This is a genomic window from Acinetobacter terrae, assembly GCF_002135195.1.
Taxonomy (GTDB): domain Bacteria; phylum Pseudomonadota; class Gammaproteobacteria; order Pseudomonadales; family Moraxellaceae; genus Acinetobacter; species Acinetobacter terrae.
The window spans coordinates 346,029-400,690 of sequence record NZ_NEGF01000001.1; the positions used below are offsets into that span (position 1 = coordinate 346,029).

67 protein-coding genes and 3 pseudogenes (2 of these 70 cut by a window edge) are annotated in these 54,662 nt (G+C 38.6%); 22 read left to right on the plus strand and 48 right to left on the minus strand.

Features of this window, described 5'->3' with window-relative positions:
* The 17 genes from B9T23_RS01695 to B9T23_RS01785 all read right to left on the minus strand — a co-directional run.
* A protein-coding gene (locus B9T23_RS01695) for a phage tail protein (protein WP_086192718.1) crosses the window boundary here: on the minus strand, positions 1-862 show its 5' end (the start). The gene continues 1,877 nt to the left of window position 1, outside the view; the window shows 862 of its 2,739 coding nt (coding positions 1-862); its start codon is at positions 860-862; the stop codon falls past the left edge of the window.
* Positions 855-1,025 (minus strand): hypothetical protein, encoded by a 171-nt coding sequence (locus B9T23_RS01700; protein ID WP_228145887.1) that lies wholly within the window; start codon positions 1,023-1,025, stop codon positions 855-857. The genes B9T23_RS01695 and B9T23_RS01700 overlap by 8 nt, the downstream gene beginning before the upstream one ends.
* Positions 1,026-1,033: 8 nt before the next feature.
* The gene (locus tag B9T23_RS01705; RefSeq protein WP_086192720.1) at positions 1,034-1,285 is read right to left on the minus strand and encodes a hypothetical protein; all 252 of its coding nucleotides are present in this window, start codon (positions 1,283-1,285) and stop codon (positions 1,034-1,036) included.
* A gap of 8 nt (positions 1,286-1,293) precedes the next feature.
* Positions 1,294-2,211, minus strand: coding sequence for a phage BR0599 family protein (locus B9T23_RS01710; protein ID WP_086192721.1), 918 nt, complete (start codon positions 2,209-2,211; stop codon positions 1,294-1,296).
* Positions 2,211-3,425: a hypothetical protein gene (locus B9T23_RS01715; RefSeq protein ID WP_086192722.1), complete on the minus strand. Its 1,215-nt coding sequence runs from the start codon at positions 3,423-3,425 to the stop codon at positions 2,211-2,213. Before B9T23_RS01715 ends, B9T23_RS01710 begins: the two co-directional genes overlap by 1 nt.
* Positions 3,426-3,467: 42 nt before the next feature.
* Positions 3,468-7,412: a tape measure protein gene (locus B9T23_RS01720; RefSeq protein ID WP_086192723.1), complete on the minus strand. Its 3,945-nt coding sequence runs from the start codon at positions 7,410-7,412 to the stop codon at positions 3,468-3,470.
* A gap of 715 nt (positions 7,413-8,127) precedes the next feature.
* The gene (locus tag B9T23_RS01735) at positions 8,128-8,592 is read right to left on the minus strand and encodes a hypothetical protein (RefSeq protein WP_086192726.1); all 465 of its coding nucleotides are present in this window, start codon (positions 8,590-8,592) and stop codon (positions 8,128-8,130) included.
* A 40-nt stretch (positions 8,593-8,632) separates the two neighbouring features.
* On the minus strand, positions 8,633-9,553 hold the full coding sequence (locus B9T23_RS01740) for a phage tail tube protein (protein ID WP_086192727.1): 921 nt from the start codon (positions 9,551-9,553) through the stop codon (positions 8,633-8,635).
* Between the two features lie 66 nt (positions 9,554-9,619).
* Positions 9,620-10,054 carry a phage tail terminator-like protein gene (locus B9T23_RS01745; RefSeq protein WP_086192728.1) on the minus strand — a complete coding sequence of 145 codons (435 nt, stop codon included), beginning with the start codon at positions 10,052-10,054 and terminating at the stop codon, positions 9,620-9,622.
* Positions 10,051-10,425, minus strand: a complete 375-nt coding sequence (locus B9T23_RS01750; RefSeq protein WP_086192729.1) for a hypothetical protein — start codon at positions 10,423-10,425, stop codon at positions 10,051-10,053. Before B9T23_RS01750 ends, B9T23_RS01745 begins: the two co-directional genes overlap by 4 nt.
* 67 nt (positions 10,426-10,492) lie before the next feature.
* On the minus strand, positions 10,493-10,972 hold the full coding sequence (locus tag B9T23_RS01755) for a hypothetical protein (protein ID WP_086192730.1): 480 nt from the start codon (positions 10,970-10,972) through the stop codon (positions 10,493-10,495).
* A 97-nt stretch (positions 10,973-11,069) separates the two neighbouring features.
* Positions 11,070-11,441, minus strand: a complete 372-nt coding sequence (locus B9T23_RS01760) for a glutamate 5-kinase (protein WP_407640410.1) — start codon at positions 11,439-11,441, stop codon at positions 11,070-11,072.
* Positions 11,438-11,815, minus strand: a complete 378-nt coding sequence (locus B9T23_RS01765) for a hypothetical protein (protein ID WP_171263031.1) — start codon at positions 11,813-11,815, stop codon at positions 11,438-11,440. The genes B9T23_RS01760 and B9T23_RS01765 overlap by 4 nt, the downstream gene beginning before the upstream one ends.
* Entirely contained in the window at positions 11,812-12,186 is a 375-nt protein-coding gene (locus B9T23_RS01770; protein WP_086192731.1) for a hypothetical protein, read from the minus strand. Before B9T23_RS01770 ends, B9T23_RS01765 begins: the two co-directional genes overlap by 4 nt.
* 3 nt (positions 12,187-12,189) lie before the next feature.
* Positions 12,190-12,654, minus strand: coding sequence for a hypothetical protein (locus B9T23_RS01775; protein WP_086192732.1), 465 nt, complete (start codon positions 12,652-12,654; stop codon positions 12,190-12,192).
* A 48-nt stretch (positions 12,655-12,702) separates the two neighbouring features.
* Entirely contained in the window at positions 12,703-13,659 is a 957-nt protein-coding gene (locus B9T23_RS01780) for a major capsid protein (RefSeq protein WP_086192733.1), read from the minus strand.
* Positions 13,660-13,679: 20 nt separating this feature from the next.
* The gene (locus B9T23_RS01785) at positions 13,680-14,438 is read right to left on the minus strand and encodes a DUF6651 domain-containing protein (RefSeq protein ID WP_086192734.1); all 759 of its coding nucleotides are present in this window, start codon (positions 14,436-14,438) and stop codon (positions 13,680-13,682) included.
* Between the two features lie 196 nt (positions 14,439-14,634).
* Here B9T23_RS01785 and B9T23_RS01790 point away from each other — a divergent pair, with 196 nt between their 5' ends.
* Positions 14,635-14,892, plus strand: a complete 258-nt coding sequence (locus B9T23_RS01790) for a hypothetical protein (RefSeq protein WP_086192735.1) — start codon at positions 14,635-14,637, stop codon at positions 14,890-14,892.
* A gap of 32 nt (positions 14,893-14,924) precedes the next feature.
* Here B9T23_RS01790 and B9T23_RS01795 read toward each other — a convergent pair whose 3' ends face one another.
* From B9T23_RS01795 to B9T23_RS01840, 10 genes are all read right to left on the minus strand, one after another.
* A complete protein-coding gene (locus tag B9T23_RS01795) occupies positions 14,925-16,052 on the minus strand; it encodes a minor capsid protein (protein WP_086192736.1) in 1,128 nt (375 codons plus the stop codon).
* A gap of 2 nt (positions 16,053-16,054) precedes the next feature.
* On the minus strand, positions 16,055-17,479 hold the full coding sequence (locus B9T23_RS01800) for a DUF4055 domain-containing protein (RefSeq protein ID WP_086192737.1): 1,425 nt from the start codon (positions 17,477-17,479) through the stop codon (positions 16,055-16,057).
* Positions 17,476-18,768, minus strand: coding sequence for a terminase large subunit domain-containing protein (locus B9T23_RS01805; RefSeq protein WP_086192738.1), 1,293 nt, complete (start codon positions 18,766-18,768; stop codon positions 17,476-17,478). Before B9T23_RS01805 ends, B9T23_RS01800 begins: the two co-directional genes overlap by 4 nt.
* A complete protein-coding gene (locus B9T23_RS01810; RefSeq protein WP_086192739.1) occupies positions 18,728-19,249 on the minus strand; it encodes a DUF2280 domain-containing protein in 522 nt (173 codons plus the stop codon). Before B9T23_RS01810 ends, B9T23_RS01805 begins: the two co-directional genes overlap by 41 nt.
* Before the next feature lie 61 nt (positions 19,250-19,310).
* On the minus strand, positions 19,311-19,952 hold the full coding sequence (locus B9T23_RS01815; RefSeq protein ID WP_086192740.1) for a putative metallopeptidase: 642 nt from the start codon (positions 19,950-19,952) through the stop codon (positions 19,311-19,313).
* Positions 19,921-20,388, minus strand: coding sequence for a hypothetical protein (locus B9T23_RS01820; RefSeq protein ID WP_086192741.1), 468 nt, complete (start codon positions 20,386-20,388; stop codon positions 19,921-19,923). The genes B9T23_RS01815 and B9T23_RS01820 overlap by 32 nt, the downstream gene beginning before the upstream one ends.
* Positions 20,389-20,673: 285 nt before the next feature.
* A complete protein-coding gene (locus B9T23_RS01825; RefSeq protein ID WP_131271465.1) occupies positions 20,674-20,889 on the minus strand; it encodes a hypothetical protein in 216 nt (71 codons plus the stop codon).
* A 76-nt stretch (positions 20,890-20,965) separates the two neighbouring features.
* A complete protein-coding gene (locus tag B9T23_RS16725) occupies positions 20,966-21,139 on the minus strand; it encodes a hypothetical protein (RefSeq protein ID WP_171263032.1) in 174 nt (57 codons plus the stop codon).
* A gap of 1,638 nt (positions 21,140-22,777) precedes the next feature.
* Positions 22,778-23,014: a hypothetical protein gene (locus B9T23_RS01830; protein WP_086192743.1), complete on the minus strand. Its 237-nt coding sequence runs from the start codon at positions 23,012-23,014 to the stop codon at positions 22,778-22,780.
* Positions 23,015-23,525: 511 nt separating this feature from the next.
* Complete coding sequence (locus B9T23_RS01840; RefSeq protein WP_228145888.1) at positions 23,526-23,768, minus strand: hypothetical protein; 243 nt, start codon at positions 23,766-23,768, stop codon at positions 23,526-23,528.
* Positions 23,769-24,309: 541 nt separating this feature from the next.
* On the opposite strand from B9T23_RS01840, the gene xseA reads away from it, so the two are divergent.
* The 4 genes from xseA to B9T23_RS01860 all read left to right on the plus strand — a co-directional run bounded on the left by xseA (position 24,310) and on the right by B9T23_RS01860 (position 26,937).
* Positions 24,310-25,572, plus strand: coding sequence for an exodeoxyribonuclease VII large subunit (xseA, locus tag B9T23_RS01845; protein WP_086192745.1), 1,263 nt, complete (start codon positions 24,310-24,312; stop codon positions 25,570-25,572).
* Complete coding sequence (gene xseB, locus B9T23_RS01850; RefSeq protein WP_086192746.1) at positions 25,565-25,759, plus strand: exodeoxyribonuclease VII small subunit; 195 nt, start codon at positions 25,565-25,567, stop codon at positions 25,757-25,759. The genes xseA and xseB overlap by 8 nt, the downstream gene beginning before the upstream one ends.
* 129 nt (positions 25,760-25,888) lie before the next feature.
* Positions 25,889-26,290: a hypothetical protein gene (locus B9T23_RS01855; RefSeq protein WP_086192747.1), complete on the plus strand. Its 402-nt coding sequence runs from the start codon at positions 25,889-25,891 to the stop codon at positions 26,288-26,290.
* The gene (locus B9T23_RS01860; RefSeq protein ID WP_086192748.1) at positions 26,287-26,937 is read left to right on the plus strand and encodes a hypothetical protein; all 651 of its coding nucleotides are present in this window, start codon (positions 26,287-26,289) and stop codon (positions 26,935-26,937) included. The genes B9T23_RS01855 and B9T23_RS01860 overlap by 4 nt, the downstream gene beginning before the upstream one ends.
* A 9-nt stretch (positions 26,938-26,946) precedes the next feature.
* On the opposite strand, the gene B9T23_RS01865 is transcribed toward B9T23_RS01860, so the two are convergent.
* Entirely contained in the window at positions 26,947-27,915 is a 969-nt protein-coding gene (locus B9T23_RS01865; protein WP_143222490.1) for a hypothetical protein, read from the minus strand.
* A gap of 494 nt (positions 27,916-28,409) precedes the next feature.
* Here B9T23_RS01865 and B9T23_RS01870 point away from each other — a divergent pair, with 494 nt between their 5' ends.
* On the plus strand, positions 28,410-28,631 hold the full coding sequence (locus B9T23_RS01870) for an excalibur calcium-binding domain-containing protein (RefSeq protein WP_086192750.1): 222 nt from the start codon (positions 28,410-28,412) through the stop codon (positions 28,629-28,631).
* A complete protein-coding gene (locus tag B9T23_RS16860; RefSeq protein ID WP_213033027.1) occupies positions 28,610-29,269 on the plus strand; it encodes a hypothetical protein in 660 nt (219 codons plus the stop codon). The genes B9T23_RS01870 and B9T23_RS16860 overlap by 22 nt, the downstream gene beginning before the upstream one ends.
* Before the next feature lie 6 nt (positions 29,270-29,275).
* Here B9T23_RS16860 and B9T23_RS01880 read toward each other — a convergent pair whose 3' ends face one another.
* From B9T23_RS01880 to B9T23_RS01910, 7 genes are read right to left on the minus strand one after another with little or no spacing between them, the layout of a single operon-like run.
* Positions 29,276-29,776, minus strand: coding sequence for a hypothetical protein (locus tag B9T23_RS01880; protein WP_086192751.1), 501 nt, complete (start codon positions 29,774-29,776; stop codon positions 29,276-29,278).
* Between the two features lie 2 nt (positions 29,777-29,778).
* Positions 29,779-30,186: a PDDEXK family nuclease gene (locus tag B9T23_RS01885; RefSeq protein WP_086192752.1), complete on the minus strand. Its 408-nt coding sequence runs from the start codon at positions 30,184-30,186 to the stop codon at positions 29,779-29,781.
* Positions 30,183-30,443 (minus strand): helix-turn-helix domain-containing protein, encoded by a 261-nt coding sequence (locus tag B9T23_RS01890; RefSeq protein ID WP_086192753.1) that lies wholly within the window; start codon positions 30,441-30,443, stop codon positions 30,183-30,185. The genes B9T23_RS01885 and B9T23_RS01890 overlap by 4 nt, the downstream gene beginning before the upstream one ends.
* Positions 30,440-31,390, minus strand: coding sequence for a helix-turn-helix domain-containing protein (locus B9T23_RS01895; protein WP_086192754.1), 951 nt, complete (start codon positions 31,388-31,390; stop codon positions 30,440-30,442). Before B9T23_RS01895 ends, B9T23_RS01890 begins: the two co-directional genes overlap by 4 nt.
* Positions 31,387-31,743: a hypothetical protein gene (locus B9T23_RS01900; RefSeq protein WP_228145889.1), complete on the minus strand. Its 357-nt coding sequence runs from the start codon at positions 31,741-31,743 to the stop codon at positions 31,387-31,389. The genes B9T23_RS01895 and B9T23_RS01900 overlap by 4 nt, the downstream gene beginning before the upstream one ends.
* A gap of 49 nt (positions 31,744-31,792) precedes the next feature.
* Positions 31,793-32,257, minus strand: coding sequence for a phage regulatory CII family protein (locus B9T23_RS01905; protein ID WP_086192756.1), 465 nt, complete (start codon positions 32,255-32,257; stop codon positions 31,793-31,795).
* Between the two features lie 51 nt (positions 32,258-32,308).
* Entirely contained in the window at positions 32,309-32,497 is a 189-nt protein-coding gene (locus B9T23_RS01910; RefSeq protein WP_086192757.1) for a hypothetical protein, read from the minus strand.
* A gap of 105 nt (positions 32,498-32,602) precedes the next feature.
* On the opposite strand from B9T23_RS01910, the gene B9T23_RS01915 reads away from it, so the two are divergent.
* The 5 genes from B9T23_RS01915 to B9T23_RS01935 all read left to right on the plus strand — a co-directional run bounded on the left by B9T23_RS01915 (position 32,603) and on the right by B9T23_RS01935 (position 36,601).
* Positions 32,603-33,295, plus strand: a complete 693-nt coding sequence (locus B9T23_RS01915) for an XRE family transcriptional regulator (protein WP_086192758.1) — start codon at positions 32,603-32,605, stop codon at positions 33,293-33,295.
* Positions 33,296-33,339: 44 nt separating this feature from the next.
* Positions 33,340-33,555, plus strand: coding sequence for a KTSC domain-containing protein (locus B9T23_RS01920; RefSeq protein ID WP_086192759.1), 216 nt, complete (start codon positions 33,340-33,342; stop codon positions 33,553-33,555).
* Between the two features lie 98 nt (positions 33,556-33,653).
* A complete protein-coding gene (locus tag B9T23_RS01925; protein ID WP_086192760.1) occupies positions 33,654-35,180 on the plus strand; it encodes a hypothetical protein in 1,527 nt (508 codons plus the stop codon).
* 18 nt (positions 35,181-35,198) lie between these two features.
* Positions 35,199-36,062 (plus strand): DNA adenine methylase, encoded by an 864-nt coding sequence (locus tag B9T23_RS01930; RefSeq protein ID WP_086192761.1) that lies wholly within the window; start codon positions 35,199-35,201, stop codon positions 36,060-36,062.
* A gap of 188 nt (positions 36,063-36,250) precedes the next feature.
* Entirely contained in the window at positions 36,251-36,601 is a 351-nt protein-coding gene (locus B9T23_RS01935; protein ID WP_086192762.1) for a hypothetical protein, read from the plus strand.
* Between the two features lie 395 nt (positions 36,602-36,996).
* On the opposite strand, the gene B9T23_RS01940 is transcribed toward B9T23_RS01935, so the two are convergent.
* On the minus strand, positions 36,997-37,455 hold the full coding sequence (locus tag B9T23_RS01940) for a DUF2147 domain-containing protein (protein ID WP_086192763.1): 459 nt from the start codon (positions 37,453-37,455) through the stop codon (positions 36,997-36,999).
* A 458-nt stretch (positions 37,456-37,913) separates the two neighbouring features.
* Here B9T23_RS01940 and B9T23_RS01945 point away from each other — a divergent pair, with 458 nt between their 5' ends.
* The 8 genes from B9T23_RS01945 to B9T23_RS01980 all read left to right on the plus strand — a co-directional run bounded on the left by B9T23_RS01945 (position 37,914) and on the right by B9T23_RS01980 (position 42,058).
* Positions 37,914-38,198: a hypothetical protein gene (locus B9T23_RS01945; protein ID WP_086192764.1), complete on the plus strand. Its 285-nt coding sequence runs from the start codon at positions 37,914-37,916 to the stop codon at positions 38,196-38,198.
* Positions 38,198-38,506 carry a hypothetical protein gene (locus tag B9T23_RS01950; RefSeq protein ID WP_086192765.1) on the plus strand — a complete coding sequence of 103 codons (309 nt, stop codon included), beginning with the start codon at positions 38,198-38,200 and terminating at the stop codon, positions 38,504-38,506. Before B9T23_RS01945 ends, B9T23_RS01950 begins: the two co-directional genes overlap by 1 nt.
* An 11-nt stretch (positions 38,507-38,517) precedes the next feature.
* Positions 38,518-39,594, plus strand: a complete 1,077-nt coding sequence (locus B9T23_RS01955; protein WP_086192766.1) for an ATP-binding protein — start codon at positions 38,518-38,520, stop codon at positions 39,592-39,594.
* Positions 39,591-40,922 (plus strand): hypothetical protein, encoded by a 1,332-nt coding sequence (locus B9T23_RS01960; RefSeq protein WP_086192767.1) that lies wholly within the window; start codon positions 39,591-39,593, stop codon positions 40,920-40,922. The genes B9T23_RS01955 and B9T23_RS01960 overlap by 4 nt, the downstream gene beginning before the upstream one ends.
* A 142-nt stretch (positions 40,923-41,064) precedes the next feature.
* Positions 41,065-41,400, plus strand: a complete 336-nt coding sequence (locus B9T23_RS01965) for a hypothetical protein (protein WP_086192768.1) — start codon at positions 41,065-41,067, stop codon at positions 41,398-41,400.
* Positions 41,397-41,600: a hypothetical protein gene (locus B9T23_RS01970; protein ID WP_086192769.1), complete on the plus strand. Its 204-nt coding sequence runs from the start codon at positions 41,397-41,399 to the stop codon at positions 41,598-41,600. The genes B9T23_RS01965 and B9T23_RS01970 overlap by 4 nt, the downstream gene beginning before the upstream one ends.
* The gene (locus B9T23_RS01975; protein ID WP_086192770.1) at positions 41,597-41,836 is read left to right on the plus strand and encodes a hypothetical protein; all 240 of its coding nucleotides are present in this window, start codon (positions 41,597-41,599) and stop codon (positions 41,834-41,836) included. The genes B9T23_RS01970 and B9T23_RS01975 overlap by 4 nt, the downstream gene beginning before the upstream one ends.
* Positions 41,837-42,058: a hypothetical protein gene (locus tag B9T23_RS01980; RefSeq protein WP_086192771.1), complete on the plus strand. Its 222-nt coding sequence runs from the start codon at positions 41,837-41,839 to the stop codon at positions 42,056-42,058.
* 129 nt (positions 42,059-42,187) lie between these two features.
* On the opposite strand, the pseudogene B9T23_RS01985 reads toward B9T23_RS01980, so the two are convergent.
* From B9T23_RS01985 to B9T23_RS02005, 5 genes and pseudogenes are all read right to left on the minus strand, one after another.
* A pseudogene (locus tag B9T23_RS01985) lies at positions 42,188-42,640 on the minus strand (SOS response-associated peptidase family protein); the annotation flags it as partial.
* 245 nt (positions 42,641-42,885) lie between these two features.
* Complete coding sequence (locus B9T23_RS01990; protein ID WP_086192773.1) at positions 42,886-43,356, minus strand: hypothetical protein; 471 nt, start codon at positions 43,354-43,356, stop codon at positions 42,886-42,888.
* 79 nt (positions 43,357-43,435) lie between these two features.
* Positions 43,436-45,601 (minus strand): malate synthase G, encoded by a 2,166-nt coding sequence (locus B9T23_RS01995; protein ID WP_086192774.1) that lies wholly within the window; start codon positions 45,599-45,601, stop codon positions 43,436-43,438.
* 359 nt (positions 45,602-45,960) lie between these two features.
* Positions 45,961-47,109 carry a cell division protein ZapE gene (zapE, locus tag B9T23_RS02000; protein WP_086192775.1) on the minus strand — a complete coding sequence of 383 codons (1,149 nt, stop codon included), beginning with the start codon at positions 47,107-47,109 and terminating at the stop codon, positions 45,961-45,963.
* An 84-nt stretch (positions 47,110-47,193) separates the two neighbouring features.
* A complete protein-coding gene (locus tag B9T23_RS02005) occupies positions 47,194-48,201 on the minus strand; it encodes an AraC family transcriptional regulator (RefSeq protein WP_171263033.1) in 1,008 nt (335 codons plus the stop codon).
* 152 nt (positions 48,202-48,353) lie between these two features.
* On the opposite strand from B9T23_RS02005, the pseudogene B9T23_RS02010 reads away from it, so the two are divergent.
* A pseudogene (locus B9T23_RS02010) lies at positions 48,354-49,235 on the plus strand (flavin-containing monooxygenase); the annotation flags it as partial.
* A pseudogene (locus B9T23_RS02015) lies at positions 49,235-49,531 on the plus strand (LysO family transporter); the annotation flags it as partial. The pseudogenes B9T23_RS02010 and B9T23_RS02015, both read left to right, overlap by 1 nt.
* A gap of 133 nt (positions 49,532-49,664) precedes the next feature.
* On the opposite strand, the gene pyrF reads toward B9T23_RS02015, so the two are convergent.
* The 7 genes from pyrF to tadA all read right to left on the minus strand — a co-directional run.
* Positions 49,665-50,345, minus strand: a complete 681-nt coding sequence (pyrF, locus tag B9T23_RS02020; protein WP_086192776.1) for an orotidine-5'-phosphate decarboxylase — start codon at positions 50,343-50,345, stop codon at positions 49,665-49,667.
* A 36-nt stretch (positions 50,346-50,381) separates the two neighbouring features.
* Positions 50,382-50,741, minus strand: coding sequence for a lipopolysaccharide assembly protein LapA domain-containing protein (locus B9T23_RS02025; RefSeq protein WP_067726066.1), 360 nt, complete (start codon positions 50,739-50,741; stop codon positions 50,382-50,384).
* A gap of 24 nt (positions 50,742-50,765) precedes the next feature.
* Complete coding sequence (locus B9T23_RS02030) at positions 50,766-51,068, minus strand: integration host factor subunit beta (protein ID WP_067726064.1); 303 nt, start codon at positions 51,066-51,068, stop codon at positions 50,766-50,768.
* A 160-nt stretch (positions 51,069-51,228) separates the two neighbouring features.
* Entirely contained in the window at positions 51,229-52,905 is a 1,677-nt protein-coding gene (rpsA, locus tag B9T23_RS02035; protein ID WP_067726062.1) for a 30S ribosomal protein S1, read from the minus strand.
* A gap of 108 nt (positions 52,906-53,013) precedes the next feature.
* Positions 53,014-53,697, minus strand: coding sequence for a (d)CMP kinase (gene cmk / locus B9T23_RS02040; RefSeq protein ID WP_086192777.1), 684 nt, complete (start codon positions 53,695-53,697; stop codon positions 53,014-53,016).
* A 17-nt stretch (positions 53,698-53,714) separates the two neighbouring features.
* Positions 53,715-54,146: an SRPBCC family protein gene (locus tag B9T23_RS02045; RefSeq protein WP_086192778.1), complete on the minus strand. Its 432-nt coding sequence runs from the start codon at positions 54,144-54,146 to the stop codon at positions 53,715-53,717.
* A 40-nt stretch (positions 54,147-54,186) separates the two neighbouring features.
* Positions 54,187-54,662, minus strand: the 3' portion of a protein-coding gene (gene tadA / locus B9T23_RS02050; RefSeq protein WP_086192779.1) for a tRNA adenosine(34) deaminase TadA. It continues 64 nt past the right edge of the window; the window shows 476 of its 540 coding nt (coding positions 65-540); its start codon lies beyond the right edge, outside the window — the gene reads right to left on this strand; its stop codon occupies positions 54,187-54,189.

Sequence of the window (54,662 nt, forward strand, 5' to 3'; positions counted from 1 at the left end):
AACCAAAATCAGAACCATTTGCATTGTAAATAATGTAATTTTCACCCACCTCAAAAACACTGCCGTAAATTGTTCTTGAAAGACTTTCTGAGTGGTGATCAACATTAAAAGTTACTTTAACAAACCCACCAAAATTATAATTTGAAATTATATATTTAATTGATAATGAGTCTGGTGCGTTTAAGTTCTCATCACTTAACCCAGTGTAACCGCGAGTAAATAGAAAGGGCTCAAATACTGGTGTTTTAAAAAAATCTGAGTTTTGTACTTCTTGTTGGTCGCCATACTTTGTTGTTACAACAAAAACACCCTCATAGCTCGTTAATTGATTTTTTTGATTAAAGTTTGATATGAAATATTCAGGAATTTCAGATTTCTCATCATACCACTGCCCACGCCCATCATTTCGCACATGAATCCGTTTCGGCCAAAGCAACATTTCTTTCATATAGCCTGAGTTGCCGACGTAAAAAGCGTCACTGTTATAGGCCCCTAAACTACTAATTACATCATTAATCCAACCTGAACCATTATGATTCCCAGAAACACCATCTTTAATTCCTCTGAACACTAAATATGATTGATAAGGATATGATGAAATCAATGGGATTTCTTTTTTCCAGGCTCCACTCACTGATTGATTATTCAATCCATATCTAACATCTATTGTTCCAACAACACCACCCTCGTTTTCACCAAAAAGATCAGGTTTAACAATTGTAAAAATATCATTATTATCACTTGAGAGCTTAGTTATCCATCCGCGCTTATCGAAGTTAATAGCATTTAGATTTTCAATTGTATTGCCGATAAATAAAGCGAATTTTGCATAATATTTATACCCTGTAACTTGATCAGCCATTTTCAACCACCTTTACAATCTGCAAAGCCATTGCGTCATTCGTTGATTTAACAATTTCTAAATCAATTCCATTCTTAAGAAAGTCCTGCCAATCCCAACCTTGAGACAAAAAAAATGCCCGCGATCCGCGAGCACACATTTTGGCTTTTCGTAAATCAGACATGTAAATTCTCATTTTTTACCGCCCTTTGATTTAATCGGTGTAGTGGTTTGACCCCAAAGGTGCGTGATATTTCCGTACATGTGTGGACTTCCCGCAATATCGCTAAATGAGGTGCCTTCATCTGCAATGGTTCCATCGAGCTGATTGGCTTTCTGTCCATTTTTCTTTTGCATCTTTCGCATTTGCACATATGAATAAACARCCATAGCAACCGTAACCGCCACCATTGTCCATATTGCCCATAATGGAAGTACAATCATCTCATCACCTACTTAATTAATTGAGCCATCACAGGGTTTTCGCTCGGAATGTATGGATGCCCACCAAAACGTGCACTATTATGGAATGTTGAATCACATGTTTTTGAGGATTGATCGCACCCTGGTGCGAGCTGAATCACATCACCGACTTTTAAGCCGACATGTTCGCGATACAAAATGACTGAATTTGATGTATTGCCAACAACAAACGTATAAACACCGAGTTTTTTGAATAATCCGCGATTGAGATAGCCTGCAACATAGGTTTTGGTTTCCATGACTGCATCGCCATCTATATATGTTGGCTGCCCATTTACATCCAAAACAGGTTGCCCAAGTTCATCCAGAACCGGTACTTGTACAAATACAAGATTGCCTTCTTCATCTTTGACTTGAGTTGGATTAACCGTGAATGTAATCGTCAGCCCATTGATTGCAGTCACAGTGACATCAAAAGCCCAGTCTTCAAATTTCAATCCACACCAGCGGTCATAAATTGAATTTGGGCAAGTCTTTTGGAATTTTCGAGTTAGAATTGTTCGGTTTAAATAGGATTCACCGGTTGAGCAAATCAGCGTCATTGTGTCGGCTGAATCGTCAAATTTCGGCTGAGTCACACGGCCAATAAACAAAACCAAGGTTTCATTTTTCTCAAGCTCAAGCACAGTTAAATAAACTGACTCAAAGTAAATCTTGTTTAGAAATACGCTTGTGAAACTATCACCAGCATCATTTCTTAAAGTGTTTTGCGGAAAAGTGACCTCAATTTCACACTTATCAATGTCGGCATCTTCAATAGCATCCCGGTCTAAGCCACGTACTGATTTATACGTGATGCCATTGTGAGTGACATCTTTACGATGATTGGTGAAATACCAAGCCTTATCCCCATGCTTAAATTGGTAAAGCTCTACACGAATATCCATTATCTTTCTAACTCCAAAATAGGGATGGTGACTTGTGAAATACCAGCACCTAAAAATTGAAATTCAATTTGATCTGCATCGAAGCGGTAAAGGCCCATATAGCAGATGTTTTCGATGTTGTTTCGCTGTGCATTAATTGCTGGTGAAACTGTTAAAGATCCGCCTGTTTTGGCGGTAATTTGATGCGCTGTCCAGCTGCCATCTTTACGCTTTACCGCAAGGTAATTTCGATTTGCCTCAAGCAGATATTTTGTATTTGTGCTTAAGCTAGTGGTGATATTCCCAGTGTTTAAAATATTCAGATGTCGCTCATAAAGCGGCAGCCAAAATGGACGATATCGACCGCCACGACGGAATAAGAATCGTCTAAACTCTTGAAACTCATCCCAACTTTTAATCAGTGATTTAAACGGCTTGGACTGTTTTACTTTGGTATGATGGGTAAATGACTGAAATCCACCAATACCGTTATCCACCATGTTTTGATGCTGGCTCATGCTGATTTCAATCGAGTCGCCATCCAGCAGCAACGGTTTAAAGTAAATATCGCTGTCTTTGTACTGGTCCGGAATGTCGCCCGAATGTTCTGGTAGATCCTCAGCCAACACTCGAAAAACCATGGAGGCATTGGACCAGAATCCACCCGCATTAATTGAAGCATCACCATCAATGATGCAGATCCGTAGCGGCATTATCACCGCATTGGTTACAGTGATATTTGTGGCCAAGCGAAAACCATCCTGATATTCAGTTTCCAACTCCTGAATAACCTCATCGGTTTCAGGGTTCCGGATTTCTTCCTGGATAATGATGTAGCGACCACGTTCAATAATCTCTACAACCTGACCACCCTCCTTGCTCTCAATAAAAGCAAAACCGACTCTAAGGTCGGCTATGGTGCTATTTGTTTCGAGAATGATGTAATCATCATCTACCACATCTGGAATGACTCGCTTAACCTGTTTAAGTGGAATGCCCCACTGCCCGCGTAAATTAGCAGACAACATGTGAAACATATCGCCCATTTCCTTACGCATCTGTACATAGTTAAAACTCAAGATCTGGCGAGGCGTGTCTCGAAGCGGATAACGCTCTTCACTGCCACTGAATGACTCATGAACTTCAGTCATCCATTCCAGGCGCTCGGTTGAATTTAATAGAGGGCAATTTGTTAATACATGCACCTCGCCAAACTGTGATGTTTGTATTTTCATTTTGTCCTCGAATAGATAAAAGAAAAGCCCACCGAAGTGAGCTTATGCAAGTCCTAATTCTCTGCGATTCTGTTTAAAGAATTTCACAAAGGCTTTCTTGCCATCAGCGCCATATAGGTAATCCCCGAGTTTTTCACGCTCATCTACGATTACAAAGTTTGGATTCAGATTGACGTTTGGTGAAGCACCACCACCAACCTTCGCATTCGCTTGAGCTTGCTTCTCAGCCTGAATAGTTCCACCATTGTTGATGGCGTTAAGGGTATTAACCCCGACACGTTTGGTGGCTTCAGCATTCAATACATACTCTTGACCATGCACTACGCCAGCCTCTTGATTTACACCGACGTTGCCAGTGTAGCCGCCTGACTTGTAGCCTGCAGAAGGAGCAGCAACAGAGCTAATAATTGAAGCAATTTGTGCACCTTGAGCCATTGCGCCAGCAATCATTGGAATGTTGTAAGGGAATCCAACTTTAGAAGCTTCAGCAATATTCTGACCCATAGCTAAAGCTGCTTGAGCGACAGCAAAGCCCTTTTCAATTGCAAAGGCTGCTGCGTAAGCTCTGGATTTCTCCCCAAAAATAGTACCCATCATTGTTGTCATGCTAGATGCCATTTGCTCACCATAGCTGAGCTGTAGTTGAACTGATGAGATTTGATAGTCTGCTTCAATTGCGTTCATTCTTTTATGGTGTGCTTGCCATATTGCTTCTCGCTGTGCGGCAATAGCCTCTAAATTAGCGTTTGGATCTTGAGCTTGTTGATCAACGGATGACATTTGAGAGTCAAACAATTCTTGAGATTGGTCGTAACGACTAAAACGTGTTTGCTCAATCTGTCGCTGCTCTCCCGTACCATTCATTTCTGCTTGAGTAGAACCCCAATTTTGAACAGCATTGTTTAAACGATTTCGCACTTCTTCTTGCTTCTGAAGTCGAAGCATTTGTTGTTTAAAGTTACGTTCTTCAAGGTCGTTAATTTCAATGAGTCGCAAGTGTTCAATTCGATACTGCTCCTCCATTGCTACTGTTTCAGTCATGAATTGTTCACGCATCTGGAACATGCGCTGTTCTTTAGCGAGTTTGATGTAGCCGAGTTCTTGCTGATACTGACTCTCAAGCAATGCAACCGATTTATTGCGCTGATCTTTGGTTAGCTCTAAATCACGTGCCGCATAAAACTTTTTCTGATTAAAGCTGTCTTTTAAAAGTTGCTCCTCGGTCTTCTTGAAAGCAGCATAATCATCAAGTTTGGTCTTTAATGCGTACTGAGCAATAGCGATATCGTTATCAGCGCGTGATTGATATTCAGCTTTGAGGGTTTTGGCTTTTTCAGGGGAAAAATTAGCGGCATCAATTTCATCTAATTTTGCTTGAAGATTAGCGCGAATCTTTGCCACCTCATTAGATACATCAACTTCAAGCTGTGTGCGTGCCTTGGCTTGCTCAATAGCGACTCGCGTACTTTCCTCAATGATTCGATCAAACTCTTTGGATGAAATATCCCCTTCCTTAAAGCCTGCACTACCCGCCATGTAGCTATTGATTTTTTCACGGTAGTTTTTGGTCTCCTTGAATCCGTAAGCCTTACCGCTTTGAACATTACCTTCTCCAGCATTGTAAGCCATGATTGCCTTATCAACGTCACCACCAAACATTTTGAGTAATTTACCTAGATATTTAGCAGCGCCTGCGGCACTGGATGCCATATCTTCAACATTTACATTAAAGCGTTTTGCTGTTGCAGGCATGAATTGAAAAGAGCCTTGCGCTCCTGCTGGTGATGTTAAAAGTTTGCTATTTCGGTAGGTATCACCTCGGCTTTCTTGCATTTGAATAGCGGATAGCAGCCCTTTCGGCAGGCCATTTTTCGTCTCTAATCCGGCAAAATTGTATTTAGCAGCATTAGCTTGGACTTTAGAGTTAACCTGAAGAACTTTTTGTTGTTTCTCAAGCTCCTTGGTTCGCTCCTTCTCAGCCTCATTACGAGAATCAACAGCACCCTTAGCCTTCATAATTGCATCATATTCAGCCTTGAGCATTTTTTTCAAATCATCTCTCAGGACTTTCTGGCCTTGTGCATTTTCTACAATTGCACCATCTACGGCTAAATACTTTTTAGCAAGATCGATCATGGTGTCGTTATACCCACGACTCGCTAAAGCTGAAGTAATTTTAGAATCTGTAATATTTTGATTTGATGATTTAAGGAGTTCTTTGATTTTCTCGCTTAAGTCAGCCACGCTTACTGCTTGATCTTTGGCTTCTTGAGTAGTTTTTTTGGCTGCTGCCGCTAAAGCCTTTTGAGCGACCTCAGCTTCTTTCATTCCCTTATTACTAGAATCATAACCACCAATCAGACCGCGGACCTTATCCAGCTGATCATCATTTAAAATATTTAACGCCAGAATTGACTTGTAGTATTCATCGCTAGAAATTTTCCCTAGGGAGAATTGAGAGTGCAATTTGCTCCAAGTGTTAATTTTTTCATCCGCAACAGGCAGAGCTTGCATAAAGCCTGTCAAATCAGAAGATGCAACTCTAAACTTAAGGCTTAATTCTTCCACCTGATCTGCTAATGCTTTGGTTTCATTGTCACGCTGAAGTGTGTTTAGCTCGCGATATTTAATAACCAAATCACCAACAGATTTTCCTTGGAAATCGATTGATACGGTGGCCTTATCTGCACTATCGCGCATCAACAAATAACCAGCCGCCACTGTGGCAACCGTAACTCCTAACCCTACTGGTCCACCGAGCACCCCCATTAAACTTGTGCTTGTTAAGATGCCTGCACGCTTAGAAGCATTATTGGCATTCTGAACTACTGTATTTGCCGCAGTTGCTGCGGTAGTTTGCTTGCTTGCAATACCTAGAGCAACTTCAGCTTGAGTTAGGCGCATTGTTGCAGCTGCTCGCTCTGTGCGAGTTATGGCTGAATTTAATTCGAGCCGTGCCAAATGAACTTCCTGTATTGCTAAAGCTTCAATTTGACGAGTTCTTTGCACTTCAACCGCTGCAAGTTGTAGCTGCGATTGAATTTCTGCTTGATCTGCCGCACGTCTCGCTATTGAATCAACAATACTTTTTTTAACAACCGCTCCTTTTGTTAGAAGTGCAGTAGTCACATATCCCAAACCAATAGCCGCACCTGTGTTGGCAACAATGTCAAGATTATCAGCCAAAATACCTAAACTACCCGCCAAAATCCCAGTTGCACTGGTTGCTTCATTTGCCTTACCAAGATATACGGTCACTTCGTTAGATAGCTTAGTAAAACCATCCGCCAGGCTGTTTTCCATATTGTTGGCAAGTTTTTCATTTTCATCACGAGTAAGAATTAATGTTTTGATTAAGTCCTCAAGCGATACCTTGCCTTCCGCGCCTAATTTCCGAATTTCAGATTCTGTTTTACCTGTGGTTTTTGCCATGTCGGCAATAACATTATCCGCACCAGTGACAATGGAAATCCATGCATCACCATCAACTTTGCCTTTCGCCATAGACTTACTTAAAGCATCCATTGCTGATTGTGCTTGGTCTACACGTGTTGCATTGTGTGTGAATGAAAAACTAAGTGAATCAGTTAAATCTAAAGTATCTTTTGTGGATTTTCCGAGTGACTTCATACCACCAGCCATACTTAAATAAACTTCTTGAGCTTCGCCTAGTGCGCGGAAAGTAGTGTTCGCTGTATTTAATAAACGGTCTTGAACTAATGTGTATTCTTCTGCACTCTGTGTCGCATTACGAATACGCGCTGCCATTTGCGTATAGCCATCAGCCATCGCAATGGCTTTATTGATTGTGAGTAGCCCCCCCATATACCCGACCAGACTTTTAATGGATGAACTCATGGCTGTCATTTGCGTATCAGCCTGAACGCCTTTATTGGTCAGGTTTGCCAACTCATCGGCAACAGCACGTGTATTGCGCTCAGCATTTTTAGAGTCAATAACGATGACTAGGCGGGATTCTTGAGTCATTTCACTTTCCTACGGGCAATAAAAAAGCGCCTAAAGGCGCTGAATTTTGGGTATTAAAAGGTCATCGCGGTTTTTCCCATAAATCAGTTTTATGATATAAGGTATGCACTTTTTTTTGCTTTTTTGGCTTTTTTATGAAAAATAACTCCTCATCAGATGACTTACAGTCAACTATCTTAGGCTGGAAATTTGTTGCCATTATTGCGGTTATAGCCACTATATTTTTTACTTTTTTATATTTGGCTATGTCGAACGACCCAGACTATATGCCTAACCGTAAACCAAAGGTAATCGCACAACAGGATGCACCCACTGACACATCACAGCCGATAGAAAAGACCCCATCTAAATAATTACAGGAATAACTATCAATACAAGCCCTATTTGTTAAATAAGGCTTGTATAAAAAAATCACCCTAAGATGGTTTTCTCACCCGACTCTCCATCCGTTTCCGACTCTCATCAATAAAAAGATTATCTAGGGTGAAGATACAATCAATAAAAACATGAAGCTCGCAAGGCAATTCATAAAGCTCAAGATAGGACTTAATATCTTCAGCACCTAAAGCCAATGGTGTGCCTTGCTCATATCTACGCGACCGGGCAATGGTGTTGTAAGCAGACAGGATGGAATTGGCAGTATATGAGTATTTAGGCGGATCGGGTAACTTAATACCTAATGCTTCACGCTGCTTTATTTCGTGTTCACTGAGTCCTACGTATTGGCTACTGTATCTGTAGAGTTCGACGACTTTCCCAATGTTTCGACCTGCACTTTATCTGCATCGGCCTGAATCTGTTCAGCATGAGTTTTCACAAAGACCCAGATTGCCAAACCAATGTCACCCATATTAAATAGCTTGGTTGCGTTTTCGGGTGAGAATGGCTGTTCAACTTCCTGACCATCTTCGACAAAAAACACCCCTTTCCAATCTTCAATTAAGTGGCATGCGGCAGATTCAAGAAGCAACTCATGATAGAGCTTATCTTCTTTCCCTGCGGTAGATACGTTATAGCCTTTTGATGTGACTTGGTTTTGTGCACGCTCCATGGCTACACGAAAAGGCTTGTACCCTTCACCACGGATCTTAAATTCAGCTAAAACATTACCTTCAGCATCTTTATATTCTTTCCAGAGTGACACTTCTTTACTTTTTTGAATTGCTACTTTTAAAGCCATTTTATTCATCCAAAAGAAAACCGCCCGAAGGCGGCTAGATTTAAGGCGCAATAATGCGTGTAATGGTTGGGGACACGTTGATATGGTTAAAGCTCACATCAAGCATAATGGTATCTTCGCCACCACCGTCTGGATGATTTGCTTCCGATACTTCCAGTTGCGGGAATTCAAATGCATAGCCATTCCCTTTACTATCCTCAATCGAGAATTCAATCGGCATGGTGTCGCGCGATTTCACATAATCCACATATTCCGCAGCTTGAGCACCAAAGATAAACTGGCTGCTTAAAGTAATATCCACCATCTTTTCAAGGTAGGTTTGAGCTGATAGTTTTTGATTACCGATACAACGGATCGCTTCAAGATTATTGGTGATATTCAACTCAAGCGTTTGCATACAAGCCGTGCCAACAATACTCTGATCATTGACAGTTAAATCACCCACATTCAATGCCGATACCATTACAACTTCAGGAACAGGTAAAGGCGCAACTACAGGATTTACCGCAGTGCGTTCAAAGCCAGTACCAACAAGGCCAAAGGTCGCAGTAATCTTACCTGTGGTCGCAATAGACATTGAAGCCTCACCGATGCGTACGCCACGGTAAATAAAGACTTGCCCAATATCTGAATGGAACTTAACAAAGGTGAATGTTTTACGAACATCACCGCCAAATTGAAGGACATCACCTACCCATTCATTCATAGCCACTGCTGACCAGAAATCATCAAAAATACCAACCGACAATTCAACCTCAAGCGAACCTGTAATTTCAGCCTCGGTCGCCATGCCACTTTGACGGAAGCGCGTATCTGAAACGCTGGCTGAGGTTTCAGTGGTTACTGATTCTGATAGACCATCTGTGACCCGACGAACCGTCTTCCAGACTGGTACTGCTGGCAATACCTCCGGTGTTTCCTCCACTGCATAGTAGAGGCGAATTTTTGCACCACTCGACATGGCTTAATACTCCTAATTTTTAGGCATAAAAAAACCACCTTTCGGTGGCGGTAAATAAAGTCTGTTTTAGTTGATTCGATAGCTTACATTTACATTGTATTGATAAAAGCTCATGGTTGAAGGATCGCCAATCGCTGACGAATGCCCTGCATCCAGAATATCAGCCTGAAGCATCTCCAAGCCATCCACCTTATAGAACTGCATATGCTCAGCCCACTTATCAGCAAGTTTGGATAGTTCCAATGTTCCAGAGTGAAGTGGTGCGAATAGTTGAATAAAGATAATCCCAACAGTACGCTTACATGGTTTATCACCAATACTAGCGATAAATGATCCAGCATTACTTACCGTAACTTTCGCCCAGATTTCTTTTTCCGGTGGTTGATAAGGCTTCCCTTCTTTCAATGGATTATTTGCCAGTTGAATATTTGCTTTAGGCATTCCAGTAAATGTACCAACACGTGCAAGAATGGCTTGTAATGCTTCGGTATTGGTCATCATTTATATTTACTCGCGATTAATTGAAACGATAGCGCATACACACCATTGGGGGCCTGCATACTATGGCCATTCTCCAACTTGTCACCATATGGGCTTAATGTCTGGATATAAACAAGCCCGCCTATTTTCGCTGTAGATGCAACCTTTAAGCCTTCCGCTAAGGTTGTACCACCTGACAGGTCAAAACCCTTTTCATAAGTAGTTTGAGGTGAAGCAAGCGTGACTTTATGGGATGCTCGAAATTCACCATCCATTACAGGCGAGCGAATAATAACTTGTTGAATAACCTCACCAATGATCTTTTTATGGTGAGTATCCACATCTCTCAAAACACTTAAAGCAAAATTAGTCGGTTTGTTTTTCCAGCCCATATTTCACCCATTAAAAAACCCACAGAGGTGGGTTTAAGTAATATCTTTAATTAATATTTAGTAAATCTTATTCAAGGCTTTCATAGAATCTACTTTGCTGCCAATCTCTTAAGCTGTTATCGGATAAATCATATTGTTTTAAAGTTTCCCAGTGCTCACATAAATCAATCCAGACCTTTTTACGCTCAGGCAAATCAGAAATCATTTTTAATAAATGATCTTTCATGTCTGGAGTTAGATCGGAGTCACCAAGCATTCTTTTATGTCGGTTTTCCACCGTATTCCAACCTTCCTCGGTTGAGCGCGACTTAAAGTGAAAATCAAATAAGGCTTTAAAGGTAACAAGAAAATCAACACTTTCATTACTTGGTTGAGAGTAGCGATCTACCACTTCCAAGAATTTTTCTAGCATTTTCTCTGGCTTGTATACTATTTCCCTTGCTTCACTAAAATATGGGCTGGTGCACAATAAAAATGCAATATCTTGTAAATTTGTTTGATTGATTGAGTTAAGCCAATCTTTAAAGCTTTGATGCGGGTTAAGCATTTGAAAGTATTCTCTGTTATTGTTGATAATTGAAATATAGATATAGTGACTGTGTATTAAATTTCAACAATATTCTTATTTTAAATAAATAATTTTTTCAGATTTTTCTAAGCTGGCAAACCCAAATAGAACCAGTCGGATCAGCACCAATATTCACCACCTTAAACCGGCCTTTACCGGTAGCCCATACATCACCAATCTGTGGCACCTGAGTTACTTCATTCTGTAGCACGATAGCCTTTGAATCTTCAACCTGGTAATCAGTCGGCTTAACCATGTCTTTTAAATATGAGCCGAATAAAACACCACGACCAGAATATTGCTCAACCGTGATAGTTGGATATTCTTGAGTTACAAAATCAAAATCACCTGACTGGATTTCTTTGGAGCATGTGAAGGTGTTTACAGCGTCAACGAGTTTCTTATCAAATGCTTTGGCAACTTTGGATTGAATTTTGTTTTTAATCATGGCTGCTCACTCTCATCAAACATACTAAAAAGATCCTGAGCAATTCTCTGAATTGAGTAAGCCTCAAATTCAATGCTTGGCTCTTTCTCACCCATAAGGATTTTTACACGCTGCCAAATATGAACAGCCTCATGTAATAAAAGACCATAAATTTGAAGTAATGATCGCTCACCAACATCACCCAACTGAACAATGCAATGCTTGCCATTTTCATAGTAATCGACTTGAGCATCACCTTCTAATGACAGGAATTCATCGGTGTCTTTTACATCATCGAATAAAAGGTCGAATTGATCTTGGTTTCGAGCCAAAGTGTATTTTGAGTGTTCAAAGGGTGATATATGCAACTCTGGAACATAGTTTTTATTGATCATGCCCGATACACCTTAAAAGCAAATCCACTAGGCTTTAAATCAAGGGAGTCAATCAAGGCTTTGGCAATCTGTTCAAATTCAGAGATGGCAGTACTGCCTTCACTAAAAGTCTCGGTTACAGTGACTGTATCAGCCTTAACACTTTCACTTGTAGTTTGGCGCTCAACACCTGAATAGATAACCTTGGCTAAAATCCCTTTAATAATTTCACATGCTGCTTCTTTCAAAAGTGGATCAATTGGATTGGGAACAGAACCAACCTCATTCTTCATCCAGGTGTTTGCTAGAAGAATTAAACGAGCTTTATCACCCTCAGGCGCAAAGTCCAGACCAAGAATAGTTTCGGCGTCCTGTTGAGTAATAAAGCTCATGGATTATTCCTTTGGTTGTCCAGTTTCAGCCGCTTTAGCTGCCTTCACTTCTGCAGCAGCTAGCTTTTTGTTTTTAGCTTCAAAGTCTTTCACTTTGTCCAATAGGGCTTCATTTTCAGACGTTAGCTTTTTAACTGCTTCACGCTCTTTATTGAGCTGCTCAGTAAGCTCTACATTTTCAGCAACAACTTTTTCGCATTCAGCTTTTGCTTCATCAATAATGACTTGTAGTTCTGGAGTGATGCTCACCTGTACATTCGCTGTAACGATATTGGCTTTAGTGCGTGCAATCAGGTCAAGATAAGCTTGAGGAACATCACCAGCCACCTCTATACATGCTTCTAGTGTGTCGGCTTCGTGGTAAGCACTTGCTTTACGCAAGATATAGCCTTGCTTTTGTAGTTCAGCTACGTTTTCAGGCGAGAAATCATTAGTGAAATACAGTCGCTTATTTGATTCTTGTTTCATTTTTTATTCCTAATCAGATAAAGAAAAGCCCCTTTCGGGGCAATTCAATTAAGCAGATTTAACTAATACACCTGCAGTATCTTTCACGCTTGAAGCAATCAGATCCCAGTTGGTTGGTGTGCCGATAGAAGCATCAGTAGGTGATTTACCACCGGCAGCTGTATCCCATGCATAGCCTTTCACACCAACGCCAAATGTCCATTCAGCTTGATAGGTGTATTTGATGTTTTCACCACCAGTACCAGGTACAAGCTCAGCATTAAAGTCATTGTTATCGTTTACGACAACAGCGCCTTCAACCAAACCAAGCGTGTTATAGAATGCAGTACCCGCATTATCACCAACCAGAGCAGGTGCATCAGTAACCACAAACACACGGCCAAATGGGTCGCGGACCACGTTCACACCGTCATAGCGGAAGAGGTTTTCAGAGTTGGTTAATGCATTATCAAATAGGTTATGCATTGTGGTTGAGTGAAGGATCCAAGAACGAATTGCACCTGAACGATCACCAAGCTTAGCAGCACCTTTGTTCAGCAAACGGAAGTCCGCAGCATCCGTACCGGTACCCTGAACAGCATTAACGTTGCTCGAAATAGCAGATGAAGCACCCAAAATACCGGCATTCAACATATCAGCTAAACGGGCTTTACCCAGCTGTTCACCAATTGCCAAAGCAGCCAATTCAGGGTTTTGCAAGATCCATGTATATTGCTGCTTTTCATATTCCAGTGGTGGTGTACCTGCTGCCACCTTTACAGCTACATCAAGTAACTGCTCAAGGCGTTTTGCTGCAACTGTGCCAGAGCCATATGCATTACGACGACGTACTAAACCAGCAATTGCTTTGAATGATGCTTCGATATTGAAATCACCACCGAAAGGCTCATTGATCAACTGAATGGCACCTTGAGATGCTTCATTGAACTTATCAATATCCTGAGCCACAGTTTCAGTCATTGCAGCATAGGTTTGTTTATTAAATACTTGTAAATCCCAAGGCATGAGCCTCTCCTTAAATCAAATTATGCTTGTTCGCCTACCTGTTTCATGTAAGCGATCTTTTCATCTTTGGTTTTGCAGTCAGCGAGGGATTTAGGCCCTGTTTTTACGCCACCATTATTGTTGAACCCACCACCACCAGCTTGGCTACCTTTTAAAATCGAATCTTTGTGCTGGTATCCGCCAACTAAAGTTTCCAAAGCTTCATCAAAGTCAGCGACTTCACCCGGGCGTGTGCGTGAATAGATTTTTTGACCATCTGTACCATATGCGACCACTTTGCCTTCTTCGATTTTGAAGTTCTTGCCAAAGGTGTTTTGAACCATATCTACCGGTACAGCGATGTTTTTTTGAATATAATCAGAACGAGCAAAACCACCGCCAATCAATTCACCATGCAATTGCTGTTGAACAGAATCACGCTCACTGGTTAATTGCTGAATCTGTGGCTCATAAGTCTTTTTGAGTGCTTCTGTGATTTCAGCCTTCACTTTGTCGACTTCACCTGCATCCACAAGTTTTTTAGCATCAAGGTTTTGAACAATTCCGAGTGCCTCCTTTACTTTGACTGGATCTAACCCCTCAAAAGCTTTGGCTTGCGCTTCGAGCTGCTCTTTGGCTTCACGATGAGTTTTAGCCTCACCATTTAAGCGGCTGATTGTTGCCACGGTATGGGCTGCATCGTGTGGTGCTTCCTTCCCATCTTCATGAATGTAAATAGGTTGATCGCCAGCCACTTCGGCATAAGTCTTACCTTCGATCATTACTGTTTTCAATTTCATAAGTCATCCGACCCTTTTCAGTGAGCATCCGCTCGTTATGCTGTAGGCATCCGCTTTCAGCAGGTATAAAAAAAGCACCCCGAGAGGTGCTGTAAAGAATTTTAACTATCTTCTACTTGTGTAAGAAAAATACCCAAGTGATGATCTTGGATGTGGGTTTTTCATTACCACATCTCAAAAAACAATGGAGTTTCTTATGAGAGTACCTACAAAACCCAATAATGGGCATTGGACTGACCCTTTGGAAACAGATAAAGGCACGTTGTATGGCGCTGCAGCTATGGCTAAACGCATAGCTATGCAAAATGGCATGGTTTCTATTCTTGCAGAAAATGCTCGACAGGCAGGTAGGGCTGCTGCTGTTGAGGTACTTAATGAAGTATCTTTTTCATATCGTGTGAATTACGGTGCAGCTAAAGAAATTAGAAATTCTAATAATTCGCGACCAAGCTAACTACTGAAGCCCTTTTCGCTCGAAAGGGGCTTTCATACTGCACCTAATACATTCTTAAATGTCTTTTTATCCAAAGCCTTAAGCTCAGCCAATGTATAACCCCGCTTATTCAGCGGATCGGCAAACTTATCAATACTGTACTCACCTTTCTTGTAGAGCTCATACTTTGACTTACCCAGCCAAGTGCGCTGAAAGAACTCATCAGACTGTTCAAAGAACTCTTTGAATGATGTATTTGCGTCCAGCTGGCCAATGAGATGCTTTCTCTCATCCTTGGGAATATCTTTAACCTTGCGCTCATCCATCACAAAAGGTCGCTGCCCTGCAATGTTGCCGTCCTTGTCACACCCCACATAAGTTGTACGGTTGTTAGGATGAACTGGGAATCTTGGACGAGTTGGATCGTCAATATGAAAGACCTGACCATCAACTGAGGCGCAGTACTTGCATGTACGACCATCCAATGTGGCCACAACTTTTACATACTCATAACCAAGTGCTTTATACACATCGATATAAGCGGCATTACCTACATGATTTCGGGCTGTTCTTACCTGACGTTCGATGACGTATCGTTCTGACTGGAGTAATCCATCTTTATAATCAAGCGACTTTCGCCCCTTAATTCGGTTGATAATCTGCTGATTCGTCTGACCTTGTGAAAATCCATCACGAATGACGTATTCCACTTTCTTGCGTAAATTGGCTGCAATATCAGCAAAAAGATAATCAACTAACTGGCCACCAGAGAAAGGCACCTTTTTAGCTTTCTGATACAGCTTTTCACCATTGATCTTAAGCGTTTCGCCCATCAGAGCAACGGTATAACCAGCCTCATAAACTGCCAAGGCAATAGCTGATTGCTCAAATATTGCAGGTAGCTCTGTATTTAATGAAGAAAACCAATCATTTAAAGTAGTTTTAATTTCTTCAATATTCCGACTGGCTTTTGCTCGACTTAAAAAGTTAAGCCCCTGCAAGGCTTTATGCTCTGCCTCGGTCAAGTCTTCAAATAGCTCACCCAGTTTAAGCAGCTGCTCATTGGATAACTTATCAAAGACTTTAATCAGATCATTTACGTTCTGAGAGGATGCTCGATATAGATACGCTTGATGTTGACTAAGCGCATCAAGTAAGGCTTTTTGCGCTGAATCACTCATATTTATTCATCCATATTATTTGAACCATCATTCCGCTGTTCTATTTTCTTCTCAATTTCTTCCCATTTTTCCTCTGAGAAGATGCCAGTCTGTTCGTACTGATACCAGACCATCCAAGGCAAGTTACCACCTACACAAGCTTCATAAAGACGTTTAGCTCGCTCCTCACTGAATTTAGGCTTGTTGAAGTCTTGCGAAATGACATAGTTCAGCTCATCAGGACTTAAATCATGATTTGGCAATGAGAACTTTGCGCACCACCGTAAAGCCATTTGAAAGGCTTCACTGATATTTGATACTGCGAGTGAAAATACAGAGTGCTGCACAGAGTCTTCATTATCAGCCTGTGTAGCAGTCTTATTCGCAGATCCAACTTCAATCAACCGAGCGCCCATTTCCTTCATTTGCTCCCACTTATCAGTCATGAGCTGCTTGGCCAAGTTATTACCTTCAGCCTGGACAATCTCAACCTTAGTTGGAAACCCGGAGCGACCGCCAATAGCCAAGCCATCCTCTTTGATAATCTTGTATTGCTCGGTAGTGATATTTGGCATTGAGATGATTGGCTGACCTACAATAAAGCCTGACTCTTCAACATCAGCACTATTGCGATAATGTGCTAGGTTAATTTCAGCAAGCTCTAATAACGGCGCATTTCCAATTGTATCCGTGTTATCTACAGCACCACAAAATGTGAATGGAATATAAGACCATGTTCTGCCGTGGTAATCGGTTGGAATGTATTGGACACCTTCAACCCACTCACCCTTTTCATTCTTTTGATACACTTGAACCGTATAGATGAAATCACCTTGCCCGGCATCTTCAAGGCGCAGAACACGATACTGTTCGGACTGATCAACACTAAAGCCATCAGCACTGCGAGTAGATACAGATTCAAGGATCTTCACAAATGAAGTTTTCTTCTGATTCCCGATGATAGTTGATCCCCAGTCTTCAATCGATTTGGCATCAACAATATGAATCATCGGGAAAGCATTTTTTAACTTGTCCTCAGCACGGTTTCGAGAAGGTGCAACTTGAGGATAATCCACATATACACCACAGCGATAATGCTTTGAGATGAGCCGAAGTACGTGCTGTGAAGCCTGGTAAATACTTCGACCGGAACCATCTGCATTTCGATCCAAATGCTCCAGATCATCTGGACGTTTGAAGTCAGGCAATTTATTAAATGCTGATCCAACATGACTATTCAAAGTACGACCGGTCACGCCATAGAATACTGCACGACTTAAATACTCTTTAAACCGCTCCTCATCCCCATCCCCGAAAGTTACAGGAACAGGTAAGTAGGTTTTGCCCTTTGCTTTTATGACTTCCTGGCCTTCACAAACATCATCTACTTTTATCCAAAGATTAATGTGCTTGAGATAATCAGCATGTTTTGAGGTTATACCTTTCATCTTTTTCTTCCAAAAATAGGGATATCGAGTCGAGTGACTGGTTTAATAATCGGGAATCTTTTTGCGAGAGGATAACCACCAGCATCACCAACGTGATCAAGCCCAGATTTCTTATCTGGCATACCAAAATCGTCGTAAACCTGTTGCTCTAAAGTTTCAGTAAAACGTGGACATTTATTCGTATTCACCAATAGCGTACGTTCATTATCACCATTTAGAATGAGCGCATTCACCGCATTGATACGATCTTTAATGGCTGGGTTTGTTCCATCAACTTCAACTGTAAATCCTTTATCACGTAATATTTGATGATCCGACTCACTACTATTTTTTGATGAAGTCGATTGCCCTGCGGCATCTGGTATTACCGTCATTTCATGAAATGGAAAACGCTCAATAAGTAATGTGGCCATCGTCGGCGTATCGCGTACACCAACCATTTCATCTAACGCCAATGGCTTACCCTCACGAATAACATAAACCACGGCAGCCATTTTTAAGACGTTGAAGTCCATCCCGATGATCAGATGTTCACCTGATTTAATTTCTTCATCGGTATGATTTAATTTTCGATCAAAGTCTGGATATACAGCGCCACTGGTTAAATTGACAAATTGCCCACGTAAATATGCTGAAATCAGCTGAGGTGGGTATGACTCATAAAGCGATGAAATATAATCATCGGGTAAATTGGCTTCATTGTCATAAGTAGAAGCCTGAATCATTCCATACAGTGCACGCTTTGCAGGGGTTAAATTCGCCTCTTTTACAAACTGCTGATGCGTAAACTTAAATCCCTCAGGTGTAGTTGCAACATCAATACCATTTATAAGACCAGGATGTTTCACACGCATACGAGCGATAATTTTCCGCCATGCTTGCTGGGCCTTTACGGTAGGCATAACATCCAGCTCATCAATCAAAGCGTGGCCAATTTTAAAACCTACAATCGTTTGAGGCTTTTCCATGGATCTACAGATAATCGTGCTTCGATATTGACGACCATAATAAATATCAACTTCTTTATTTGATTCGTAAATCTTGGTCTTCAAGCCCCAGTCAAATGCCACCTCATCAATGGTCGGAAAGAAGATATCCCGAATCTGTGGATAGGTTGGTGCAAAGTAACCAAGTGGTACTTTTGGAAATTCCCATGATTTATCGCAAAGGCTTGAACAACCCACCCATGTTTTTCCAGATCCAAATCCAGCAACAAATGCGCGAAACTTATTTTTTAGCTGTAAAAAGTTAGCCTGAGGAACATTCAGGGTCGGATTGATGTTCGGCATTTTCTTTACTCGCATCTACAACCTGAATGGTTACTTTGACTGGAGTAGGATCATCAGCCCCTTCACCATCACCGTTTTTAATCTTGTCTATTTCCAGCTGTTTAAGCTGTGCATCCAGTAATTGAATTTCATAGCCATGCATCTCATCTTTAAATTGCTTAATGATGTTCTGCTTTTTAACCTTGTTATTTTTCCAATCACCATACATTTTCTGGAGTTCATTAAGGCGAACAGCCTTATTAGCTAAGGGAACGCCATAAATATTGGTTTGAAAATCTTTACGCGTCCGCTCGAAAAGATCTCTTAATTTTTTACTAAGATTACGACCTGCATATTTTGTCGGATCATAATTTTCACACTGTTGCCTTTCAATCTCGATGCCAAATCTTTGCTTGACAGCGTCAGCAACTTGTTGAGGTGTATCGAAGCAAGCAAGAGACTGAACTATAAAGATTTTTACAGGCTCTTTAAGTGCCGCCATACCTACCTCTTTGTCATGCTACGTCAAGCAAGATTGGCAAAAAAAATAGAGTTAAGTAGCTCTACCCGATCACACAGTTCCCACAACATGCAGCAATATTAGTTTCTGATACAAACGGTGCATTCTTGGCAATTTCCAAAAGTCGTTTTACAGACTCATCAGCACCCCATCGCTTCGTTTCCCCGAAGAACACTTCCACATCATGGCCAGCCAAGTAATGCTTAGGTAGACCGGTATGATCGCTGTAAATGATTTCACCATCTGCATCACGCTCAACGCCAATGTGATAAAGCTCATGTTCAATCAAACGACAAAACTCACGATCTGAAGTTTGTTCGCAAAATGCAGCATCCACAGTAATTAAATACTGAGGCACAAAGCCAAACCAATCACGCATCTGTTGTTCTTGACGTGCTTTCTTCCATCCGCCCTGGTTAAACATGACTTTTTCACATTGACCAAGTACCATACGTTTTTTAGCCACGGCGGCAGATGATGCCCAAGCGAATGCAAGAAACTCTTCATTGTCATGCAGCAGCTCGGCAATGTGATCATGATCAGGGTTATGTAATTCACCCCCAATGGTCAGCCAGTTTTTAACCACCCATTCTTTTAGATCCACGGCGGGTGCAAGCAGAATAGCTTCTTGCTCTTCTGCTCGATCAATTAAATCAGTCGGTGGGAATGGTCTGATCTGTTCCATTGAAAATATGCCCTTTCAAATTCTTAAGCCACTGTGATGCTAAGTGAGACTTTATTTGTAATGGTCCCGACTCAATATCTTTAAACGATGGTGCGGATTCTAATCGAACGACAGTAAAACCCATCTCATTAGCATGGTCATAACGATCCAAGCTCCAAGCTTTATTTTTAAGCTTCCCACCCCGTCCGCCTGACCAAGGACCACCCGAAATCTCAATTAAAATTCTGTGCTCAATCAGGTGGAAATCAAAACGCCAATGTTTGGTAGATTTAAACTGAAATTTCTTTTCATACTTGATTCCGAAAACATTCAATGCATGTTCAAAATCTTCTTCAGCTTCTAAGTATTTTTCTTTAGCTTTAGGTAGTGGCTTGGTTCGTGGTTTTGTCTTAGGTGGGCGTTTCTTTGTTTTCCAGAAATAGTCTCTTTCATCCATAAATTACGCCCATTAAAAAACCTCCAAAGAGGAGGTTTTTGCTTTCCAATGATATCAATTAAACATTTGTCCAAATTGGTAAACAACTGATATAAGAATAAGAGTTGAAACTGATGTTACCAATACCTCCAATATATCTATCACATCCATTACATTTCCCTCCTACTTTTATTGTTCTTTTTTTATACTTCATGATGCGAATTTTCATCAACAACACTTTAATGAAATAAGTAAAAAATTATGAAAATATTCGAACATTAAAAAACCTCCCGGAGGAGGTTGGTATTAAATTGTGTAAACTTTCCCTGTGTCCGGATGATAAAAACAATCATATCCCGCTGCTTTCACTGGTCTACCATTAATAATCACTGCAACCAAGACTTCATATTCATTATTAGGAACATCAAGTAATGTAGATCTCTTTTTTTCAAACACACATCTAAATATCTTTTTATTTCCTTCATCGTCTCGCAACTCAACATTCCTTTTGATGAATTTCATTACCAGCATCTTGCTTTCAAACTAGCCAACATTTTATACGATCAACCCTCATAACACCACGTCGATTCATCAAGCATCACGCATGCAGAACCATACGTAAATTAGCAATACGCTCTTTTAAGCGAATCATAATATTGTCCATAGCGACCAGCTCACTATGTCTTAAGCTGGTTCGACTCAAGTTCTGATATTTACTCAGTTCATCACAACAGAACTGCAAATCCTTTTTAGCTTGTACACGATCTGTCATGGGTACCACCAATAAGAAAAGAAAAACCCCGACAAATTAATGACGGGGTTTGTGTGCCGTAATACGTCCGGCAATTTGGAGAATATATTAATAAAAAAAACCTGCTTAATTCTCCCAAATTAAGCAGGCCTATGTCATGTCTAAAAATCTATTTACTTGTTTTTATATACAAATATCCTAGCAGATGATTTATACAGATGAATGTAATTATTTGTTTAACATATCCACCATTTGGTTTAATAAGTAATCACTTAACTTCTTTTAGGCAATTTCGACACACTTTAATTTCTTTATCATCATCAGTGTATTCAATTTCAGTTGCACCATGAAAGCAAAATAAACACATTAAGAATTGGAGCATAATTTTTTCCAAAAAAAAGTCCCATACGAGGGTTGCATGGGACTAAAACAAGAGAAACTACAGCGTTTCAATTCGTTGGCGCATATTAAATATGTATTTAAAATATATGAATAGCAAAAACTACCAAAATTTATAAAAGATGAAAGTTTATAAATAAAAACCAGAGTATTTTCATGCCTTGGTTTTTATACATATCCTATTCATGCTCAATGAATGGTATTGGTTGTATCGTCTTTTTTACAATCCAAATGCGCTTACTCAAAAAAGTCTTTAGCTAATTAGCAAACTATAGAAAAAGAAAAGCCCCGACATATTAATGACGAGGCTTATATGTCGTAATACTTTCGACAAAATATAAAAATCTTTCAATAAAAAACCTGTTTAACTCTCCCAAATTAAACAGGCCTAATTATTCTAAAACCTTAGAATTTTTGGAGTTATTATTTGTTTTCACTGAATATAGAATTAAATTATTTCAACATTATGAAAATAAAAAAAACATGATTATTAATTTAATTAATCGCATTTTTTTGATCAATTATTACTTAACTTCCTTCCAGCAATCTCGATATACTTTGATTTCTTCATCATCGATTGTGTATTCAATTTCAGTCGCACCGTGAAAGCCGAATAAGCACATTAGGAATTGGAGCATCTATTTTCTCCTGACAAAAAAAAGCCCACTCAAGGTAAGATGATGTGGGCCTATAAACTAAGGACCTTGGAAGGTCATTCAGAAACTACAGCGATAGATTCTATGGCGCGTATTCTATATACAATTAATTTTCAATCACTGGCAAAATATTACTTTCAGATTCAATTTAAAAAACCAATAAAAAGCCCGCTTAACCGGGGGAATTAAGCGGACCAGTATTTACGTACCATTTAGTTATTTTTATTACTTCACTTTTTTTGGAGTAATAAAAATATAGCACCTAGAATTTATGACAAAGTATAAAGAATATTGAAAAACTGTTTTCACTCGTCCACTTTGAGTAATTTTTCTTTTCACGGTATATCAATAATTCAGGAATTTAAAAGCCCGCTTACTTTTTCAAATAAGCGGGCCGGTGCTGTAGTCATTTTCTTCGTTTTACTTGCGTTTTCTTGTGTTCGCAAAAATAAAATAGCACTAAAAATTTGACAACAAAGTATATGAAATATAGAGAAACTGTTTAAGTATTTTGAATTTAAGTTATTTTTCTTTTCAGGTAATAAATTATAAATATTAAAAAAGCCCGATCAAATGACCGAGCTTTCGTTGATATACCAATACATTAAGTTAAACACTTCACCTCAAGCTGATGATCATCTTGAGTGATTCTAATTTTAATCTTCTTATATTTTCGCTTACTGGGCTCCATAGCTGAACCGACCACTTCTTCAAAGAATTTTCGATCTTTCATTAGCTCGCTATACGCCCTATAGCCAATTAATATTTTTTCAGGTTTTTGATTTTTTGAGACCATATCACCAATAAGTTTATCTAGTTTTTTTACATTGATATTTGGCATTTAGGGTGAGCTTAATTTTTAAAACAACATAATACTTTAATTTTATGAATATATTATATCAAAAAAGCCCACCTTTCGATGAGCTTTAAAATTTATCCATCTCAATAGATAGATACTCAATAAATAATTTTTTTTCTTCTATCTCTGGTATTTCGCATACCCAAAAAGCTCGAGAATCCAATCGAAAGTTGAATATTACAGCCAAGGTCCTAATTTCGATACACGCATCTTCACCCTTGATCTCAGCAAATAATCGAAGAGCTATAGTAAGAAATTTTAACTTATTGACTATATGGTATTCAGACGACTCATACTCTTTTAAAGCTTCATCATATATAAAGCAGAATATCTCCTGAATCATTTCATTGCCTATTAGCGACATCAAACTATTAAAAATAAATGACTCTAGGCACCTGTAGTATTCAAGAAATGTAGTTAATCGTTAATTCTAATTGCGAAGTGCAATAAACAAAAAAGCCCACCATTTGGCGAGCTTTCGTTGCTATATGAATTAACTTAGATGCTTTGGAATATCTTCAACTGTAAATTCCGCATCATATTGAGTCTTAACAATTTCAAAAAGTTCATTAAACATCCACTGATAATTTTCAGCCATATCATTAGCGCTCTTTATTTGCTCAGCAGCATTAGCGACAATTAATGATAACTTCTCATTTTCTTCTCTTAACTCTTCATTTTCTTGTGTTGTGGTTACCAATAACGATCGTAACTCTTCCTTAGAAAAAATATTCATATCTACGACTCAGTGCTTTTCTAAAGGATATAAGAAATCGAGAAATTAAAAAAGTCCGATCAAATGACCAAGCTGTTTATCGCCACATAACACCCCTTACTTATCTTTAGTAATATTAGATAAAGAAACTTTAGCCTCTCCTATCAATTGTCTTATTCTTTCTGCTTTAACCTTCTCATATTCTGCGTAAACATACCCACATAGAAAACACAAACATATTAGAAAAATCCCACTTAAGACAATAACTCTTTTTCCTTCCATGGCTTAACCAGTTTTTAATCGTCGTTGTAATTTCCTGTTTTACATTTTTTACATAAATTTTCAATGACATAAAAGTCTATAATTAAATAATAATTTTACCGAACAATAAAAAAGCCCACCATTTGGCGAGCTTCTTAATTAATCTAGTGCTTTAACGTACACTTCGATCACTATAGCTGAAATATGCCATATTCCTTGCGCAAGGTCAATATATCTAGATTGCCTTTAATTACATGGTTCTATACTATTTTCATTAATAATTTTGGAAATCCTGTCTTCCATGCCCGACTTTCAGCTTTCTTTAAGTGAATATCTTACAACTGTCCAAGAAGTTATAAAGATAGCTTTCGATGAACCTGTATGGGTCAAAGCTGAAATCCGTAACCTGAGTATTAAAGGTGGCCACTATTATTTAGAGTTAGCTGAAAAAGAAGAAGATACTGATAAAGTGATTGCCAGCTGTAAGGCGACAATCTGGAAATCCTCTGCAGCAAAAATGGTTTTAAAGTTTGAACGTGAAAGTGGGATCGAATTATCTCGAGATTTAAATGTTCTTATTAAAGTAAAAGCGACCTTCAGCCCCCAGTATGGTTTTTCAGTCAATGTAGAAGATATTGATTCAAGCTATACCTTAGGTGATATTGCACGGCGTTATCAGCAGATATTAGAACGCTTAACTTCTGAAGGCTTGGCCAATAAAAATAAGCTACTCCCCACTCCTTTTGATATTCAAAATGTCCTGGTGATTGCTCCTGAAAATGCTGCAGGTTTAGGTGATTTTAAAAAAGATGCTGATACCTTGGATAAAGCTGGTGTTTGTCATTTCGTTTATCACACGGCGACCTTTCAAGGTAATACAGCTGCAGTGAGTATTGCTGAAGCTTTAGCAAATGCATTAAGACAATGGGCTAAAGATTTTAAAGCACCGCCAGATCTGATCGTTATTATTCGTGGCGGTGGTGCTGTGAATGATCTGGCTTATTTGAATGACTACAACTTAGCAGCCCTACTCTGTAAACGTTCAGTTCCGATCTGGGTCGGTATTGGTCATGAAAAAGACCGGACCATTCTAGATGAAGTTGCTCACCGGTCATTTGACACACCTAGTAAAGTGATCGGTGGTATTCGTAATCTGATTGTTGAACGCACTCAGGATGTACTAGATTCTCTACAAACGATCAAGCTCTTATCCCAGCATCAAATCACAGCGTATCAAAGCCAAAATGATCAATACATCCGAGTCATTAAAACGCTTGCTCATGGGCAGATCAATGAAGCCAATAAAAGCCTGGATTTAATGAAAAGTACTCTGCAATATTTAGCACAGCAGCAAATTAAATTAGCATCAAATCAAGTTGAATCATTGATGCGTGAAACCCTATTACAGAATCCACGAAATGTGATGGCCAAGGGTTACGGTATAGTCCGCAGCCAGGGCAAAGCCATTCGTTCCATCCAACAAGTCTCAGGTGATAGCATCCAGGTAGAATTACAGGATGGTACCATCGAAGCCAATGTGACTCAGGTAAATAGCAATGACTAAAAAAGAATTAACGTTTAAAGAAGGCTATGGAGTTCTTAAAAAGAATGCAGACTTGCTTGAGTCACAAGAAGAACCTGACATTGATAATTTGATGAAGATCGTGGAAGATTCGATGGCTGCATACAAAGCCTGTAAATCACGCGTAGATGCGGTGCAACAGGCTTTGTATGAGACTTTTAAGGAATAATGAAATTGTTTCTCGTCTTGAAGAAAGCTTTGAGCAAAAGTTTATGAATTTAAACAACCTACCTACGGAAGAATTGATGAAAGAGCTAGCGAAACGAGTGGACGGGTTTAGCGTGGTAGTTAATAAGAAATGATCGACATACAAAAACTGGAATTAACATTATTAACTTATAATAGAAAGTTAGTTAAAAAATATAATGGAACCTACTTAACACCAGCTACCTCTATTGGTGGTATTTATTCCAATTCCAAGCATTTAGACTATAGTCAAAAACTACAATCTCCCATAGCTCAAAAATTGATTTATCGACTAACAAAATTAGGAACAATTGGTCAAAAATCAATATTATGTGACAATATAATTGGAGCATGTTGTGAGGTTCATGTAACAAATAAATTAATATTAAAACATCCTAGCCCAATGAATTTAAATATAGACAAAATTAAATTTACGCGAGCTCGCAGACCTAGAACAAATCAGTATATTAAAAGGTGTCCAAATTGTATTCATGTTTTTGGAAATGAAAAATGAACTCATTAGATATTAATGTTTACTTTAAAGACAAATATGGACGTTTATGTATTTTGGCTTCTGCAGGCGGAACACTTCCTAAATATTTATTAGATGAAAATGGATTAGATATCGATGAGGATAAATTATTAGAAAATAACAAATTAAACAATCTAATTTATAAACTACCCAAAAAATTTAAAATTGGTAGGAACCCTTTATTATCATCAATACTTACATATCAATATCCTGATATTGAGACTACAGAACTACCTTTAGATGAATCAAACATTAATCAAGATTACAATTTCACTACAACATATAACCACGAGTTTTCACAATTAACCAATGATAAAATTTTAAATGAATCAGTTACTACTGAATTCTCAGATTATTTTTTCACATTTGATGATTTAGCTGCAAGAGGGTTTTTTGTTTATGACAAATTGAATATAAATCATCCCGAAGATGATACTTTCGTTTTAGTTAGCTATCCTATATATGATAAAGATAATTATGAGCACAAAGAAAATTATAAAGAACCTCTATCATCCATGACTTCTGCCCCAAGATTGAATATTCCTATAATAGACAGAAAATTTAATAAAATTTATAGAAAAAGTTTTAATAGTTTAGATTTAATAAATATTCTTAATTCTATTCAATAAAAAAGCACCCTAAGGTGCTTTTTTATGGGGCTGGCATTCACTACTTAACAATTCTTTAATTGGACTAAAAGAATCTCTATATAAGATTTGGTTTTCACCAACTGCTTTTATTGTATCTTTAAGAAATTCATCTGCAATATTTTTCAGCTTAATACCTGATATATAATTATCATTTATATCAAAAACCATATCACATAAACTTTGAAAAAAACTATCAATCTTATTTAACATTTCTAATGTAATAATTTTATCCCCTTTAAAGCCTCTTACTAGCCCATGATGCAAATTATTATTTGATTTTAATTTATTGATTAAATCATAAAACCTCAAAGACAATTCATCACATTTCCTTCCAAAAAAATTAAGTTCATCACCATTTTTCAAATATCTAAATTCAGTAGTGATTGCCATTAACTCTTCTAAGCAATTTTCTAACTCTAGAATAACAGTTAGAAGATTTAAACATGTATCCTTATTAACTTCATACTTCTTTTGAATCCGCCAATCACTAAAAACCCAAATTGCCACTATTGGAGTGATCAGATATGTTGCCCATATAAATATATTAATTATATCTGCCTTGTTATTCTTATTCCAATCATTCCCATTCAAATTATAAAACTTCAAACCAATTAAGCAAATTGAAATATAAACACCTAAAAATAACAATACACTCTTATATTTTTCAATACTTTCTCTATGTTGTATATTTAATTTATTTTCTTTAAAATTCTCAAAAAATCTATAAATATTATTTGAAATCTCTTTTCTCATAATAAATATATAAATTAATACAATGTACAAATTAGCTAAATAGAGTTTTCCAATTCTTGTTAAGCTAACGAAAGACTCTCTCAACCCTATAGTGAAATTCAATAATAAAATTATCAACGACTCAGCAAAATTAGTTATAAAAACCAAAAAAGTAAAAAATAAGCTGGTAAAAACCAACATCTTAAGAATGTTATTAAAATTCATTACTAAACTCTTTAATAGCTTTAGTATAAAAATTAAAAATTTATAAAAATTAAGAAAAATACCTAGTATATATAAATATATTTTGTATACTTTCTCAGCATATACTATTGAAAATATATAACTAATTAAAAGTAATCCCCAAAAAAAACACTTCATAAAAATTTTCTATCAATTATTGAATTTGGTCACTTTCTGCCACAACAAAGCTCGCCATCTGCTCAAAATAGTTATTATCCATGTAGTCATATATAGCCAAAGATAAACCATTCACAACTGTTTTAAGCCCCTGATCATGAGAAATAATGGCTGTAGCATTATTTAGAATTTGATTTCACTATTTAGGGCTAATTTGACTTTTTGTCAACCAAAAAATCATGCTAATTCAAAGATTTGTCAACTAAACTGGCTTTTATACGACTTTTTACCTAGATTCATTGAGTAATCTAACTGAGAGTTGTTAGACTTTGGCTAATGTTTTGACTTTAAAATAATTTATGAAATTTTTACTCATTTTAGTTTTGGGGCTCACTTCTATCCAAGTTTATGCCAAAAAATGTGCTGACTTTAGTTCTCAAAAAGAAGCACAATCTTGGTACGAGCAACGTAAAAAATCAGGACAAACAGGTTGGAAAAGTTTGGACCGCGATGGTGATGGTTCTGCTTGTGATTGCTTGCCCGGTGGTAACGGTAAAAAATGTCCGAAGAAAAAAAGATAAGAGGCTTGAGAATGAAATTTAATTTTTCTTTAGATACAGCAATTATTATTGCAGCATTAACAGCCTTTTTATATACATGTGGGCAAGTGTATTTAGCTTCTTATTTATTTCACTTTTTAGTCGATCCAATTGCCTTGAATATCCCGCCACAAGATAAAATTTATTGGGGTTTTTTGAATGCTTGGCAGTATCTTGCATGGTTCCTTCTTATTGTGTTTTTATTTTTTTTAATAAAATATTTAGAAATTGTATCTTTCCTTGGTAACTTTATTCAAAATAAAATTAATAAACTTAGGAAGCATACACCCCCTATATACAATTTAAACGCAAAAGCCGAAGTTGAAAAAATCCAATCTGAAAAATTTTTAAATATTATTTTTATTATTATTTTATCTTTTTACTCCATGTTTGCTTTTGCAAAAATAGATATAGATACCAGAGAGAAAACAAAAAAAATTATAGAAAATGTATATTATTTACCAAGAATAAATATTGGGGATAATAGAAAGCCTCAATTCCTCATTACATGCGGTGCTTCGCTATGTGCAATCATAGATGAAGAAAAAAATGTCTCTCTCGTTGAACCCAAAACTGTTGTAATACTAGGTTCAAACTTTGAACATAACAAAGCCCTATAAAATCGTTTACTTATACCCTATAAAACCATACCGACTATGCAATGCAGCCAGCCCACACTTTACATCCATTCGGGCCTCTAACTGACTGCGTTCATCTGTCACCATCTCAGACCATGAACAGCTATAAAAGTAACGGCTAATGATCGCATCCATCCAATCATCCAGTACTTCTGATTGCCCCTGCAGATCTAAAACTAGACGCTGAACCGCTCGAGCTTCATTGTCATCAATTTCACAAGTGATTTTTGTTTTACGCGGTTTTGGCGGCTCATAGTCACCAGTCAGGAAATCAACAATAATCTGCTGCTGTTGTGTCTTGCTTAAATTTTTACTCTTACGCATCTTAGCCGCATTATCCATAGCCACCGCGATAGGATTGACAGTACGACCGCTTGAACCAGTATTGGTATATAACCATGCCCCAAATTGAATTAACCAGCCTTCTAAATCAAAACGTGACCAATCCACTGATTGTAAAATGTGTTGCTTCACTGCTGCGTTACCCATGCTTATAATTCCCCTACCATCTTTTCTATTTGCTGAATCGCTAAACCTGACTTCACTTGCTCTGTACTAAACCGTATTACCTGGTAACCCATCATTACTGCGGCGTTATATTTTTCCATATCCCCAATGTAACCCTTACCCCTTGTATGCCTTCCACCACTCCAGATCCCACCTTCAACCTCAATCAATATCTTCTTACCAATAATGTGAAAATCAGCACTCCATTTTCGCTTGAGATGAAATTTAAATTCTCTCTCAAATTCGATTCTGAGCGCTTTAAGTTGTATTGCTAACAATGACTCCCCAACACTCTCAATTTTCGCACCACGGGGCTGACATTTTGATTTAGCTGTGGTCTTGGATCTCTTGCCATACAGCTTTTTATATTCAGCCAGTGAAATGCTTCTCATGCATCACATCCGTTGGCCAAGTCTTTAAATAAATTCTTTGCATGATCAGTAAGAATAAATCCCTGTGGTGTTTCACCGTCCTTGACCACTAACCCCCAGTGAGCCAGACCATTCAAATAGCGTTGTAAGCTTCGAATCGAAATCCCCATGTTTGGTTCAATCGCTGCATGAATTTGTTTAACAGAGCTACGTCCTTTGGTTGATCCTATGGTCTTGAAGATCATGATATTCATGTAAGTACGATCTGCATGAGTCATGCTGCAGCTCCTAACGATCCATTGAAGCCAACCTGTTTCAAATACGATTCCCATTTTTTAGCTTGGGCCGGATCTTCAAGTTTTACGGCGATACGTGCTGCAAGTTTGTCGTATGACTCACCTGGTTCAGAGAACTTGCTTGAGAACTCAGGATGCTGTGAAAGTTTTTGAGCAAACGTGTAAATTTGTTTATCAGAAAGCTGTTGAATTTTAGATCCTGTACCTGCAGGTTTTTCAGAAGCTGGATTTTGATTATTCGAATACTTGGTTCTGTATGCGTTGATCAACCAGTCAGCAAAGTGGTAAATCATCAAATCATCGCTCATGGTTTTTTCAGCGTTGTAAATTTCGAATGCTCGTTTTTCACGTTCAGCCCATTTCGAATTCATGATGGATTCAAAATCGATACTGTCATCGGCCAAGAACATTTCTTCTCGAAGTTTTTTAAAACAAAACCATGATTTTTTATTTTTAGATTCTAATGATAGGTTCTTTGAAAGATTCCGTGTCCCAACGTTGGGACTCTTTAACGGAATTGTTGGGACCCTTTCATGGAATTGTTGGAACTGTTCCGTTGTTGGAACTGTTCCACTGTTGGGACTCTTTAAATCATCATTTTCATCATCTAAGTGTACCGTTGTTGGTACTGTTTCACGGCCATTTATACCCACTAATTGATAGACTTTGACCTGTTTGGTGCGTCCTTTTCGCTCTCCGGTATCAACAATTAAACCATCTTCGATAAGCTCATCAATAATTTTTAGAACAGTTTTACGGTCCATTTCTGTATCTTCAACCAAACGGGCCATACTTGGATATGCGCAATGATCTTCACTTGCACGATCAGCAAGTGAGAGCAGTACTAATTTTTTAAGTGGTTTAAGGCTGCCACCTTTCTTCTGCTTCTGGTGCACTTTCCATGCCCAAATGCTTGCATCTAAGCTCATAATTCCCCCGAAATAAATAATGCTGCAGGTGGATCAAGACGACGTTTGGCTTTAAGTTCCGCTGGTGATGCGAGCTGAATATCATCCTTGTGAATGATCTGCCCACCTTCCAACCAGTAATATTCTGCTGCTTGAAAAGCATCTACAGTTTCCAGGCTGTTGTCGGCAATTCGATGTGAATACACAACGACATCACCTTTAATAAAATCGCATTTCACATAGGCTTCGTCTGGTGCTATACCAAGCTCAAATTCACGTTGTTCAACCTGTTGAATTAAGCAGGCATGGCACTGCTCATCTCTAAAATTCGTGCACTTGTTAGCGTATGGGTGTTGTGGTAAATTTGATTTCATATTCATTGGTTCCGATAATTAATGAATTGGAAAAGCCTGATCTCAACCATCAGGCTTTTTCTTTTTGTGGTGTTTCGATACATGCTTTAATCTGCGAATCGAGTTGTGCCAATTTGACCTGCATCCGGTGAATGGTTTTTGACATGTCTTGTGCTTCACCTGCAGTGATACGACCATCTGCCATCATTTCTCTAAATTTGCTCATCACATCCCCACCTTGCATACCAATACGAAGGATCGTGTCGGTAAGAGCGATATCACGACACTCAGGAATATCTGGAAGATCAATCGCAACTTTTCTATGTTCAGCATTCATTTCCTGCAAAACACGAAAGTCACCAGTCATAGCCATCATTTTTGATGCTTCAACAAGTGTTAAATGGTGGGTTTCAGTATTTGGATTGACCTTGCTATTTAGTACAGCTGCACTTTTCATTCCCATACGTGGAGCTAATGCGGCTGCGCCCCCTGGGTAGTCATGAACCGTGTTGTACGCGGCATCTAGAATGTTCATGTGAAATTCCTTCGAACGTATTTTTTAAATAATTACCAAGTGATAATTCGGTTATGCAGACAAAGCCTGAAGATCAGCTTTTAGCTTACCTTTGGTTTTTATCTCTAAAAAAGCCTGAGTTTTTGGAGGAATTCCTTTGGTTTCCCAGTCCCAAACCGTTGTTCGTCCAACTTCGAGTTTTTTTGCTAATTGGGGGTTTGATTCCACTTTGTAGTGGTCCCGTAGTTGTTTGACGTTCATTTTCTAAATCCCGAACTATTTTGTTCGGTTTATTGAATCATATGTTCGGGTAATCGTCAATCATATTGTTCATAATTCCGAACATGTATTTATGGAGTTGCGTTTATGGAAGTATCAGATCGCATTAATAAAAAAATGACCGAACATGGTCTCTCACAAGCTGATCTAATTCGCGGCACTGGAGCCGGTCGTGCGACTGTTTCTGGATGGGTTAATGGAACAAATAAACCTAGTGCAAAGCACTTGGATGCATTGGCAAGAACACTTAAAACAACGACAAGCTGGATTCTTACTGGCATCTCTAGTGATGAAAAAAATTTTCAGTTAGTTGAATCTTGGGATTCCAGCACTCCTTTAGAGGATGATGAAGTTGAAATTCCATTTTTTAAAGATTTCAGTTTTGCTTGTGGTTCTGGGTCTATTGGTGAAGCTTTGGCAAATGAAAAGCGTAAGTTACGTATATCTAAAGCGACTCTGCGGAATAAGGCTATTGATAAAAAGAATGCTGTAGCTACCAGCGCTTCTGGTGACTCAATGAGTCCAACCATTAAAGATGGCGATACCATTCATATAGATCTTGGTAGAAAGATCATTAAGGATGGGAAGATATTTGCAATCTGCCATGGTGGGTTATTTATGGCTAAACGCCTCTACAACTTACCAATGGGCGGGATTCGCATCGTTTCAGATAATGCCGCTGAGTATCCTGAAATCCAGCTAACTGCTCAAGAAATTTTAGATCAGCAGTTCGAAATTGTAGGTTGGATTTGGCAAATATCTACTATGGAAAGTTGGTAATCAAAAAGTAAGTCACCGGTGATCTAGATGCTGTGGTGTTATGAATGCAAACAATTGAAATAAATTCCCGCAAGATCAGCCATGTGCTTTATCAATGGCTCTTATTAACAGTTGAGCTCAAGACTGGTGAAAAATTTATATACAGGCTTCTTGAGACAAGTACATTTGCGGAGTTTATTGATGCGCCTGACAAAGATAAATTTTATAGAAACAATATAGAAGCCAATAAAGAATTTAAAAGAATTCAACTTTTTGGGTGATTAAGAGATTGATGCTGTAATATTGATTTAGCTTATATTTAGCATGTGTTGGTTAGAAAGTTGTATCAAAACGTTTATTTGAATATTTGGGTGTAATAATGCGATTTAAAAATGCTGTTTTTTTTAAAATAGATGACCTTCTTCTAGATGAAGAAAACTACAGATTTGGTTTAGCAAAAAATCAGAAAGATTGCATTGAGCTCATCTATAAAAATAGCCCAGAAAATTTTGAAAACTTATTAAACGATATTATTGCTAATAATATCGGTGATTACCCATTAGTTTTTATTAATTCAAAAAATCAGAATATTGTTCTAGATGGGAATAGGCGCGTATCAATATTAAAGATTATTAACAATCCAGAACTTGCCCCAAGCAAAAAAATTGCAGATATTTTAGCTACATTAGATAAAAATAAACTTCCCTTTGATCTGAATCAAATAGGATGCTTTGTAAGCAGTGATAAACAAGAAATTCTAAAAACTGTTTATGAGAGACATGCTGCTGGTAAGGGAATTTCAAGAATACAATGGTCAGCTTTTGCAACGGCAAAATTTCGCTATGATGCGGAAATTGACGATAATGATTGGCGAGCTATTGCAATACTTTTACACATAATTTCTTTTGATGAAAATGCAGATACTTTAATAAAAAAACCTAATTTCTCGTTTGAAGTTTTTAGACGAATGATTAGACATGCCTACTTGAATGGATATTTACATTTTGAAATTTTCAATGAGGATAAAAATGTCATTAACTCTGAGTCCGATTACTTAAATAGTGCTATAGAATTAGTTAACAAAATTGTAAAAGCAATCGATAATAGTGAGGTTGGATTATCAAGAAGAAAAAATTATGCTTCTGAAGATTTTTTATCACAATATTTTCTACACTACTTTACAAAAATTACTGAATCTAAACCACCACGCAAAAAACGAAAAAATAAAACTATAAAACCAGAAAATCCTGTGATAGACGTAGCCCCTCTTGCTCATGATACAGTTTCTAATATATTTACAAAAATTGATGATTCTGTGGTAAATAATTCCTTTATTGCAGAACCTTCGATTATTGATGATCCTGTTAATACGGAAACCACATCAACTGATGAGACTGTATTTACTTTACCACCTTTAGCATCTCCTCAGATAAATCTACCTTTACCTGATATTGCTCCTGTTTTAGATATAGTGGAACCCTCATCACTTATTGAAAGTAATATTGACTTAATAAACTCATTAAATAGATTATCAATTCAAAAATTTAGTTTGCTATATCAATCTTTAAGTCAATTAAGTATCAAAAAGCACCCGATTTTAGCAGTCATTGCTACTTGGGCATTTTTAGATAGTCTTCCAAGAGTTGGTGGCTGGGAAGGAACAGATTTTACTAGCTACTATAATAATCATATCAAAAATATGGTTCCTGCCAAAGAATTACAAACTGACATCCGCCATTCAATTTCTTGGCTATATAGTGAAGGTAACTGCAATAAACATTCCAGTAAATACGTAACACTCGATTACAAAGAGTTTACAAAGCATTTCAACAACATACAAACTTTTCTTTCAAATATTATTGATCAAAAGATCATACCTAAGAAATCAGTGGCCAACGCTTGTTAATTTTGATTTAATACACATATGGATAATTTCAAAACACCCCTTCGTTACCCTGGTGGTAAAGGTAAATTTGCACCATTCATCAAAGATTTGATAGCTGTAAATAACCTATCAGGTGATTATCTCGAACCATTTGCGGGAGGAGCTGGTGTAGCTTTAGATTTACTTTTCAATGATTGCTGTAAGAATATTCATATCAATGATTTGGATGTGGCCGTCTTTAATTTTTGGAAGTCTATCACTGAAGATACTGAATGCTTCTTACAGCTACTAACTGACACACAAATTACTATTGAAGAGTGGCATAAACAAAAATTAATTTTAGCTAACCCTCAAGATCACAGTAAGGTAGATCATGGATTTGCTACATTTTTTCTAAATAGAACTAACCGTTCTGGAATTTTAAAAGCTGGTGTAATTGGTGGTAAAAACCAAGATGGTAACTATAAGTTAGATGCTCGCTACCATAAAGAGAATCTGGCCAAACGAATTGAGAAAGTTGGACAATACCGAGATAGAATTAAAGTCTATAATCTTGATGCCCTTAAATTATTGGAAAAAGTAGATAGCTTACTCCCCCCTAATTCCCTCATCTATCTAGACCCTCCTTATTACGTAAAGGGTCAAGGCTTATATCGAAACTACTATGTCCATGAAGATCATGTACAAATCAGAGAGGCATTAGATAAGGTTCGATCGAAATGGATCGTTTCTTATGACAATTGTAATGAAATTAAAGAGATCTATTCTGGATATCGTCAAAAGGACTACGAACTAAACTACAGTGCTTATTATAAAATCAAGGGTTCTGAAGTCATGATTTACTGCGATGCTATAACCCCAGTTAACGTTAGTAACAAACAAATTGAATTTGATATAGTTTAATATCAACTCACCCCAGCGGTGGGTTTTCTCATTTCTGAAACATAACCCTGTTATTCTTTGATCAAGGTCGAAATCTAAGGTTTGATCTGCAATAACGAAGTAATATCAATTAACCCACCTTTTTCGTGGGTTTTCTTTTATAAATTTTTCTTTATAATTCCGGATCCAATAACAATAAAACTTTAACTATGAAAACAAAAATTCTTACAACCACCCTATTTCTTATCACTCTTACTGGCTGCAACAAGCCGCCCAAGCCAACAGTAACTGAATCATCAAGTCCAACTATCACAGCCCAATTTGAGCAGGCGGATGAAAAAATTACCAAATACCTAGATCAACTGGACGATCCCAATACCACACAAGAAGCTCGTACTCAGATCCTATGTAAAGACTACCCTACTGAATACAAAACCAATTACATGCTGTCGCTAATGAAGCTATCACCAGGTGAATACACTGAAGCTAAATTGTTGTCTGATTTGGAATCGGCTCTGGATTACTATAAAGATAGTTTCGAGATTAAATGCTCGAATTAAGGCAATCGATTGCTTACAGGTGAAACCATGGAAAGATACGTAATAGTTGTGATACTGATCATAGTCGCGGTCTTACTGGTAGTATTTTACAATCAGAAAAAATGAAATTAAAAATTCTATATGTTTAGTTGTTAAACAAGCTTAAACAAAACAGTAATATATTAAGCATACCTTAGCGATCAAATACTAAGGATAGTATTTGATCGCACACGCCCACTTCGGTGGGTTTCTTATTTCTGAAACACTACCCTGCTATTCTTTGATCAAGGTCTAATATGAAGACAAGACCTGTAATAACTAAGTAAAGCCTATCTCACCCACTTTACGTGGGTTTTCTTTTTTCTATTCCAGCTTATAATTTATTTACCAATAAAAATAATTACTTGAAAATTATATCAGAGCTTCTTCCAAGTCATGATGCTAGTTACATTGGCACTTTTAGCTTTACCATAGACTTTCATTTGGTCTCCGGCAGCGTTTAGACTGGCATCAATATCATATGTACGCCCATCCTGCGTGTTAATCCAAAGACCCTTGTTAAATTGTTTATTGTTAGCATCAGCAACAAGCCCCTTAAGAGCTTCCATTCCAAAAATTGGCTGATTCTTCAATTCCCCTTGGCATTTGCTGCATACTTCAGAACTTGCAACACCAGGTAAAGATCGGTTTTTAGTAATGACAGCACTATACTGCTGTGTTTTTGAATTCTTACGAATCACAATGTCTGAAACATAATAACCAGTACGGTCATCAATAACTTTCCAAGTACCGATTAACGGATCAAATGGTATAGCAGCTAATGGATTGATTAGCCCAAAAAATAATGCAGTAGCACCAAAAAATTTACGGTTCATAAAAAATATTTACAATTGAATGAAAAAAATAAGCACGGCGGTGCCCAAAGTGGGCGAGATTATAACAATTATTTTTCTATTAAGGCATTAATTTCATTAGAATTAAATATTTATTTGATAGCTATTTCAAAGATTAAAATCAAGACATCATCTTTAAATCACAATTTGGTGCTCTCCTTATTTTTAAAACGTTCAATTACTATCAAGCCAAGACCAAGAAAAACCATTACATGTAATAAACAAGTAACGCAACTATACCCATCCCTGTGATGGGTTTTCTTTTGTCTATTAAAACACACACAAGAGCGCATTGTTCGGTTTATTGAATTATTTTAAAAAATAACCGAACAAAAGTATTGACTAAATTGTTCGGTTATCCGAATATATATCTCACTAGATAACAAAAAAGTCCCAACACTTGCAGGCGGAAGGACTTTTACTCAAAGAGTGAGATAAGTATGAATCAAATCCCATCCCATAGTCAAACCCCGGAGTTTGACACTAACAAAAGTCAAACGACTGCGATTCTTTATCAGCAGCCTACTTTTGCAGAACAACGTACGTCAATTAAAGACAGCGTTAAGGCTGTGCTTAAAGACTTGGCAGCAATTAGCTTAGTTCTAGTCACTATCGGCTCGGTAACTTTAACCGTTCGTAGCTGTGCAGATGATGTAGATCGTCAAGAACAAAACGCTGTTAAACACCAGTTGCAGTTCCAAACTTCTAATGGAGGGACTCGCTAATGACGACTTCTACTCAAAAATTCGCTGAATACCTTGGTGGTTATGAGCAAAACAGCATGTCTATGCGTCTTGGCCACACTGTTTATGTTGAGCAAGGTAAAGACATCTTTGCTGAGGATCGTAAAACAGGTGAACTTCATAAAGTGACTCTGGAAGAACAAGTTGCTAAGCCTTGGATCCGACAGAACTTTGACCGTGAACGTGCTTTTCAACGTCGTAAAGCCTTCGCGATTGGTATGCAAAGTTCGCATATTCCATTACATGAACGTCGTGCGTACAAAAAACGTATGGGCTGGGTTGGGGCTTAAGGGGAATTACTATGACTACTGTATTTTTTAAGAAAGCTGAACGTAAAAACGCAAAATTACGCCTTGCCCTTGCTGGTCCTACTGGTTCAGGTAAAACCATGGGTGCCCTACTTATTGCAAAAGGAATTGGTGGCAAAGTAGCTGTTGTTGATACAGAAAATAGTAGCGCTGAGTTATATGCCGATGTGATGCAATTCGACACTGCAAATATTCAACCGCCTTACTCACCTAAGAAATTTATATCAGCAATCGAAGCTGCTGAGAAAGCTGGCTATACGACTGTGATTTTAGACAGCATTACACACGAGTGGTCTGGTGTTGGTGGCTGTCTGGAAATGGTGGATGCCTTGGGTAAAGGCAAGTTCAAAGGTAATACCTGGGGAGCATGGAGTGAAGTAACTCCAGAACACCGTAAGTTCATTGATGCCATGCTTCATTCGAGTATCAATATCATCGTCACTATGCGTAGCAAAATGGAAACAGTTCAGACCAATGACGGCGGTAAAAAGAAAGTCGAAAAACTAGGTCTTAAGGCTGAACAACGTGATGGTATTGAATATGAATTTACGACCGTTTTAGATATTACCCATGGTGATAATTATGCAATCGCTACAAAAGACCGTACTGGTTTATTTATTCAGCCTGAAAGAATATCTGAACAGACAGGCATAAAGCTTAATCAATGGCTGTCGTCAGGATCTGCTGATGCCACGATTAACGGGAATCAGATTCTTGAACTTGAAGCGCTCATGATCGAAGCCGGTATTGATATTGAGAAATATTGCACCAAGCGCAAATTAAACAGTCTTCAAGATGTTCGTCAGCAAGTTTTTGAAGAGACCTGCAACAGTATCAGAAGAATTATTGAGCAAAAAGCTCAGTCAAACCAAGAGTCAGAAAAGCAGCTGCAGCAAGAACAAGAAGCCCTTCTCGAGGCGGATTATCAAAAGGCAATAGCTGCAATTCAAAATGCACAAAGTGCGAATGATCTTCAATACCCCGCTGATTACTTCAAAGGCGGTAAATACGAACAACAAATTTTAAATGCGTGTCAGGCAAAGATGGATATGGAGGGGTGGTCAGCATGAATATTTTAAACGGTAATGAAGCTTTTGCGGCAATGATGGCAGGTCGAAATATCTTGTGCCGTGCTGTTGGTGAAATGCCTGACTTCGACAATATCGATCAATTCCCTGCCACTATCTTTGCTAAACCCGGTTATGAGTTCTGCATTAAGATTGAAACTATTGAAGTTGCTGGCATTACGTTTTCTAAGCCTTTAACGCTTGAGGATGTTAAGGAAGGTCAGGAAATCTTCATGGTCTATCCTGATCATATTTCACACATTAAATACACCAAACTGTGTGGGGAGTATTTTAGAGGTGTGGTTAATGGTTTCGCTCAAGCGGATCAAGAAAACGCTGAACTACAGCTACAGGCAATTGGTGAACTTTTTGGCCGGGTCATTGCTTATCCTTTGACGGTAGATAACACAGGCAAAACTAAAAAGAAACGTACAACCAAAATCAAGAATGATGTGGACCAGACCAGCACGCCAGCTGGTCCTGGTACCACTACACCAAATATTGAAAAACAGCCTGAGTCAGAAATGATTCAGGCTGTTGAAACAACTACCGAAGCTACCTCAGTTTCTGTAGAAAAAAAGACATCTGAAAGCCAGTCAAATATTCAAATTACCAAGCAAGGTCCTATTACTGCAGTAGAAGAAAGTTTGGTAGAGGAATTCATCGAAACCGATGCAGTGAAATTGGTTGAGAAGTTTACAGCTCAAATTAATGAAGCTGAAACTATAGATGCTGTTATGCAGATCCGTTATCAATTAAACGCAAATGGCCATATGGTTCGCGGACAAATCATTGAGCTGAATAAGCTGGGTGAAAAACGTATTGAGGCTTTAAATGAAAGTCAGGTATTTGAATGTGATGTTGCTACTGGTCCAGTCGAGACCAAAGAATTAAGCGTTGATGAACTTAAACGACTGCAGGAAGAAGCTGAAAAACTTATTCAACCTGCTGCTGATTCTACGGAAAAATCAGTACAGGTTGGTGAGGATGTTGTTCATCAAGAGTTATTGGCTGATCTACTTGAACGAGTGGCTAAAGCTGCTTCACCTGCAGAAGCGAATGCTCAAATCAAGTACACCAAGTCTTGGACTCAGGAGCAACGTACACCACTCATAAGTGCAATCAACAAACGACTGATTGAGCTTAATCCACCTAAGACTCAACCCTCCCTTGCAGTACGTATTCAAAGAGCTGAAGACCTTACTGAATTGGATGCCTTAGAAATTGATGTATCGGCATGTGATGAAGAGATTCAACCGCGATTAATGGAATTGGTTGAGAAGCGTCGTCTTGAGTTGGATCCATTCACTGCAGCGATTGGGGAGCCTTAATGAACTTTAATTACTCCACTATCACCCGAACACTCACAGTGTTCGGGGTAAAAATGACACACATATTTAGCAACGTAGGTGTTGGTGAAATTGAAGATCTAATCACTGATGCAAAGTTTAAAGAAGCGACTTGGAGAGCGTGATGGATATTCAAGAACAAATAGCATTCGAGAAGTTTCAGGCTAAAGATAGTAATTGCGATTATGAAGAGCTAAAACACCGCCTAGATCATTTTGAGAAATTATCAGGACATCGTTATTTGCCAATGAGTCCACGTCATGAAGCTTGGTTAGTTTGGGGTGCAGCATGGAAAGCCAAAGCTCAAGCGGTGCCGGAAGTAATCACTATTGGTAATGAACTGCAATCATGGGTAGCTGTATGGTCATTCAGTGCAAAAAATGACGGTGAAGATTACGTGGTTGTTGATGCAAATCTGCTTGCTGAAAAAATTGAAGGGTTAACAGGAGCCAGCCAATGACTGAAATACTCGAAATCGCAAAAGACTTTGCTGATGAGCTTGCTCCTTTCGTGATCTGTAAAACCGGCACAGTCAAAACGCTTACTGCTGAACAGGTATCGGCTATTTATCACATTGCTGTTGATTACTGGATGCGTAACAAGGAAGCAAGTGTTGATGTGAAGTTACCTTTTGAAATTAGCTTGGGAGCTAAGTCATGATTGAGAGACCTGTTGTAAAAATTGGTGACACAATCAAAGCTCAATTTGAAAACTTTTTAGGTCAAATGATTGTGGTGACTGGTACTGTTCGACGCATTGATGGGCCATCAACAATCGTTGGTAATGATCTTGTTGATGGTGTTCCATTTTTTGTAAGTCTTGATGAGATTTTAGAAATTAATCACAAATCGATTTTATCGGGTTCGGTTATGAATAGCTTGAAGGAGGTTTCTTGAATGGGAGTTGCAATTGATTTAACAAATACTGAACGTCGCATCTCTACTGCTGAGTTTGCCTTGAGAATGAATATTTCAGAAAAGGAACTTTATGCCAGAATTAATGATGGTCGCATCAAATCACCGATGAAGGATGGACGAAAAAACTATTGGCTGAACAGCTATGTTTTGGAGTGTATTGTAAATCCAGATAGTGATAATATTGGCTTACTAGATGCATAAAACAAGCATTAAAAACAGGTCGCATCTAGCGGCCTTTTTTTAACAACAAAATTAAATGTGAGTAATATTGTGAGTAATAAATCACTTAAAATAATAATTATAATTTAAAAACAACAACTTATATTAATGATGATGACTTGCATTCATCGTGAGCATGGTGGCTGAACGAACCACTTCATCCCCGATCTTAGCAATTTCATAAAGTGCTGCAATAAAAATAGCTTGACCATCTTTGCGACGCACACCCCAACGCTGTGGCTTATGATCAAAATACTTGGACTCATAGAACTCAGCCACTGGAATGACACCAAACTTATATTTCATCAAGGCATTATTAAAAGTAGGTTTCTGAATCAAGGTCTCATTGCGGGCGTTATAAGTTTTAGATGCAATCGTTTTATCTTCTGCCCATTTCGGCACGAGACCAAACATCACTTTACGCCACTCAAGACCTTCTGGTGATTTAAACAATAAAGGTAAGTCATAACCCGGATAAACTTCTCCCGGATACTCAAAAGGAATATACGGTAATTTTAAATCCTGCAATTGATTGAGTGTCAATGGTTTGAAGTTTGCGCACATAACATAGGTATTAAATTAAACTTACTCGATTATATCCTTAACTGTATCAATGTGACTGTATTAGGTCGTTAGGAATCGTCAGCCAATGTGTAAAGTGAAACTCCTAGAATTCATTGCCCATTAAAGCATCCTAAACCAGAGTTTTCTTATCACCAAATGGAGCATCCGCTTGACCTGCCACCGTAATCAAAAAAGAACTGGGAACGCTATATTCTGAGGTTGATTTTATGATTCGCTGATCAAAATCAACTGTTCACTTTTTTGATGGCAACATATATACGCCAGTAAATTAAAAATGAAGTTGCTATGTCCACCACGGCACTTTTAATCGCATCGATATGCGCAAGTTGAACTTCATCAAACTGACCTTTAAAAACGTTAAAAATCACTTCAAAACAGATCATTACTACAATGGCAAAAATAGTAATTTTGATGGTAATCGGTAAATACAGTGTAATAAAACGATTTAAAAAATTCTGTCCATGTTCACCGCCATTGGCTTTAAAAGCAGCATTGATCCAACTGATCAATAAACCTAAATTAATCAAAAATACAGCCAAACTGATTTTAATTTCCTCAACCGCAGTCTGACTTAACGCAAAAAAGCCCAACAAAATCAAAATACCGCTGACGAGATAATAATTTTTAAAGTCGGCTTGTGTCACACGGTTTTGTTTCAAATCTTTGATTAATAGGTCGGTGCGCCAAAAATACATGATTTATACTCCATTATTATGTGCCGATCATATACAAAAAAAAGCCTCACAAGGAGGCTTTTTTATTCAGTTCACAGGATTAGTCGCCTGTATAACCTTTTAATTTCAAACGTGCTGCATGCAATAGAGGTTCTGTATAACCCGATGGTTGTTCACCACCTTTAAAGATCAAGTCAGAAGCTGCCTGGAATGCAATATTGTTTTCAAAGTCATTCGACATTGGCGTGTAAAGTGGATCATTGGCATTTTGCTCATCCACAATTTTCGCCATACGCTGCATTACTTCTTCAACTTGCGCACGCGTTACGATACCGTGACGTAACCAGTTTGCAACGTGTTGAGAAGAAATACGTAAAGTTGCACGGTCTTCCATCAAACCAACGTTGTTGATATCGAGAACTTTAGAACAACCTACACCCAAATCAACCCAACGAACCACATAACCCAGGATACCCTGACAGTTATTTTCAAGTTCTTTGGTTTTCTCTTCTTCAGACCAATTAGTGTCTTTCGCTAAAGGCGGAGTTAACAAATCATCTAAAGGTAATGCTTCAGTCGCCAACAATTCTTGCTGACGGCTTGCTACATTAATTTGGTGATAATGAATCGCGTGAATGACTGCACCTGCAGGTGATGGAACCCATGCACAGCTTGCACCTGCTTCTGGATGTTCAGTTTTGGTTTTGTACATGTCGAGCAACATATCTGGTTTTGGCCACATGCCTTTACCAATTTGTGCTTTACCACGTAAGCCTGCTTTCAAGCCAACCATCACGTTACGGTTCTCATAAGCAGGGAACCAGATTTGAGATTTCACTTCGCCTTTACGAACGAAAGGACCAGCTTCCATGAAGGTATGGATTTCATCACCGGTACGATCCATGAAGCCCGTGTTAATGAAGATGGTACGGTCTTTCGCTTGAGCGATACAGTTTTTCAAGTTTACAGATGTACGACGTTCTTCATCCATGATACCGATTTTAAGCGTTTTAGCCGGCAAACCTAATACTTGTTCAGCACGCTCGAAAAGTTCAACTGCAAAAGCAACTTCTTCAGGACCATGCATTTTTGGTTTAACGATATACATAGAACCTTTACGCGAGTTCTTGATTTCGTTTTCACCCTTGATGTCGGCAAAAGACAACAATGGTGTAACCAAAGCATCCATGATGCCTTCATAAATTTCCGCACCATCTACAAGAATGGCTGGATTGGTCATCAAGTGTCCAACATTACGAAGCAACATGAGTGAACGACCGTGAATAGATGTCACGCCACCAATCAGGTTTTTATGAGTGCGATCTTTATTCAATGCACGAGTAACAGTCTTACCATTCTTTGCGATTGATTCTTCGAGCGTGCCGCGCATTAAGCCTAACCAGTTACGGTAGCCTTCTACTTTTTCTTCTGCATCAACTGCAGCAATCGAATCTTCTAAATCCTGGATGGTGGTTACAGCAGCTTCAAGTACTAAATCTTTAACACCAGCTGCATCTGTTTGACCAATTGGACTGGTTGCATCAATTTCAACAATTACATGCAATCCATTATTTTTAAATACGATTTCCGTCGGTGCAGCAGCTTCGCCGTTATAACCAACGAATTGTGCTTGATGCACTAAAGTAGTGGTAGAACCATCTTTTAAAGTCACAACCAGTGCATTGTGTTCTACTGTGTATTTTGTTGCATCTGCATGCGAACCATTTGCCAACGGGAAAGTTTCATTTAAGAAATTTTTCGCGAATGCAATGACTTTTTCGCCACGGACTGGATTATAGCCCTTACCTTTTTCAGCGCCACCTTCTTCAGGGATCACGTCGAAACCGTAAAGTGCATCGTATAAAGAACCCCAACGCGCATTTGCCGCGTTCAAGCAATAACGTGCATTACGTACAGGCACTACAAGTTGTGGACCAGCCAAAAGTGCGATTTCTTCGTCGACATTTTCTGTGCTGATTTTGAAATCTTCTACTTCTGGTAATAAGTAGCCAATTTCTGTAAGGAAAGCTTTGTAAGCTTCTAATTCAAATTTGTTGTTGCGGTGCCATTCATCAATTTTAGCCTGAAGATCATCACGCTTAGCTAAAAGCGCCTTATTCTTAGGACTAAGATCAACAACGACTTGCTCGAAGTTTTTCCAGTATGTTTCGCTGTCTAAACCAGAACCTGGTAATGCTTCATTTTCGATGAAATCGTAAAGTTCTTTAGCAATCGCTAACTTGCCTTTTTGAATACGTGCAGTCATTGTCTTTCCTGATATTGCTACTTTTTATAACAAGAGATTCTAGTATACCGATTTAAATCTAGCTGAATAGTACTATCACAATGCTAAATAGTGATCATTTTTTATAAAATAAATATGCACATTATTAAATAAAATACCGCTCACAAATGCGATGTCATCATCAACTTGAATACCTTTTTACAGTTTATAAAGTTTTTGAAATGTCGAAATTAGACTTAAGTGCAGATTTATAGATAAAACAGCAGTTAAACCCGACATTGGTATAGTTATAGAGCAAAGATTAAACAATGACCAGCCTTAAATGTCGACTAAATACACATTTTCTAGCAATAAAAAAGCGCCATTTCTGGCGCTTGATTTTAATTCGCTTGGGATTCTGTTTTCTGGATTAGTTTATGCTCTGCATTCAGATACTCATCGGACTGCATTTCCAGTAAACGTGAACGCGTGCGTTCAATTTCAAAGGCCAGTTTTTCACCCTGATAGATATCAATAATTGAATCTTCAGAGGTCAACAACAATTTTACCCCACGATCATAAAATTCATCGACCAGATAAATAAAACGACGTGCGCCTTCCGATAAATAGTCGGTTAAATGCGGAACATTACTCACCAGCACGGTATTGTAAATATTGGCGATTTCAATAAAGTCTGCTGGACTACGCGGCTTAAAGCACAAATCCGAAAATTCACACCATAAAACATCTTCAGTATGCCCAACTGTTTCCACAATACGGTTATTGATAATAATCGGCTCTTGGGAAATTTTCTGAGTTTGGGTCAAAGCAGTAAAACGCTGTGCGATCCAGTTTCTATGATCATGCGTCAATGGTGATTTAAACAATTGCGCTTGTTTGAGCACACGCAGACGATAATCCACACCTGCATCCACATTCAGCACGACACAGTTCTTTTTCACCATCTCAATTGTTGGGATAAAACGGTCACGATGAATCCCATTTTTATATAGACCATCTGGGGCAATATTCGATGTTGCAACCAGTGTGATCCCACGTTCAAATAATTTTTGGAACAGTTCGCTTAAAATCATCGCATCTGTAACATTCGATACAAAGAATTCATCAAAACAGATTACCACCGCTTGTTGGTAAATCTGGTCAGCAACCAACTCAAGTGGATTACGCTGTCCCGATAATTTATTCAATTCACGATGTACGTGCTGCATAAAATGATGGAAATGCATGCGCATTTTGCGACGGAAAGGAATCGAATCAAAAAATTGATCCATCAACCAGGTTTTTCCACGCCCTACACCGCCCCACATATACACGCCTTTAGGAGATGTTTGACGACGGAAACGACGGAAGGCTTTTTTTGATGCCTTAAAACGCTGCAGCAGTTCTTGCCAAACACGATCCAACTCATGGACAGCTTGCGCCTGTGCATCATCCGGCATGAACTGACCAGAAGAGATGGCTTGCGCATAACGTTCTGCAGGTGACAAAGGAATAAAGGCGGTGCTGTGCTTAGAATTTAAGTCTGACATATCATTGAATACTATTTTAGGCTATTGAAAGTATAGCGAAGTTTGGGATGGAATATATAACACTTTGGCATTAATAGACTTAGGCTATTTAAAGTACTGGCGTGGACTATATCCAAACCATCTTTTAAAGGCATGATTAAAAGCCGCCGGCTCTGAATAGCCCAGTAACTCTGCAATCATTTCAATAGAATACTCTTTATATTCTATTAGCCTTAAGGCTTTATCTTTAATCAGTTTTTCACGTATTTGTTTATAACTGCTTTGTAATTGCTGCAATTGATGACGCAAGGTTCGCTCTGGAATTTGCAAGGCTTGTGCCGTTTCCGCCATCGTTGGCATTACCCCTTGCTGTAACTCTAAATAATCTTGCACCCGTTGCACCAAAGATGGCACTTGTTCATCTATTCTTAAGCGTTCTAGTTCAGCAATACATTTACTTTCATAGATCTTAAAACTCATTTTATCTGCAGAAGGAATCTGAACATTCAGTACCGCATTATCAAACCAAAATTCTGCGCACTTTGAACCAAACTGTAAATCTGAACCATAGTAATCATGATAGGTCTTTAAGAACGCTTGGTTTTCTGGTTGCACAAATGGCAATTCAATATGAATTTGAGGAATGCTCAATCCCATCATTTTATAAAGATCTTGGATAAATTTATAGGTTCCTGAAATCTCACATTGCGCACGGAGCAAACCCAGATCACTGTTTAAATCTTGTGGCTCGTAGCACAAAGCAACTTTGTGCTCTGTATATTTCAGGCTTAAAGCCCCAGTGAGATGAGTCAAAGGTTGATACTTAATACCCTGCTCCCAAGCTGTACGCACATTTTCACTGCTGACCAACAACATGAGTAAAGGGCCATAGCCAGCAAGCGCATAATGTTGCCCGATAAACAAACCTTTTTCAGGTGCAACATCTTGCCCAATAACTTTTAGAACATCCCACTCTAAACTGGGATGAATCGTTGAACTTGGATCCAATGCCTCAGCACGCAGACCAACACTTTGAAGTTTTTGATCAACTGCAATCCCAGCTTTACGCATGCCTTGAATTAAATACATCAAGCCAAGAATTGATCGTTTCATAGTATTTTCTAATTAAAAGAATATGACCATTTTTACTATAAAATTCCACGCTTGCACATTGCCGAATCTATCAATTTCTTTGTCATGCCTATCATGTTGCAGACTGATCTATTCATTTAAGGTCTAAGAAAATAGACCTAAGGCCATAAAAAATGCGCGATACAAATCAAAGTAAGCAAATACCACAACAAACTCAGGTTGCCATTATTGGAGCAGGGTTTGGTGGATTAGCGATGGCCATTCGTTTATTACAAAATAATTTTTATGATTTTATCATCCTGGAAAAAGCCAATGATGTCGGTGGAACTTGGCGTGAGAACCAATACCCGGGCGCAGCCTGTGATGTGCAATCTCATATGTATTCACTTTCTTTTGCAGCTAAAAGTGATTGGTCAAAGCGCTATGCTGAAGCACCTGAAATTTTTGCCTACATCCAAAGCTTGATTAGCAGTTATGATTTAAAAAAATACTGCCAATTTAACTGTGAAGTTATAGCTGCCGAATATAATCAACAAAGTTGTGACTGGAAGCTGACATTAAATAATGAAAAAACTTTGATTGCTCAATTTGTTGTTTTCGCATCTGGCCCTTTACATGTGCCGCAAATTCCACACATCAAAGGCATTGAAAAGTTTCAGGGTAAAGTTTTTCATTCATCGCAATGGGATCATCAATACGACCTCAGCAATAAAAATGTTGCATCCATTGGTACGGGCGGTAGCGCCATTCAGTACATTCCTGAAATTGCTCCCCAAGTTAAGCAACTGTATGTATTTCAACGTACCGCAGCTTGGGTCATTCCACGCGATGAACGCAGTTATTCAAGTTTAGAAAAAAAGCTGTTTGATCAGTTTGATTGGTTTAGAAAATTACATCGTGCACGTCTCTATTGGTCAAATGAATCGCGCGTAGTCTCCATAGTTAAACCAACCGTAATGAAATACACCCAAAAACTCGCGGAAGCCTATATTAAATATCAAGTGAAAGATAAAAGCCTGGCTCAAAGACTCACGCCTGATTATATTATGGGCTGTATGGTTTTTATTCCATGACAGGAATTGTAGTGACTGAATTAAAAAATGCCGAGCTAGGTAGCATTGCACTAATGAATGACTTATTTAGAGAAATTATTGCGATTCTTTTGATGTATAGCATTGGTTGGCGTTATCCACGATCTGCTATTTCATCCGCTGCAGCAACAGCTATGGATGTCACCCTCCCTATGGTAAAACAAGCCTGTGGCAATGAGTTTATTCCACATGCCATGGTCAGTGGATTTATTCTTTCTGTACTTGCGCCTATTGTAGTGAGTGTGTTGGCAGCTTTATAAATAATCTGACCAAATCCTTCACTTCCATTTAGGAATTATCCCCTCCTTTTTCAAAGGAGGGTGAGGGAGAATTTAAAAGAATTAAAACAAAAAAGCCGACATTAAGTCGGCTTTTGAATACATCAAATTCAGATTAAATTGTCGCCAAAATATCACGCAAGGTTTGACTTGGGTTTTCTGATTGGGTAATCGGACGACCAATCACCAAATGCGTTGAACCATCAAGCATCGCTTGCTTTGGAGTCACAATACGTTTCTGGTCATCTGCATTAGAACCCGCTGGGCGAATACCGGGAGTAACTAAAGCAAAATCCTGACCTAATGTCTCACGAAGCATTTTTGCTTCTTGAGCTGAACAAACCACACCGTCCAGACCACTGTCTTCAGTGAGCTTAGCAAGGCGTTTTACTTGTTCAAATGGTTCAACATCCAAACCGATATCTTTTAAGTCCTCACGACCCATTGAAGTCAACACAGTCACAGCAATCAGTTGAGTGTTGTAGTTACCGGCTTTTAAACGCTGCACACAGGTCTCCATCATCTTACGACCACCTGATGCGTGTACGTTCACCATCCACACACCAAGGTCTGCTGCCGCGCATACTGCTTGAGCTGTTGTATTTGGAATATCATGGAATTTTAAATCCAGGAAAACCTCAAAGCCTTTGTCGTGTAATGCTTTAACTACACTTGGACCTTCATGGGTAAATAACTCTTTACCAACTTTTACTCGACATAATGCAGGATCTAATTGCTCTGCAATGGTTAACGCGTCATATTGGCTTTTAGCATCCAGTGCAACAATGATACTCAAGAGAATTTACCTTCAATCAGACAAAAAGAAAGCCCATTATAATGGGCTTTTATTTTCGTTGGTAATATCTAATACAGTTTTTTCATGCCTAGTATGAGCTGCAGCTTCAGCAGCAGCCAATTGGGCAGTTTGAATTTGCTCTTTCCGGAGATATTCAATGTCTTTACGCAGTCGTTTAATTTCCCAATTATTTTGAAATACTCGGAAAATTTGCACACCTAGCAATAAACCCAACACCACACCCAAAGCTAAAGTCAGCAATAACAATAAGCCTAAACGCATAGCAGGAACTTGAGTAAATAGCAGATCTACGCTTAACTCAGTACCATTTTGTAAAACTAAAGCCAGTGAATAGCCAAACAGCACAATGAGCAAAGCAACCAGTACGTAACGCATAAATACCCCTTTTGGAATTCTTTATTACTGTGCAGATTCGTTTACTGCATCACGTAACGCCTTACCAGGTTTAAAGTGTGGAACTGCTTTTGCAGCCACTTCAACAGACTTTCCTGTTTTAGGATTACGCCCCACACGTGGATCACGGTGATGCAAAGCAAAACTGCCAAAACCACGAATTTCAATACGATTATCAGATGATAAAGCGGCTATCATTTGATCAATCATAATTTTAACAGCTTCTTCGACCAAAGGCTCTGCTAAGTGTGGATTTTTAAGGGAAATTCGCTCTATTAAGTCAGACTTATTAAGTGCTTCCGTAGTCATCTGCGACCTCTTTAATTATCAAGCTACTTTGTAGATGATCCGATAATAACGTGTTTAAATACAAAACGGTAGCGCAATAAGTTAATACTACGCTACCGTTTACAGTATTTGTGTAAAAAGTATTAGTTAATTTACATTAACAATACATTTTAACGCCTACTTAGTTGCCCATTTGAGCTTTGATCAAATCACCAATAGTCTTAGGACCATTTTCTGAAGTAGTTGTTGCTGTTTTCAAGTTAGCAACTGCTTCTTTCTCTTCAGCTTCGTCTTTCGCTTTGATAGACAAGTTGATAGAGCGTGATTTGCGGTCTACGTTGATGATTTTAGCTTCAACTTCTTGACCAACTTCAAGGAACTTAGTTGCATCTTCAACGCGATCACGGTTGATTTCAGAAGCTTTAAGAGACGCTTCAACTTCGTCAGCTAACTTAATAGTTGCGCCTTTAGCATCAACAGCAGTCACAGTACCTTTAACCAAAGCACCGCGTTCGTTAGTTGCCAAGAAATCATTGAACGGATCGTTGTTCATTTGTTTGATACCAAGGCTGATACGGTTGCCTTCAGCATCTACAGACAAGATAACAGCTTCTACAGTGTCACCTTTCTTGTAACGACGGATAGCTTCTTCGCCTTGTTCGTTCCAAGAAATGTCAGATAAATGAACTAGACCATCGATACCGCCTGGTAAACCGATGAAGATACCAAAGTCAGTGATAGATTTGATCGTACCAGAAACTTTTTCGCCTTTGTCGTGGTCTTTAGCAAACTCTTCCCATGGGTTAGCACGAGTTTGTTTGATACCAAGAGAAATACGACGACGTTCTTCATCAACTTCAAGAACCATAACATCAACTTCGTCACCAATCTGAACAACTTTAGATGGGTGGATGTTTTTGTTAGTGTGATCCATTTCTGAAACGTGTACTAAACCTTCAACGCCTTCAGCGATTTCAGCGAAACAACCGTAATCAGTAAGGTTAGTTACGCGAGCTTTAACGATTGAACCTTTAGGGTAACGGTTCATGATCGCTAACCATGGATCTTCGCCTAATTGTTTAAGGCCTAAAGATACGCGGTTACGTTCACGGTCAAATTTAAGTACTTTAACAGTAACTTCTTGACCAACTTCAACAACTTCTGAAGGATGCTTGATGCGTTTCCAAGCCATGTCAGTGATGTGAAGAAGACCATCGATACCGCCAAGGTCAACGAATGCGCCGTAATCAGTAAGGTTCTTGATCGTACCTGTAACTGTTTGACCTTCTTCAAGCTGAGCAAGAAGAGCTTCACGGTCAGCTGAAGATTCAGCTTCCATAACAGCACGACGTGAAACAACAACGTTGTTACGTTTAGCGTCAAGTTTGATTACTTTGAATTCTAACTCTTTGCCTTCTAAGTGAGTAGTATCACGAATAGGACGAGTATCAACTAAAGAACCTGGAAGGAACGCACGAACTGGACCGATGTCAACAGTGAAACCGCCTTTAACCTTACCAGAGATAACACCAGTAACGATTTCGCCGTCTTCAAAGATTTTTTCAAGTTTAGTCCAAGTTTCAGCGCGTTTTGCTTTTTCGCGTGAAAGAACTGTTTGACCCATACCGTTGTCAAGAGCTTCAACAACAACATCAACAGTATCACCAACTTGAACTTCAAGTTCACGTTGGTCATTTAAGAATTCAGCGCGGTCAACAATACCTTCTGATTTAAGGCCAGTGTCAACTGTTACCCAGTCAGAGTCGATGCTTACGACAACGCCTTGGATGACAGCACCCTTTTCAACGTTGAAATTTAATTCGCTTTCTTCAAAGAGGGCTGCAAAAGATTCGGTCATGATATACCTGATAAAGTTCAGCGGTCTTGGATCAGACAAGGCCGGTTTAATAAAGCCTCCACATAGTCCGTAATAAACTGATCTAGCTATGCTTTGGCTGAAAATTCGTTAATTGACTAATTGCTTTTCGACAAAGCTGGTCATCAACTTGAATACTTCATCGATGCCCAAATCTGAACTATCAATGATATATGCACCTGCTGCCGGCTTGAGTGGAGCGACTGTGCGCTCCATGTCTCGTTTGTCTCGAGCTTGTATATTAGCTAAAATGTCGTTTATTTTAACATCTAGCCCCATACCCTGCAACTGCTTTACACGTCGCGCCGCTCGGGATTCAGCCGAAGCAGTCAGGTAAATCTTGGCTTGAGCCTCAGGAAAAATAGAAGTAGCCATATCACGACCGTCTGCAACCAAGCCCGGTTCTTGCGCAAAAGCACGTTGACGCTCTAAGAGTGCATTTCTAAGTTCAGGAATTGCAGCAACTTTTGAAGCAAACTCACCCACACGTTCAGTACGAATGGTTTGAGTCACATCTTCACCGTCGAGTTGAACCTGAGTTCCAGCTTCAGTTGTAACAAATTTTATGTCTAAATTTGTTGCAATTTTAATGCACTGATCAAGTTCTAAATCTAGGCAATCCAGCAAGTCCTGTTGATGTAATGACAGCCCCAGCAAACGATATAAAGCACCAGAATCCAGTAAATGAAATTGATAGTGCGCTGCCAGTTTAGCCGCAAGTGTGCCCTTTCCAGAACCGCTTGGACCATCGATAGTAATAATTTGAACTGTCATTAATTTTCCACTTTACGCTATACAGTTTTAGCTAATTTTGAAAAACCTAGTTTAATCGCAGATTTAAGCTGTGCAAGGATTAATTTACTTACAAATGGGGCCCGTGCCTGTAATTCAATAGTGTAAGTCACTAAAGTTTTGTCAGCATCTTTTGCTTCAAACTCAATAACCCCTAAATGATGTTTCACCAAAGGATTTTTAATAATTTGATATTCAATACGCTCATTAAGCTCCAGCAAGGTAATTTGTTCCTGCAGTGGTTTTACTGGACCAAACCCCATACGACGCACTGAACCTACCCCATCTGGACGTTCAGGATCTGCAGAGTCTTTAATTCGTTCTACCTGAATCGGTGCGAAAGCCACATTATAAGTTGAGTGCTTTGATAACAAATCAAAAACCTGCTCGATGGGTGCGTTAAATTCTTTTTTTACCTGAATGGAATTCATGACTTATCCTAAATTTTAATTGACAATACTTATTGTCATTCTATTTTACATGGTTTGAATTATGATTCTGATCATTTAGGGATTTTTCTTGTAATCTCTGCAGTCGTTTTTGCTCACGACGCATCTTAAAAAAATCACTGAGTTGTTTGGAACATTGTTCATTCAAACATCCAGCCTCAATATCAAACTGATGATTATAATAGCCTGTTTCAAATAACTTTCTCGCACTGATCAAGGAACCTGCTTTGGGCTCGGTTGCACCAAACACCACTTTGGATACACGTGCATGAATCAAAGCCCCGACACACATGGTACAAGGCTCTAAAGTCACATAAAGGACTGAATCTTCCGGAAGTCGATAATTATTAAGATTTGCACAGGCCTGACGCAATGCTTGAACTTCTGCATGTGCAGTCGGGTCATTCAAAGAAATTGGCGCATTATACCCTGCGCCAATAATTTGATTTTGACTAACAATAATCGCACCGACAGGAATTTCTTGTTTCGATGCTGCAA

What these genes read in the sequence shown, in the direction of transcription:
- B9T23_RS01700 (WP_228145887.1), bottom strand. Translation starts at nt 1,025, where the DNA reads ATGTCTGATTTACGAAAAGCCAAAATGTGTGCTCGCGGATCGCGGGCA.
- B9T23_RS01710 (WP_086192721.1), bottom strand. Translation starts at nt 2,211, where the DNA reads ATGGATATTCGTGTAGAGCTTTACCAATTTAAGCATGGGGATAAGGCT.
- B9T23_RS01715 (WP_086192722.1), bottom strand. Translation starts at nt 3,425, where the DNA reads ATGAAAATACAAACATCACAGTTTGGCGAGGTGCATGTATTAACAAAT.
- B9T23_RS01720 (WP_086192723.1), bottom strand. Translation starts at nt 7,412, where the DNA reads ATGACTCAAGAATCCCGCCTAGTCATCGTTATTGACTCTAAAAATGCT.
- B9T23_RS01735 (WP_086192726.1), bottom strand. Translation starts at nt 8,592, where the DNA reads ATGGCTTTAAAAGTAGCAATTCAAAAAAGTAAAGAAGTGTCACTCTGG.
- B9T23_RS01740 (WP_086192727.1), bottom strand. Translation starts at nt 9,553, where the DNA reads ATGTCGAGTGGTGCAAAAATTCGCCTCTACTATGCAGTGGAGGAAACA.
- B9T23_RS01745 (WP_086192728.1), bottom strand. Translation starts at nt 10,054, where the DNA reads ATGATGACCAATACCGAAGCATTACAAGCCATTCTTGCACGTGTTGGT.
- B9T23_RS01750 (WP_086192729.1), bottom strand. Translation starts at nt 10,425, where the DNA reads ATGGGCTGGAAAAACAAACCGACTAATTTTGCTTTAAGTGTTTTGAGA.
- B9T23_RS01755 (WP_086192730.1), bottom strand. Translation starts at nt 10,972, where the DNA reads ATGCTTAACCCGCATCAAAGCTTTAAAGATTGGCTTAACTCAATCAAT.
- B9T23_RS01760 (WP_407640410.1), bottom strand. Translation starts at nt 11,441, where the DNA reads ATGATTAAAAACAAAATTCAATCCAAAGTTGCCAAAGCATTTGATAAG.
- B9T23_RS01765 (WP_171263031.1), bottom strand. Translation starts at nt 11,815, where the DNA reads ATGATCAATAAAAACTATGTTCCAGAGTTGCATATATCACCCTTTGAA.
- B9T23_RS01770 (WP_086192731.1), bottom strand. Translation starts at nt 12,186, where the DNA reads ATGAGCTTTATTACTCAACAGGACGCCGAAACTATTCTTGGTCTGGAC.
- B9T23_RS01775 (WP_086192732.1), bottom strand. Translation starts at nt 12,654, where the DNA reads ATGAAACAAGAATCAAATAAGCGACTGTATTTCACTAATGATTTCTCG.
- B9T23_RS01780 (WP_086192733.1), bottom strand. Translation starts at nt 13,659, where the DNA reads ATGCCTTGGGATTTACAAGTATTTAATAAACAAACCTATGCTGCAATG.
- B9T23_RS01785 (WP_086192734.1), bottom strand. Translation starts at nt 14,438, where the DNA reads ATGAAATTGAAAACAGTAATGATCGAAGGTAAGACTTATGCCGAAGTG.
- B9T23_RS01790 (WP_086192735.1), top strand. Translation starts at nt 14,635, where the DNA reads ATGAGAGTACCTACAAAACCCAATAATGGGCATTGGACTGACCCTTTG.
- B9T23_RS01795 (WP_086192736.1), bottom strand. Translation starts at nt 16,052, where the DNA reads ATGAGTGATTCAGCGCAAAAAGCCTTACTTGATGCGCTTAGTCAACAT.
- B9T23_RS01800 (WP_086192737.1), bottom strand. Translation starts at nt 17,479, where the DNA reads ATGAAAGGTATAACCTCAAAACATGCTGATTATCTCAAGCACATTAAT.
- B9T23_RS01805 (WP_086192738.1), bottom strand. Translation starts at nt 18,768, where the DNA reads ATGCCGAACATCAATCCGACCCTGAATGTTCCTCAGGCTAACTTTTTA.
- B9T23_RS01810 (WP_086192739.1), bottom strand. Translation starts at nt 19,249, where the DNA reads ATGGCGGCACTTAAAGAGCCTGTAAAAATCTTTATAGTTCAGTCTCTT.
- B9T23_RS01815 (WP_086192740.1), bottom strand. Translation starts at nt 19,952, where the DNA reads ATGGAACAGATCAGACCATTCCCACCGACTGATTTAATTGATCGAGCA.
- B9T23_RS01820 (WP_086192741.1), bottom strand. Translation starts at nt 20,388, where the DNA reads ATGGATGAAAGAGACTATTTCTGGAAAACAAAGAAACGCCCACCTAAG.
- B9T23_RS01825 (WP_131271465.1), bottom strand. Translation starts at nt 20,889, where the DNA reads ATGAAATTCATCAAAAGGAATGTTGAGTTGCGAGACGATGAAGGAAAT.
- B9T23_RS16725 (WP_171263032.1), bottom strand. Translation starts at nt 21,139, where the DNA reads ATGACAGATCGTGTACAAGCTAAAAAGGATTTGCAGTTCTGTTGTGAT.
- B9T23_RS01830 (WP_086192743.1), bottom strand. Translation starts at nt 23,014, where the DNA reads ATGCCAAATATCAATGTAAAAAAACTAGATAAACTTATTGGTGATATG.
- B9T23_RS01840 (WP_228145888.1), bottom strand. Translation starts at nt 23,768, where the DNA reads ATGAATATTTTTTCTAAGGAAGAGTTACGATCGTTATTGGTAACCACA.
- xseA (WP_086192745.1), top strand. Translation starts at nt 24,310, where the DNA reads ATGCCCGACTTTCAGCTTTCTTTAAGTGAATATCTTACAACTGTCCAA.
- xseB (WP_086192746.1), top strand. Translation starts at nt 25,565, where the DNA reads ATGACTAAAAAAGAATTAACGTTTAAAGAAGGCTATGGAGTTCTTAAA.
- B9T23_RS01855 (WP_086192747.1), top strand. Translation starts at nt 25,889, where the DNA reads ATGATCGACATACAAAAACTGGAATTAACATTATTAACTTATAATAGA.
- B9T23_RS01860 (WP_086192748.1), top strand. Translation starts at nt 26,287, where the DNA reads ATGAACTCATTAGATATTAATGTTTACTTTAAAGACAAATATGGACGT.
- B9T23_RS01865 (WP_143222490.1), bottom strand. Translation starts at nt 27,915, where the DNA reads ATGAATTTTAATAACATTCTTAAGATGTTGGTTTTTACCAGCTTATTT.
- B9T23_RS01870 (WP_086192750.1), top strand. Translation starts at nt 28,410, where the DNA reads ATGAAATTTTTACTCATTTTAGTTTTGGGGCTCACTTCTATCCAAGTT.
- B9T23_RS16860 (WP_213033027.1), top strand. Translation starts at nt 28,610, where the DNA reads ATGTCCGAAGAAAAAAAGATAAGAGGCTTGAGAATGAAATTTAATTTT.
- B9T23_RS01880 (WP_086192751.1), bottom strand. Translation starts at nt 29,776, where the DNA reads ATGGGTAACGCAGCAGTGAAGCAACACATTTTACAATCAGTGGATTGG.
- B9T23_RS01885 (WP_086192752.1), bottom strand. Translation starts at nt 30,186, where the DNA reads ATGAGAAGCATTTCACTGGCTGAATATAAAAAGCTGTATGGCAAGAGA.
- B9T23_RS01890 (WP_086192753.1), bottom strand. Translation starts at nt 30,443, where the DNA reads ATGACTCATGCAGATCGTACTTACATGAATATCATGATCTTCAAGACC.
- B9T23_RS01895 (WP_086192754.1), bottom strand. Translation starts at nt 31,390, where the DNA reads ATGAGCTTAGATGCAAGCATTTGGGCATGGAAAGTGCACCAGAAGCAG.
- B9T23_RS01900 (WP_228145889.1), bottom strand. Translation starts at nt 31,743, where the DNA reads ATGAAATCAAATTTACCACAACACCCATACGCTAACAAGTGCACGAAT.
- B9T23_RS01905 (WP_086192756.1), bottom strand. Translation starts at nt 32,257, where the DNA reads ATGAACATTCTAGATGCCGCGTACAACACGGTTCATGACTACCCAGGG.
- B9T23_RS01910 (WP_086192757.1), bottom strand. Translation starts at nt 32,497, where the DNA reads ATGAACGTCAAACAACTACGGGACCACTACAAAGTGGAATCAAACCCC.
- B9T23_RS01915 (WP_086192758.1), top strand. Translation starts at nt 32,603, where the DNA reads ATGGAAGTATCAGATCGCATTAATAAAAAAATGACCGAACATGGTCTC.
- B9T23_RS01920 (WP_086192759.1), top strand. Translation starts at nt 33,340, where the DNA reads ATGCAAACAATTGAAATAAATTCCCGCAAGATCAGCCATGTGCTTTAT.
- B9T23_RS01925 (WP_086192760.1), top strand. Translation starts at nt 33,654, where the DNA reads ATGCGATTTAAAAATGCTGTTTTTTTTAAAATAGATGACCTTCTTCTA.
- B9T23_RS01930 (WP_086192761.1), top strand. Translation starts at nt 35,199, where the DNA reads ATGGATAATTTCAAAACACCCCTTCGTTACCCTGGTGGTAAAGGTAAA.
- B9T23_RS01935 (WP_086192762.1), top strand. Translation starts at nt 36,251, where the DNA reads ATGAAAACAAAAATTCTTACAACCACCCTATTTCTTATCACTCTTACT.
- B9T23_RS01940 (WP_086192763.1), bottom strand. Translation starts at nt 37,455, where the DNA reads ATGAACCGTAAATTTTTTGGTGCTACTGCATTATTTTTTGGGCTAATC.
- B9T23_RS01945 (WP_086192764.1), top strand. Translation starts at nt 37,914, where the DNA reads ATGAATCAAATCCCATCCCATAGTCAAACCCCGGAGTTTGACACTAAC.
- B9T23_RS01950 (WP_086192765.1), top strand. Translation starts at nt 38,198, where the DNA reads ATGACGACTTCTACTCAAAAATTCGCTGAATACCTTGGTGGTTATGAG.
- B9T23_RS01955 (WP_086192766.1), top strand. Translation starts at nt 38,518, where the DNA reads ATGACTACTGTATTTTTTAAGAAAGCTGAACGTAAAAACGCAAAATTA.
- B9T23_RS01960 (WP_086192767.1), top strand. Translation starts at nt 39,591, where the DNA reads ATGAATATTTTAAACGGTAATGAAGCTTTTGCGGCAATGATGGCAGGT.
- B9T23_RS01965 (WP_086192768.1), top strand. Translation starts at nt 41,065, where the DNA reads ATGGATATTCAAGAACAAATAGCATTCGAGAAGTTTCAGGCTAAAGAT.
- B9T23_RS01970 (WP_086192769.1), top strand. Translation starts at nt 41,397, where the DNA reads ATGACTGAAATACTCGAAATCGCAAAAGACTTTGCTGATGAGCTTGCT.
- B9T23_RS01975 (WP_086192770.1), top strand. Translation starts at nt 41,597, where the DNA reads ATGATTGAGAGACCTGTTGTAAAAATTGGTGACACAATCAAAGCTCAA.
- B9T23_RS01980 (WP_086192771.1), top strand. Translation starts at nt 41,837, where the DNA reads ATGGGAGTTGCAATTGATTTAACAAATACTGAACGTCGCATCTCTACT.
- B9T23_RS01990 (WP_086192773.1), bottom strand. Translation starts at nt 43,356, where the DNA reads ATGTATTTTTGGCGCACCGACCTATTAATCAAAGATTTGAAACAAAAC.
- B9T23_RS01995 (WP_086192774.1), bottom strand. Translation starts at nt 45,601, where the DNA reads ATGACTGCACGTATTCAAAAAGGCAAGTTAGCGATTGCTAAAGAACTT.
- zapE (WP_086192775.1), bottom strand. Translation starts at nt 47,109, where the DNA reads ATGTCAGACTTAAATTCTAAGCACAGCACCGCCTTTATTCCTTTGTCA.
- B9T23_RS02005 (WP_171263033.1), bottom strand. Translation starts at nt 48,201, where the DNA reads ATGAAACGATCAATTCTTGGCTTGATGTATTTAATTCAAGGCATGCGT.
- B9T23_RS02025 (WP_067726066.1), bottom strand. Translation starts at nt 50,741, where the DNA reads ATGCGTTACGTACTGGTTGCTTTGCTCATTGTGCTGTTTGGCTATTCA.
- B9T23_RS02030 (WP_067726064.1), bottom strand. Translation starts at nt 51,068, where the DNA reads ATGACTACGGAAGCACTTAATAAGTCTGACTTAATAGAGCGAATTTCC.
- rpsA (WP_067726062.1), bottom strand. Translation starts at nt 52,905, where the DNA reads ATGACCGAATCTTTTGCAGCCCTCTTTGAAGAAAGCGAATTAAATTTC.
- cmk (WP_086192777.1), bottom strand. Translation starts at nt 53,697, where the DNA reads ATGACAGTTCAAATTATTACTATCGATGGTCCAAGCGGTTCTGGAAAG.
- B9T23_RS02045 (WP_086192778.1), bottom strand. Translation starts at nt 54,146, where the DNA reads ATGAATTCCATTCAGGTAAAAAAAGAATTTAACGCACCCATCGAGCAG.